The sequence below is a fragment of the Comamonas sp. SY3 genome, from assembly GCF_041730275.1.
GTDB lineage: Bacteria > Pseudomonadota > Gammaproteobacteria > Burkholderiales > Burkholderiaceae_C > Comamonas > Comamonas sediminis.
In genome coordinates, this window is record NZ_JBGTYN010000004.1 from 1 (window position 1) to 56,723 (window position 56,723).

The window sequence follows — 56,723 nt, forward strand, 5'->3', positions numbered from 1 at the left end:
CAGCTCGGTGTTGGGGACGAAGGCGCCGATGCCGGAGATGCCTTGGGCGGAGGCCCAAAATGCGCTGGAGAGTAGGTAGGCAAACAGACTTCCTCGTATCCACGGACGAGAAGCCGAATTGATGGGCGGCTTGGCCGGTGTTCCTGGGCCGCAGTGCATGGCGCTAGGCATGTGTAGATCCCTCCCAACTTTGTTTTTGGTTTTGCATTCATAAGGCGCCATCGCTGGAATCGCTTGCGACTTAAAAACTATCAATTAATCAAATTTGATAGTTTTTACATTTGATGCAGCAATGCTTACGCACAACTGACACGTCAGTGGAAATGCAACACAGAACAAATTGAAAAAGGGAAGCGCTCGCGCCGAATCTGCTGCTTCTCTAGGCAGTAGCCCGTTAGGTGGTCATCCAGATGGAGCAGGTGAAGGTAAAGGTGAACTGCCTTGCGCACACCCCCCAGCCTTTCGCAACCCCACCCCCGCCATAGCCACACCCCAACCAGGGATTGCCACCCCGCCCTAGCCACAGGAATGGTTCTCATTTAAGATAAAAGATATATCTTAGACACGGATTGAACACACCATGCCCTTGCAACTGAGCCTTCCCACGTCCCCTTCCCCCGAGCTGCTGGCTGCGCGTGCGCCTGAGCGGGCGCGCCATGAGATCAAGCTGCGCCGTACCACCGTTGCATCGGTGGAGCAGCTGACGCCGCATATGCTGCGCATCCGTTTGCAGGGTGCCGACCTGGCGGGATTTACCAGTCTGGGCTTTGATGACCATGTGAAGCTGCTGTTTCCGGATGCCAATGGCGAGCTGCAGTTGCCGCCGCCCGGCAGCGATGGCCTGCCGCCCGCGATGCGCGAGGCGATGCGGGACTACACGCCCCACTCTTACGATGCCCAGGCGCAGACCTTGGCGATTGACTTTGCGGTGCATGAGGCCGGCCCTGCCACGGCCTGGGCGCTGCAGGCGGCCGCGGGGCATGCACTGGGTATTGCGGGGCCGCGTGGCTCCTTCATCGTGCCCACGGCGTTTGATGGGCATCTGCTGATTGGTGACGATGCGGCGCTGCCAGCGATCACGCGCCGCCTGCGCGAGCTGCCTGCCGGCACCCAGGCGGTGGTGGTCGTGGAGGTGAATGACGCGGCCGACGAGCAAGCGCTGGACAGCGCTGCCGACCTGCAGGTGCACTGGGTGCACCGCCAGGGTCAGCCGGCCGGCGATGCGCAGCGGCTGCTAGCGGCTTTACGCCAGATCGATGCGCCAGCCGGCGATTACTACAACTGGGTGGCGCTGGAATCGGCGGCCGCCAAAGCGCTGCGTGCGGCGCTGATTGCCGAGCATGGCGCCCACCCCAAATGGACCAAGGCAGCGGCCTACTGGAAGCGCGGCAGCTCCGGTGTGCATGAAGTCATTGAAGAGTGACCGCACACATCCATCATCAAGGATAGGAGCGCAGATAGTCCAGCAGCTGGACGATACGCGCCTTGGTGACGCGGTTGCGGTACTCGCTGCGCGACAGCGCTGAGGTGCTGCCGAAGTCCTTGGCGTTCCAGGTGCCGTCGATAAAGGCGGCCTCGGTGGTCATGAAGGCCAGCCAGTTGCGCTGCGAGGCGCGCAGCTTTTGCGCGCCGGTGGCGCCGACCTTGGCCATCAGCTCGCGGTAGGTCTGGTTCAGTTCCACATCAAGTTGCTTGGCATAGGCGCTGCTCGCGCGCAGCATGTCTGCCGTCGTGTTCTGGTTGGCGACGGCGGCCTCCAGCGGCTGTATGCGCTGCTCAAAGGCGGCCAGGCGGTCGGGGGCATCGGGGTTGTCCACGGCCATCGCAGCGGTCGATGCCAACATGGCAGCGCCCAGGCATGCGGCGCGCATCCATTGCCAGCGGGTCTGGCGGCGGTGGTTGAAGACCATGGTTTACTCCTTAGAACTGCTTAAAAAATGGGCAATGGGATCAGTTGATCTCGCTGGCCGCAATACCTGCATTGCCGGACTGCGGGGCCGCCGCGCCAGACGGCGCCGCCCGGCGCCAGACCATGCCGCCATCGGCCGTGGGCACCGGTTGGCCCACGCTGCCGGATGACACCGGCGAGACGACCACGCCGCGCTCAATCGGCGGTGGGTTGCCCGACGGCTGGCTCTGTGGTGCGCTGGCGCTACCCGGGAAGGCCGGTGCCGCCGGTGCCGGGTTGGATGGCACGGGGTTGGACGATGGGCCAGGCACCACGACACCGGGTTGCGGCTGGCCCGCATCGGCCGGGCGCTGCGCGGGCATTTGCGGCTGCTGCGCTGGCGGTGGGTTGTTCTGGAAGGCGGGGTAGTCGCCTTCGCCACTCGGGCCGCGCGGGCCCGCGCCGCTCTGGCCTATCGGCCGCGCTTCGGGGTCGTCGATGACAGGCGCATCCCCGGGGTTGCCGCGATCGGGCAGCGGCTGCATTGCAGGCGGTTGCTCAAACGGATCGGCTGGTGGCTTGTTGTCGCCAAAGCCCAGCATCCAGCTGCGCAGGCGCTGCACAAAGGTGTTGTTCTCGGCCGGCATCTCAAAGCGGGCCTGTGCCTGCACCAGCTTGGCGCGCTGCGATGCGGCGGCCACTTCGGCGACGACTGGCAGCGCACTGTGGGCGCCCTGGCCCCAGTAGTCGTTCAGCTGCACGCGGCTGTCGTTGAAGCCGACCCAGGCGCCGCCCACCCAGTCGGGGTGCGCCAGCATGAACCAGCCGTCGGCATTGTCCTGCGTGGTGCCGGTCTTGCCGATCCAGTCGCCGCTGACGCCGTAGCGCGCCACCCCCCGGCCGGTGCCCTTGGTGATGACGCCACGCATCATGTCGATCAAGCCATAGGTGACGCCGCTGTCCAGCGCCAGCTCGGTCGCGGGTGGCTCAAACTCGGCCAGTACCTTGCCGTCGCGGTCGCTGATGCGGGTGACCATGACCGGCGCGCGGTAGCCGCCGCCATTGGCCAGGGTGGAATAGGCTGTCACCATCTCCTGCAAGGTGACCGGGCTGGTCCCCAGCGCCAGCGACATCACATCTTCAAGCTTGCTGTCGCGAACGCCCAGCGCCCGCGCCAGCTTGGCCACCTTGGCGGGGCCGACCTTGGCCATCACCTGGGCGGTGATGGTGTTCTTGGAGTAGGCCAGGCCATCAGCCAGGGTCATCGGTTGGTCCGATGGCGGGCCACCATCGGTGGGGCGCCAGAACTGACCGCCGCCCAGCGGAATGCGCACAGCCTCGTCCATCAGCTGGTCGCTGGGCAAGGCGCCGTCCAGCAGTGCGGCGCCATAGACAAAGGGCTTGAAGGTGGAGCCGGGCTGGCGGCGCGCTTGCGAGACATGGTCAAACGGGTCGATGGCAAAGTCGCGGCTGCCCACCCAGGCCAGCACATGGGCACTGCGCGGGTCCATCGCCATAAAGCCCACCTGCACGCGCACCTTGTCCTGGCGCAGGTTGGCCATGAAGTCGGCATCGGCCAACAGGCGCTGCAGCGCTTCGTCCTTGTCCTGGCCATCGGCCACTGCTTGGCGGTAGACGGCGCTTTCGCGCACAAAGCTTTGCACCAGTGGGTTCTTGGCGGTCCATTGGTTGCGGTTGCTCCACAGGCCATTGGCCGTCACCTGCAACTGCCGGCCCTGGCGCGCTACGGCCTGGTTGGCCCATTGCTGCACGCGCGAGTCGATGGTGGTCTGCACCACCAGGCCATCGGCATAGATGTTGTAGTCGTTGGCATCGGCCCATTCGATCAGCCACTTGCGCAGCGCCTGCGCAAAATGCGGCGCCATGCCCACGGCCTCGTCCTGGCGCTCAAAATCCAGCTTGATGCCGCGTTTTTTGAAGGTCTCGAAATCCTGGTCGCTGAGCTTGCCGTGCTTGTTCATCTGCGCCAGCACCGTGTTGCGGCGTTGCTGGGCCCGCTCAGGGTTTTGCACGGGGTTGTAGTAGCTGGTGCCCTTGAGCATGCCCACCAGGGTGGCGGCCTCGAGCACGCTCAGCTTCTGGGCAGGCTTGTCAAAGTAGGTGCGCGCGGCCATCTCGATGCCAAACGCGTTGTAGAGAAAGGGCACGGTGTTGAGGTAGGTCTCCAGGATCTCGTCCTTGGTGTAGGCCGATTCGATCTTGTAGGCCGTCACGGCCTCCTTGAGCTTGCGGTTGAGCGAGCGGGCGCGGCCGATTTCCTCGGGGAACATATTGCGCGCCAGCTGCTGGGTGATGGTGGAGCCGCCCTGGGGCCGGCCCATGGCCGTGTGCAGCACCGAGCCAAAGGTGCGGCGCCAATCGAGCGCGCCATGCTCATAAAAACGGTGGTCTTCGGTCGCGATCAGCGCGTTGATGACATTGGGCGAGATGTCCTTGAGGGCCACCCATTCGCGGTTGGAGCGCTTGTACTGCGCCAGCACCTTGCCGTCGGCTGATAGCAGCTGGGTGGGCGCCTCGACCTTGTTTTTTTGGATATCGCCGATCGACGGCGTCAGTGGAATCAGCAGCAGCACATAGAGCAGCAGCAGCACCGGCAAGGCCGCCACCGCCAGCAGCCATTGCTTTTTGCGGCGCGCGGCCAGCCACTGGCGCAGGCGCCGCGCCAGCACGGGCAGGGCGCTCGCTGCGCGGCGCACGGTCGTTGTCAAAGCGGAAATAAGGGGTATCGCCATGGAAAGAGTCTGCAAAACCTGGGCCGGCATCGCGCTGCGCGCAGCGCTGCTGAGGCCAATCCGCCATTGTCGGGCAGGCGGGGTTTCCCCGCCTGCCGGCTGTGCAAAGCAGACTGCAAACCATGTAACAAATGTGGGCTTCTGCCAACGGCAGACGCGGCGCCTACAGCGCACTTTCAGCGGTTTTAGCTGATTTAATCATCAGATTAACGGCGGATAACGCCTGGCAGCCCGCGTCCCCGATGCTTTGTGACGGCGTGTGGCCGCAGACCGGCATCACTCCATGAACCAGCCGTGGCTGACAATCAGGGACTGCCCTGTCAGCGCATTGGTGGGGAAGGCCGCAAAGAACAGCGCGACGCGCGCCACATCGTCCACGGTGGTGAACTCGCCATCGACGGTGTCCTTGAGCATCACGTTCTTGATCACATCGGCTTCGCTGATGCCCAGTTCCTTGGCCTGCTCGGGGATCTGCTTGTCCACCAGGGGCGTGCGCACATAGCCCGGGCAGATCACATTGGCGCGCACGCCTTGCGGGCCACCCTCCTTGGCGACCACCTTGGCCAGGCCTTCCAGGCCATGCTTGGCGGTCACATAAGGGGCCTTGAGCTTGGAGGCCTCTTTGGAGTGCACCGAGCCGGTGTAGATGATGCTGCCGCCCCGGCCCTGCGCATACATGTGCTTGATGCAGGCGCGGGTAGTAAGGAAGGCGCCATCGAGCTGGATGGCCAGCATTTTTTGCCACTCCTGCAGGCTGAATTCCTGCACCGGCTTGACGATCTGGATGCCGGCATTGCTCACCAGGATATCGATGCCGCCATAGGCCTTCACCGCGGCTTCGACCGAGGCGTCCACCTGGTCTTCCTGCGTCACATCGACCGCCAGCCCCAGGGCGGTACCGCCCTTGCCTGCAATATCCTTGGCCGCCGCCTCGGCAGCTTCCTGCTTCAGATCGGCGATCACCACCTTGGCGCCCTGCTGCGCATACAGATCGGCGATGGCCTTGCCAATGCCACTGGCGGCGCCCGTCACATAGGCCACCTTGCCTGCGAGTTGCTGAACCATTTCTTCTTCCTTTCGACCGGAAAAGCGGTCACAAATCCCAAGTCTCGCGCTGCACTGCAGCATGCATCCGTAGGAGAGCAAGCCGTTTGCATGACAAGCGCCAAACCCTTGGCGCGGCCCCTGCCATCCGGCCCCGCGATGGAGCGCAGCGGCGGCAAGCCCTACACTTGCGGTTTTGCCAGACTCTTCGAACAAGACCATGAACATCACCAAAGACTGCGCCGTCACCATCCAATACAAGGTGACCGATGCGCAAGGCAAGCCGCTGGACAGCGGCAACCTCGCCTACCTGCATGGCGGCTATGAAAACATCTTCCCCAAGGTGGAGGCCGCTTTTGAAGGCCAGGCCGTGGGTTTCAGCACCAGCGTGGATCTGGCGGTGGAAGATGCCTTTGGCGAACGTGACGAGAGCCTGGTGCGTGTCATCCCCAAGAGCGAGTTCCCACCGGGCGTGAAGGTGGGCGGCCAGCTGCGCGGCGCCAATGACCGTGGCGAGCCCCAGGCCTTCTACGTCAAGAAGATCAAGGGCCCGGAAGTGCACCTGGATGGCAACCACCCGCTGGCCGGCCTGGCGCTGCGCTTTAGCGGCAAGGTAATCGATGTGCGCGCGGCCAGCGAAGAAGAAATTGCCCACCGCCATGTGCATGGCGCGCACGGCCACCACCATTGATACAGTGGTGCAGCAGGGCGCTTTAGAGCCCGCTGCGCTTGGCATTGTTGATCATCCCAGCGGCTCACGCAGATGCCTTGCGTGCCAGCCGCTTTTTCATTCATGAAAGCCACCCATGACCGCCCCCCTGATCGAGCCCCGCACCGCCCGACTGCAGCTGCGCCAATGGCAGCCGCAAGACCGGGAAGCCTTTGCCGCGATGACGGCCGACCCCGAGGTGATGCGCTACTTTCCCGCGCCGCTGACCCGGGCGCAAAGCGATGCGATGGCGGACCGCTGCGAGGCGCTGGTGGCAGAGCGTGGTTGGGGCGTCTGGGCGGTGGAACGGCTGGAATACCAGCAATTCATTGGCATCGTTGGCCTGCATGTGCCGCAGGCCGACCTGCCTTTTTCTCCCTGCGTCGAAATCATGTGGCGCCTGGCGCGCCATGCCTGGCACCAGGGCTTGGCCACCGAGGCGGCGCAAGCAGCACTGGCCGTGGGCTTTGGCCCGTTGCAGCTGGCTGAAATCGTGGCCTTCACCACCACCAGCAACCTGCCATCGCAGGCGCTGATGCAGCGCCTGGGCATGGAGCGCGACCAGGCGGGAGACTTTGAACACCCTGCCCTGCCCGAAGGCCACCCGTTGCGCACCCATGTGCTGTATCGCCTGCCCGCTTCAACATTTGCAGCAAGCTAAAACGCGCAGCGCCCTGCAGCCAGGGCCGTCTGCTGGGGACGGCCCGCCGCGTTTCAAGCCCATCGCTGCCCCGCCCGGCCGTCCGAACGCCTCCCCTTGGGGCTGTAGGACGCTTGATCTTTCTCAGGGCTTTTACGCATATTGACCATGTCGCGGTCTGAGCTGCAGTTTTGCGCGTTAGGATGTATCTAACTCAATGCCGCAAGGCGATGGCCTTCGCGGCATCCGGTTGTCAAAGCTGGGCCGCCCGCCCAGCAAGTTCGAGAAAGGAGCACATCCATGCAAGTTCAAGTGCACGCTGGTGACAATGTCCAAGGCGGAGAATCTCTCTCCCAATGGGCACAGACCGAGGTACAAAACAAGCTTTCGCGCTTTCGCGAATATGTGACCCGCGTGGAGGTTTACCTCACCGATGTGGACGCGCTGAAAAACGGCGGCAAGGGCAAGCGCTGCGTCATGGAGACACGGGCCAACGGGCGCCAACCCCTGGCGGTCAACGCCGAGGCCGAGAAGGTTGCCGAGGCCTTCAATGCGGCGCTGGAAAAGCTGCACCGCGCGCTGGACACCGACGTCGCCAAGATGCGCGACAAGAGCAACCGCGAAACCATCCGCACTGCCACCGACGAAGACGCCGAAGCCTGAGGGCTGAAACGGGCCTGAAAAGGCCCTTCTCCTGAACAAAGCACCGCCTGGCGGTGCTTTTTTGCGTCTGCTGATGCGTTTTGCTGGCCATGCGCCTGGAGCTTGGAGGTTGGCTCCCGGCCCGCTGTGGCGCTGATGCGCTGTGGCGCTCTGCAGCGCGGCCCGCATGCAAGATCCCTTTGCACGAACGAGCGCTGCAGCGATGGTTTTTGGGTGATGGGCCGGCCGCACCCGCACCCCGCGCCCGCATTTATCGCGCACCCGCACCCAGACACCGGGGGGCGGAAAGCGCATCGCTTTGCAGCGTGCCTATCTGCCGCTCACCAGCGCCTAGAGCGGAAGGAAGTGGGTCAGGAGTAGCTGCTGGCTACCCTGGCGTCCGCCTCACAGCATGTTCGCGGCATCTTCGTGGCCTCTCTTCCCACCCTGCTCAGCTGCGCCATCACCTCCCCAGGCGCAAACAGCCCTGGGTACGCACCTACCAACGCTCGATAGCGGTCATTCGAATTGACTGAATGCACCGTGCCAGTGGTGTCTTGGGACGCTGAAAAACCGGTGGATATCTTCATGTGTTCAATGGATAGATCCATGCACAAGTTATACACATGTGACAAAAATCCATGGCTCTTGTTGCTTTCATAAAAGATATCCACAGACTCATACCACTTTTTGAAAGCACGCACTTTGCCACAAAAATACCTGAAACTATCTATTTTTTGCACATTTCTTCGCAACATACCGTTATTTTCTATATCTCACTCCGAATGTGTGTCCAACAGCCATCGGCAACAGGTACAAACAATACACAACTTTTTCCACAGTTTTTGACTTGTTTTGCTGATTTTTTAGGCAATCTTCTTAAAGCAATTTATCCATATCCAATTGTGGATAAAACCACAAGCAGCTATTTTCTAACCGAAAATCACTATGTTCTGTGCATAACTTATCTAAAAAAAGGTCAATTTATCCACAGGATGCACCGAGAACATGCCAGCAAGTCAATTTGTGGATAAGTAAGATCCGAACAGGTGGCTGTCGTTTTAACGCATAAGTGCTTTACTTATCCACAAATCTGGGCCATCGTATAGCGGGATGCCGGTCGGAGAAATGTGCATAACTCTTTCTCTTCCATTTTCACAGTGTGGAATTTATCGCGATGTGAAAGATTATTCACAAGTGTGACCAGGATAACTTGTTGACAAATTGCGCCATGTCGCGGTCCACTTTGCATAAAAAAACAGCATTTATCGATTCATCTATTGATAGCATTGGGATAGCAGATATGAAATGAATGGCTTTTCATTTCAGTTTATTTGAATCATTCAAATTGAAATTTTGGATTTGACGCGGGGAGGCTGGGGGCGGCGCCGTCTGGTTTGAAGGGGGGCTCGACCGCGTTCTTGATGCCGTATGCCGCGCACAGGCCATGTGGCAAAAAAAATCAGCCGAGTTGCATCGGCTGATGAGTGCTGGCGCACGGGGGTCCGCCCTGCGGTGTTGGCTGTGATGCGGAGGGCGTTCCAAACATGCTGGTGCGATCCAAAAATTGGACTTTGGAGCCGGGAATTGGTATGCGCCGCCCCATCGCGCAGGGGCTCAACGGCTACTTCCAGCGTTTACAGCCAAGCCTGTAGCGCCAGCGGCTTGGTCTGATCGTCTGGAGTGACGGAAGGGAAGCAAAAAAGACCAGCACGGCCCGTGATGGGCATCGACTGCGCCCGGCGAGCGGCGAGCCACAAAAAACAGGGCCTCTGTGCGCAGATCCGGAGCCTGGGTACGGCTCCGTGGAAGCGAGATGTCCACAGGCGGCACGCACCCATCCGTCAGCGGGTCCGAGTCATCGATCTCCACTCGCAGCCGTGACCGCACAGAAGGCGCAGAGACCCGCGTTCTGCACACGCCGATTTTTTCACTCAAAAGGCGCATTGCCGCCCACAAGACAGCACAAGAGGCTTGGGTGCACACACCATCCATCTCGGCGTAATGACAGCAATCCATTGTTTTTCCTGGTTATTTTCAGATTCACAGCCTTACCCACAGGCGATGTCATCGGACCTGCAGACCCAGGGCCCCAAAAGAACTGTGGATAACTTTTGGGATAAAGCAACAACAACCCATGGGTTACCCACAAACATGCCCCCGTCCAGGAACTTGCTCCGCTCTCATGCACCGGCAATAAGGCCTGGTGCACACAGACCGACGGCGTGCTAGAGGACTGATTTATCATTAAAAAAAACTTATCCACAGATTTCTCAGCCACATCGTTCAGCGCCAAAAACCTCCAATGCTGCCCTGGACGTTGTGGGTAATTTTTAGCACTCACGCATTCATACGCACAGCAGACGCCAGTACGCACGCCATCTGTGGGGACAGCAGAACATATGTGGATAAGTTATTATTTATCAAACACTTGTCGAAATTTCGACGCGACAGAATGTGTGTGGATAATGCATGCGCCCAAACCAACTTATCCACAGAAATAACCCATACCCTCTACTTATCCACTTTGCAGTGACAAGCGTAGACGGGTACCATCAACATGGTTGGGAAAATTTCAAGCTTTTGAAAATTTTTGCTTTATTGAACTTATCCACAGAAGTGAGGGCCCTCCTACTACTACCTACTATTCTTTTAAAGAAAATAAAAGAAAAACCAAAGGCAAGCTCGGCAAGGTTTCATATCTTGAAATTTTTCAGACTGTGAAAATTCAGACGGCCAGGGGGTAAGAGACATCGCGCTGAGCGCTTCCAAAAAGTGCCTCAGGCTTCCCGCCACATCCAGAACGCAGAGGAAAGAAGGGCTTCGCCAGTCCGTGGCTTCGTCAGCGAGATCCTGTCGCTATGTTCGCTAGTTCTTGCCCGGTAGATGCACTGTGCGCAAATGCACAGCCCAACATAGGTGTTAGCTATACTTTTGGATGCGTGTCGCTAACGGTGATGCCGCTTAGCAGGGAATGGAAGAGAGTTGTTGACCGGGTATCGCGCTTGCTGTCGTGCTGCGGGTAGCAGGGGATTCGCTGGTCGGCGGCGCAAATCTCCATCGGTTACCGGGCTCCGCTCCAAGAATGCCGTCTACCGCGCACAAGGAGCCTGTGGGCGCCTGGGAGGTTGGTGGGTAGGGCAAGGGGTTGGTAAAGCGTGCAGCGCACCTCCTGCGGGCCCTGCTGCCGTTCAAACGCACTCGCTGGCGAACATCCATTGGCTATGGGCGGCCGCCCTGTAGCACAGGACACTGCGCTATTTCTCTGATGCTGTATGTTTATACAGTTGCTGACTGGGTACTTGCTCTGGCCGTGTTGAGCTGGCCGCTACGTCATACAGGCTCTCCAGGCTGCCCCGGCAGCTCCACTCAGCGTTAGACGCCTCCCTGATCACCATCCCCTGCGCCAGGCAAAAAAATACCGCCAGAAGGCGGTAGCAAGGGGAAGAGGGGGATTGAGGGGATCAGAAGTGCCGTGCGTAGCGCAGTTGCACAAAGTTCTCGCCCGGGTTGGGGCGCTTGATCGACGCGTTGGAGAGATGCTCCAGGCGCACGGACCATTCGTTCTCACGGCGCATGCCGGTGAAGTAGCCCACGCCGATATGGGTGCCGAAATTGAACGCGGTCGAAAAGCGCTTTTCACGGCTTTCGTACAGCTTGCTGGAGACGTAACCGCCCAGACCGGCTTCGACGAACCAGGGGTACTGGCTCTTGCTATGGAAGCGCAAGGTGGGTACCAGACCGACGACGGCGATGGTGCGGCTGCCTTCGCGTTCCATGCGGTCCGAGTTCCAGGCCGACAGGCTCATGTCCCAATGGGCGGTGACGGGATGGCCCCACCAGAAGGTCTTCCAGTCCATAGGAATGGTCGAGCCAATGGTGAGCGCACGTGCGTCACGCTCGGCAACACCGGCTTGTAGGTACAAGGTAGCGGTGTTGCGCTTATCGGCGAATTGCGCATGGGCAGAAGCACTCCAGACAGTCAGCGCGCACAAGCCGACAGCGGAGAGGAGAGGGCGGTATTGCATCAAATAATGTTACACCTGGTCAACTCTTGCTTCTGTCAGCAAAAGCAGGTTGTTGTCTGTATGCAACCGCTGACGAGACCACCAGCAAAAAAGGCGCAGCTGATGACAGCTGCGCAAGAGGGGATGGAGAGCGATCCGAGGGGGGAGGGGGGAGGGGGTGTCCGCCTTATTTACTGTCGATAGGTGGAACAGTCTGTTTCGCATTTGGGCCTTGATGGCGCTGGCCATGGGGCCCCTTGCCCTCCGGCCCGTGTCCACGGCGTTCATGCATCTTCAAGGTCTCCGCATCGAAGGTCTTTTGCTGCTCAGGCGTCAGCGTCGCATAGAAAGCCTTGGTCGCCTGGTTGCGTTGGTCCATGGCCGCCTGGTGCTTGGCATGCATGGCCTGCATTGCGTCAATGCGCTCTGGGGTGGTCAACTTGGCCAGATCAGCACGCTCAGGGCGCTCACCCGGGGCAGGGCGCTGGGGCTTGATGGCCGCCACATAGCTGGTCCAGGCTGCTTCCTGGCTGGCATTGAGCTTGAGCGAGGCCTTGAGGGCCTGCATGCGCTGGGCCATACGGGCCTCGCGTGCTTCAGGACCATGGCCCTTTTTGGCGGGGGCGGGGGCGCTTTGCACGGTAGGGGCTGCTGCTGGCGTGCTGGGGGTCTGGGCAAAGCTGGAAACTGACAGGCTGGCCAGCATGGCGGTCACGATGGCGCTACGTTGCAAGAGAGACATGGTGTTTCCTTTCCGGGTTGTGATGTCTGATGCGATGTATGCAGTGTCCGCCTGCCATGTAAGAGCCCCGTCACCGCCCGGTATGACTGTGTAAAGAATTACCAATTTTGGTTGTTCGGCTTCGTGGAAATGCGCTGCTGGCAGCCGGTCAACCCATCCAAACCCCGGCTTTTTTGCCCGGTTCATCGCTCTGGGGCAGGCCCGATTCGCGGCACAATGGACGGCAGATCAGTGCGGCACACCAGGGCCGCTTGTGTTTTTTAAAGGGCTGCCCAGCAGGTTGGCAGCCTTCCAGAACAAAGGAATGGCATGTTCAAGAACATGATTTTTTACCGCATCTCCGAAGCCTGGCAGCCGGATTTGGTGGCGCTGGATACCGCCTTGGCCAAGCAGCAGTTTGAGCAGTGCGGTGCCACCCAGGAAAAGTCCACCGGATGGGTGCCCCCGCGCGGCGAAGAGCACGGGGCCATGGTCGAATCGGTGGGCGGCCAATGGATCTTGCGGCTGATGAGCGAGAGCAAGATGCTGCCCGCGAGCGTGCTCAACCGCAAGCTCGATGAGAAGCTCGCCCATATCGAAGCCCAGGAAGGCCGCAAGCCCGGCAAGAAGGAAAAGCAGGAGCTCAAGGACGAGTGCAAGCTGGATCTGCTGCCGATGGCCTTCACCAAGCAAGGCGGGCTGTGGATCTGGATCGATCCGCAGGCGCGGCTTTTGGTGCTGGACACCAGTAGCCAGGGCCGGGCCGATGAGGTGATCACGATGCTGGTCGAGGCCTCGCCCGGTTTTGCCGTGGCGCTGATCGATACCCAGAACAGCCCCCAGGGCGCGATGTCCGCCTGGCTGCACAGCTACGATGCGCCGGCAGGTTTCAGCATCGACCAGGAGTGCGAGCTCAAGAGCGCCGACGAATCCAAGGCCGTTGTGCGCTATGCCCGCCACCCGCTGGGCATCGACGAGATCCGCGAGCATATCGACCAGGGCAAGCTGCCCACCAAGCTGGCGCTGACCTGGGACGACCGGGTCAGCTTCGTGCTGACCGAGGACCTGCAGCTCAAGAAAGTGGCCTTGCTCGATGTGGTGATGGAAGGCGCCAGTGAGGATGGCGGCTTCGACGCCGACGTGGCCATTGCCACTGGTGAGTTCAGCCAGCTGATTCCGGATCTGATCCAGGCGTTGGGCGGTGAAGGCCGCACCGAGCTGGGCCAGTTGCCTGACCGGGGCAATAAACCCGCTGCAGCGGCCCTGGAAGGGGCTGCAGCGCCCGTCAAACCGATCAGCCTGGGTGCGGGCGTGGGCAAGCCTTTCGATGCGTCTGGCAAGCCTGGCGGCATGCAGACCGGTCCCAAATCGGCGCCGGTGGACCAGGATCCGGATTCCAGCCCCTTCTGACGGCTACCCCACAGAAACAGCAACGCGCTCCCAGGAGCGCGTTTTTTATGGCTGAGGCGGTTGTCTGTCCAAGCGTTCAATGCTTGCAGCAGCTGGCCGCATCTGGCGCCGCCGCAGGGTCCGACAGACTGTCGAGAATAGGGCAGTCCGGACGCTGGTCGCCATGGCAGCTGTGCACCAGCGTCTGCAACGAGCGCTCCATCGCTTTCATCGCGGCAATGCGCTCGCGCAAGGTCTCGATATGCTTTTGCGCAATCTCCTTGACCGAACTGCTGGCGCGCTGCTTGTCGTGCCACAGGTTGAGCAGGTTCTCGATCTCCTCCATCGAGAAGCCCAGATCGCGGCTGCGGCGGATGAAGGAGAGGGTGTGCACATCCGACTCGGTATACAGGCGGTAGCCGCTGTCGGTGCGGTTCACATGCGGCAGCAGGTTCAGCGACTCGTAGTGGCGGGCCATGCGTGCAGAAATACCCGCCAGCTGGGCCGCTTTGCTGATGGACACCGGCCAGGCGATGGACCGCTCAGCCGCAGGCTTGCGTGACGGGCGGGCCATGATTACTGGACCTGGTAGCCTTCGGCCGCGATGGCCGCCGCGATCTTGTCTGCCGGCTGGCTGGAGTCAACGACGACCTTGCCTTGGGCGCGGTCAATCGCTACCTTGGCCTGGGCGTCGAGCTGCTGCACAGCCTGGGTGACGGCGCGCTCGCAGTGGCCGCAGGTCATGCCTTGGACTTGGAAGGTGTTTTGCATGGGGTTTCCTTTCAGTGGTTGATGGCCTGATCTTGAAAGCTGACACGGTGTGAAGGTCAAGAGCAGGGTCTTTACGCGATGCACCCGTACAAGGATCGGGACATCGGCACCGCATCACCATCGCATCGGCCGGGATGTGTTTCACGTGAAACAGCATCCCCTGGCCGGCAGAGCGATTACTGCTTTTCTTCTGCAATGGCCTGTTGTACCGCAGGCCGGGCACCCACGCGTTGCATGAAGCTGGCCAGGTTTTGCAGGCCGCTGGTGTCGACACCGACAAACTTGCTCCAGCCGCACACGGTGAACAGGTAGGCATCGGCCACGGTGAAATCCGTGCCCATCAGGAACTCCTTGCCTTCCAGCTGCGAATCCACCCAGGTCAGACGCTTGAGCACATGCACGCGGGACATGTCCTTGACGGTGTCGGGCAGGTTGGGGTTGAACAGCGGCGAGAAGCCCTTGTGGATCTCGGTGCCGATGAAGCCCAGCCATTCCTGCAGCTGGTAGCGCTCAAAGGTGCCGTTGGCAGGTGCCAGCTTGGAGGCTGGCGCCTGGTCGGCGATGTACTGCACGATGGCCGGGCCTTCGCGCAGGCGCTGGCCATTGTCCAGCTCCAGCACCGGCACATAGCCCAGCGGGTTGATGGTGTAGAAGTCGGTGCCGTCCTTGAGCTGGTGGGTCTTGGTGCTGGCCATCTCCAGGGTGAAGGGCAGGCCGGCTTCCAGCAGGGCAATATGGGGCGACAGCGAACAGGCGCCAGGAGAGAAATACAGCTTCATCGACAAATCTCCAGTAAAGGTTAAAGCCGAACCATGCTATCGCTTTTGACAAGGCTCTGCAGCAGCGGTGGATGCGGCGCAATAACACGGCTGCCGGCGTGTAAACACCCCAGTCATTAAAATAGCGGGCAAAACCGACTATTTGCCATTTCGGCAGAAGGGCTGACTGACTGCGAGGCGCATGCCTTGCGAGCCCTGGAACGAGGCCCCATGAGCCAAACCCCCTATACCTACCCGCAAGAATTCGATGTCATCGTTGTCGGTGGCGGCCATGCCGGCACCGAGGCAGCGCTGGCCGCTGCCCGCATGGGCAGCAAGACGCTGCTGCTGACCCACAATATTGAAACCCTGGGCCAGATGAGCTGCAACCCCAGCATTGGCGGCATCGGCAAAGGCCATCTCGTCAAGGAAGTGGACGCGCTCGGCGGCGCGATGGCGCTGGCCACCGACAAGGGCGGCATCCAGTTCCGCATTCTCAACAGCTCCAAGGGCCCGGCCGTGCGCGCCACCCGTGCCCAGGCCGACCGCATCCTGTACAAGGCGGCGATCCGCGAGATGCTGGAGAACCAGCCCAACCTCTGGCTGTTCCAGCAAGCGGTGGATGACCTGATGGTGGAGGGCGACCGCGTGGTCGGCGCCGTGACCCAGGTAGGGATCCGCTTTCGCAGCCGCACCGTAGTGCTGACGGCCGGCACCTTCCTGGATGGCAAGATCCACGTGGGCCTGAACCACTATGCTGCTGGCCGTGCCGGCGATCCGCCAGCGGTCAGCCTGTCGGCGCGGCTGAAGGAGCTGAAGCTGCCCCAGGGGCGCCTCAAGACCGGCACCCCGCCACGCATCGATGGCCGCTCGATCGACTTCAGCCAGTGTGAAACCCAGCCTGGCGATGGCATGCCCGGTGGCGTGAACGAGGGCCAGTTGCCAGTGTTCAGCTTCATGGGCGATGCGGCGATGCACCCGGCGCAGATGCCTTGCTACATCACCCACACCAATGCGCGCACGCACGAGATCATCCGCAGCGGCTTTGACCGCAGCCCGATGTTCACCGGCAAGATCGAGGGGGTAGGGCCGCGCTACTGCCCCAGTGTGGAAGACAAGATCAACCGCTTTGCCGACAAGGAAAGCCACCAGATCTTTCTGGAGCCTGAAGGCCTGACCACCCACGAGTACTACCCCAATGGCATCTCGACCAGCCTGCCGTTCGATGTGCAGTACGAGTTGGTGCGCAGCATGAAGGGCCTGGAGAACGCCCACATCCTGCGCCCGGGCTATGCGATCGAGTACGATTACTTCGACCCGCGCTCGTTGAAGAACAGCTTTGAGACCAAGCAGATCCAGGGCCTGTTCTTTGCCGGCCAGATCAATGGCACGACCGGCTATGAAGAGGCGGCAGCCCAAGGCCTGTTTGCCGGCCTGAACGCCGCACTGCAATGCCGGGGCGAAGGCCCCTGGACGCCGCGCCGCGATGAAGCCTACCTTGGCGTGCTGGTGGACGACCTGATCACCAAGGGGGTGACCGAGCCCTACCGCATGTTTACCAGCCGTGCGGAGTTCCGCCTGCAGCTGCGTGAAGACAATGCCGATATGCGCCTGACGGAAGAGGGCCGCAAGATGGGCCTGGTCGACGATGCGCGCTGGGATGCTTTCAGCCGCAAGCGCGACGCTGTTTCACGTGAAACAGAACGCCTCAAGGCCACCTGGGTGAACCCACGCATCGTGACTGCCCAAGAGGCCGAACGTGTGTTGGGCAAGGCGATGGAGCGGGAGTACAACCTGTTCGACCTGCTGCGCCGCCCTGGTGTGGACTACGCGACGTTGATGAGCCTGAACGAAGGCGCTTACCAAACCAGCGACGTTTCACGTGAAACACTGGGTGGTTTGAGCGAGTCCGTGATGGAGCAGGTCGAGATTGGCGCCAAGTACTCGGGCTATATCGACCGTCAGAAGGATGAAGTGGAGCGTGCGGCCCATTATGAAAAGCTGCGCCTGCCCGCCGAGCTGGACTACATGCAGGTGACGGCCCTGTCGTTTGAGGTGCGCCAGAAGCTGCAAACCCACCGCCCTGAAACCCTGGGCCAGGCATCGCGTATTTCCGGTGTCACACCTGCTGCCATTTCGCTGCTGATGGTGCACCTGAAAAAAGGCGGCTTCAAAGGCTTCAGCACTGCACAAGAGGTAACGACTGCATGAGCGCTCTGTTGGAAGCCCCCCTGCGTGACGGCGTACAGCAACTGGGTCTGTCGCTGGACGACCAGCAGATTGCACAGCTGATGGCGTTTTTGGATCTGCTGCAGAAGTGGAACAAGGTCTACAACCTGACCTCGGTGCGCGACCCGCAAGAGATGCTGACCCACCATCTGCTCGACAGCCTGGCGGCGGTGCCGCCGCTGGTACGCCATTTGCAGGGCACGGGTCTGCCGGCCCCCAGGCTGCTCGATGTCGGATCGGGTGGTGGTCTGCCTGCCGTGGTATTTGCGATCTGTCTGCCCCAGCTGGATGTGAGCTGCGTCGATACCGTTGGCAAGAAGATCGCCTTCATCCAGCAGGCGGCTGCGGCGCTGCGCCTGCGCAACCTGCACGGCATCCAGTCGCGGGTGGAGCAGCTGAGCCAGCAGTACGACGTGGTCAGCTGCCGCGCCTTTGCCGCGTTGCAGGACTTTACCGCCTGGTCGGCCCAGACCCTGAAGGCCGATGGCATCTGGCTGGCGATGAAGGCCAAGCGCCCCGACGATGAGCTGGCTTTGTTGCCCGCCACGGTACAGCTGCTGAACATCGAGCCGCTGCAGGTGCCCGGTCTCGATGCCGAGCGCTGCATTGTCTGGATGCGCCACCAAGCCTCCTGATGCAGGCGTGCTGCGGCTCAGCTGCGGCGCTGAATCCCATCCCTGCAGAGCCCCGATTTTTCGGGGCTTTTTGTTGACGCTTGGGCCGGTAACAACGCGCATTTTGCTGGCAAGCAAGCGGGGCCGTCGTTTACACTCAAAGTTTCCATTGCAGGGGCGGCACATGTTTGGCATTTCTGACTATGGTGCATTTGTCTTCGCCGTGCTCCTGTTCTTGATGATCCCGGGGCCTGGCAACCTGGCGCTGATCACCTCTACGGGCAAGGGCGGCATCAAGGCTGGCCTGGCGGTCTGTGCCGGCTGCATGGCGGCTGACCAGGTGCTGATGTGGCTGGCGGTAGCCGGCGTCGCAGCGGTGCTCACAGCCTACCCGGCGGCCTTCCACGCGGTGCAATGGCTGGGCGCGGCCTACCTGGGCTGGATTGGCTACAAGCTGCTCACGGCCAAGCCGGGGGACCAGCCGGTCATCCAGATTGCGCCCAGGCATTATTTCAAGCAGGGCTTTGTCATCACCCTGATGAACCCCAAGGCCATCGTTTTCTACATGGCGTTCTTTCCGCTGTTCGTCGATCCGGCTACCCACCGCGGCATCCCCACCTTTGCCGTGATGGCGGCCACGGTGGCCGTGATCAGCCTGGCGTACTGCACGGTGGTGGTGCTGATCACCAAGATGCTGGCCGAGCGCCTGCGTGCCAACCCCGCGCTGGTCAAGTGGATGGAAAAAACAGCGGGCGTGTTTTTGATCGGTTTTGGCCTCAAGCTGGCCCTGACCAAATAAGTTAGTGGACGAAGCGAGTTCTCATGGCAAAAATCTTCTGTATCGCCAACCAAAAAGGCGGCGTTGGCAAGACCACCACGGCAGTCAATCTGGCGGCGGGTCTGGCCCGGATCAAGCAGCGTGTGCTGCTGGTCGATTTGGACCCGCAGGGCAATGCGACCATGGGCTCGGGCATCGACAAACGCGCGCTGGAAACCTCGGTCTACGACGTGTTGCTCGAATCGAGCACCATCAAGGAAGCAGCCGTCCATTCCGAGCGCTGCGGTTACTGGGTGCTGGGCGCCAACCGCGAGCTGTCCGGCGCCGAGGTGGAGCTGGTCGAGCTGGAGCGCCGTGAAAAGCGCCTCAAGGCCGCGCTGGAGGCGAGCGACGCCGACTTTGACTTCGTGCTCATCGACTGCCCGCCCAGCCTGTCCATGCTCACGTTGAACGGCCTGTGCTCGGCCCATGGCGTGATCGTGCCGATGCAATGCGAGTACTTTGCGCTCGAAGGGCTGACCGACCTGGTCAACACCATCAAGCAGGTGCATGCCAACCTGAACCGCGACCTGGAGATCATCGGGCTGCTGCGCGTGATGTTCGATCCGCGCATCACCTTGCAGCAGCAGGTGAGCGACCAGCTGCGCGAGCATTTCGGCGACAAGGTGTTCGACACCGTGATCCCCCGCAATGTGCGCCTGGCCGAAGCCCCCAGCTATGGCCTGCCGGGCGTCGTGTTCGATCCGGCCGCCAAGGGCAGCAAGGCCTTTGTTGAGTTTGCCAAGGAGATGGTCAAGCGCATCAAGCGCATGAAGTGACAGCTTGCCTTGGCCGCTGCCCGACAGACCTCCGGTGCCTGGCATGCGGAGGTCTTTTTCATGGCCGCAGTGATGCCGCTGGCGCCCGCATTGCGTGCGAGAGACATTCGGGCACAATAAGGGTTTGCATTTCTTTGAAACAGCGCAGTACGGTGGCGCTTTTTTTGCTATTAAAAAATGAGCATTGAATCCTCGTCCATCAAGCTGCTGCCGGGATGGCAAAACAGCGGGCCAGGCCATTGGCAAACGGTGTGGGAGCAGCAATGGGGCTATGAGCGCGTGCAGCAGCACGACTGGCTGCACCCCAAGCGCGGTGACTGGACGGCACGCCTGCAGGATGTGGTGCTGGATGCGCCGCAGCCCGTGGTGCTGGTCGCCCACAGCCTGGGCTGCATCCTGACGGCCTGGTGGGCCGCCCATTCGCCCCAGGCAGCCAGCAAGGTGCGTGGCGCGCTGCTGGTGGCACCGGGCGATGTGGAGCGCCCCGACCTGGCCGAACACATCCCCGGCTGGTCGCCGATTGCGCTGCAGAAACTGCCCTTTCCCGCCATTCTGGTGGGCAGCCAAAACGATCCCTATTGCAGCGCCGAGCGCGCGCAGTGGCTGGCCAGCAACTGGGGTGCCCGCTGGGTGGACCAGGGCGCCTGCGGCCATATCAATGCCGAGTCCGGCCTGGGCGACTGGCCGCTGGGCCAGGCGCTGCTGGCCGAGCTGATGGCCGAACCAACAAAGGTGAACTGAAAACCATGGCAACCAAAAAACCCAAGGGCCTGGGACGCGGCCTCGAAGCACTGCTGGGCCCCAAGGTCGAAGACGCGGCGCCTGCCAGCGACGACAAGGGCCAGCTGCCGCACCAGTTGCTGCTCGATGACATGGTGCCTGGCGTCTACCAGCCGCGCACGCGCATGGACGAGGGCGCGCTGTATGAGCTGGCCGAGAGCATCAAGGCCCAGGGCATCATGCAGCCCATCCTGGTGCGCAAGCTCGCTGCCGGGGACAATGCCGGCAAGTACGAAATCATCGCCGGCGAGCGGCGTTTCCGCGCCGCGCGCATCGCTGGGCTGGCCGAGGTACCGGTGCTGGTGCGCGAGGTGCCCGACGAGGCCGCCGCCGCGATGGCGCTGATCGAGAACATCCAGCGCGAAGACCTCAACCCGCTGGAAGAGGCACAAGGCCTCTCGCGTCTGGTGGGCGAGTTCCAGATGACGCACGAGCAGGCTGCGCAGGCAGTGGGCCGTTCGCGCTCGGCCGCCTCCAACCTGTTGCGTCTGCTGAACCTGGCCGAGCCGGTGCAGACCATGCTGATGGCAGGGGATCTGGACATGGGCCACGCGCGTGCCCTGCTGGCGCTGGACCGCGCTGCACAGATCACCGCTGCCAACCAGATCAATGCGCGCAAACTGAGCGTGCGCGAGGCCGAGAGCCTGGTCAAAAGGGTCAGTGCCGAGTTTTCCGGAGAAACCCCGGTCAAGGCCAAGGCGGCCAAATCCCGCGATTTGAAGCGGGTGGAAGAAGAGCTGTCCGACCTGTTGATGGCGGAGGTAGAGGTACGGGTTAAAAAACGCGTCAAGCGTGCCGGCAAACTCGAAGAGATGGGTGAACTGGTAATCCAGTTTGGTTCTCTGGATGCTCTGAATGGATTGATTGATAAATTACGTGGATAATGCACCGGCCATGTGCTGCACGCCGTTATTTTGGTGACATTCGCTAACAAGTTCGCTTAAGAGTGGATAACGCTCCGAGGTGGGTTCTGGAATCAGGTAATCCGTGTCCGCAGCGCAAAGCAAAAATACGAAATCGAAGCCATCGAGCCTGGAAGCCATTCCGGGCTCGCTTTGAATGCACAACTGATTTACTTGCGGGAGAGCGACATGAAAAAGGCAGCATTGGCGGCACTGGCCGTCTTGGCATTGGCAGGCTGCGAAAGCACCGGTATGAAGCTGGGCGGCGGCACCAACAACATGGTGACCGGTGGCGCTGCAGGGGGCAGCAGCCAGGGTGAAAACAGCCAACTCGAAAAATGCGATTCGCCGGTGGGTACGGTCTCCCTGGTCGAGAACCAGCAAGCCGGTTGGTACACCATTCTGCGCAACGAATACCGCCTGCCACCGACTGCCAACCTGCTGCGCGTGCTGATCCAGCAGTCGAACTGCTTTGTCGTGGTGGAGCGCAGCGCTGCCGGTATGAACGCGATGAACCGCGAGCGCGCGATGATGGACAACGGCGAGATGCGCAAGGGCAGCAATTTCGGCAAGGGCCAGGTGGTCGCATCGGATTACGGTCTGACGCCTGAAGTGACCTTCAGCGAAGACAATGCCGGCGGCTTTGGTGCGGCGCTGGGCGGCATCCTGGGCGGCCGTGGCGGCGGCGCGCTGGCAGGTGTGGCGGCCAGCAGCAAGACCCGCGAGGCCTCGGCCATGCTGACCCTGGTGGACAACCGCTCGGGCGTGCAGGTGTCCTCGTCGACCGGCAACGCCAGCAACACCGACTGGGGTGGCTTTGGCACCTTGTTCGGCGGTGCAGCAGGCGCTGGCATCGGGGGCTACTCCAACACCTCGCAAGGCAAGGTCGTGTCGGCCGCTTTCGTCGATGCCTACAACCAGATGGTGCAGGCGCTGCGCAATTACAGCGCGCAATCCGTCAAGGGCCAGGGCCTGGGCGGTGGCGGCCGCCTCGGTGTGGACGGCGCCGCAGCGCCCAGCCAGACCTCGGCACCGGGCGCCAAGACCAATGTGCGCCTGACGATGAAGCAAGCGCAGCAGCGCCTCAACGAGCTGGGCTATGACGTGGGCACGCCTGATGGTGCCTCCGGCCCCCGCACGCAGAACGCCCTGCGCTCCTTCCAGCAAGACCAGGGCCTGTCGGTGACCGGCCGCCTGGACCAGGCGACGATGCGCCAGCTGTCGGAATAAGCCTTCCGCGCAGACTGCAGCCTCGCCCGGCTACCCGCCCGCCGCTCGCCCCGGCGGGCTTTTTCATGCCTTGTCGGTGGCCTCGTCGATATCGGCAGGGGGCTGGGTTTCCATGAACTCCTCGATATCGCAGCGCAGCCGCAGCTCCCGGGCCAGCAGCTTGTGCAGCTGGCGTGGGTCCATGGGCTTGTGCATCAACGTCGCTCCCAGGCTGCTGGCCATCTGCAGCCGTTTGGGAGCCGTGTCGCCGGTCAGAATCACGTAATGGGGGAGCGTCTGCTGCCAAGGCGCATGCTCGGCCGTGGCATCGCGCACCGCCATCACGACCATGCTGCCGTCTTCGGTCGCCGACAGGCGCAGGTCGGTCAGCACCACATCAAAGGGCTTGCTGCTGCTCTCCTGCATGTGGCCGATGAGGCGCCGCACCTGGTCCACCGTGGCGGCGCTCATCACCTGGCAATGCCATTGCTCCAGCATGCTGGCCAGTCCCACGCGCACCAGCGGCTCATCGTCCACCACCAGCACCTTGAGGCCATGCAGCGACGAATAGTCGCCCTCGTCGGGCTGCTCCCACAGGCCGGCGACCAGCCCATAGCCGCCCGCAGGCACGGCCTCGGCCATCAGGCTGACCCGGAACACGCTGCCGCGCCCGGGAACCGATGACAGCGTGACCTGCACGTTCAGGATATCGGCCAGCTCGCGCACGATCGCCAGGCCCAGTCCCAGGCCCTTGGTGCCCATCTGGTGGTCCTCGCCCACCTGGCGGAACTTCTGGAAGATCAGGTCGTGGTGTTCGTCATCGATGCCCACGCCGGTGTCCCAGACCTCGATGACCCTTTGCAGCCCGCGTTTGCGCACGCCCAGCAGCACGCCCCCCTGTTCGGTATAGCGCAGCGCGTTGGACACCAGATTGCGCAGCAGCATGAACAGCAGCGACTGGTCGGTGTAGATCCAGTCCTCGCTGTCGCGCACGCGGAAGACCAGGTTCTTGGCATCGGCCTGCGGACCGAACTCTTTCTCCAGCCTGCGCAGAAAGCCGGCAATGGCCACCGGCTGGAACTTGGGATCGAGCACCCCGGCCTCGATGCGCGAGTAGTCCATCAAGGTGTCGAGCATCTCGCGGCTGGCCGACAATGCGGCGCGCGCATGCTCCAGCACCACCGCCTGCTGGCTGTTGAGGCCCGAGCCGCGCAAGGTCTCCAGAAACAGGTTGAGTGCCTGAACCGGCTGGCGCAGGTCATGGCTGGCGCCGGCCAGAAAGCGGTTCTTCGCGCGCACCGCATTCTGTGCCGAGCGGGCATGGTCGCTCAGGTGCTTCTTGTAGGATGCAATGGCCCGGCCCAGCTGGTCGATCTCGTCGCCCCACTGCTGGGGCACCGCGTAGATGCCACCAAACTCGTCATTGCTCACCTCGCGGCGCAGCGCCACCAGGCGGCGCGACACAGACGCATGCATGTAGATGCCCGCCATCACCACACAGAGGATCAGCACGGCCACCAGCCAGTTCAGGTTGGTCTGCTGGGCGGCCACATCGCGCGACAGCTGCACGCTGCGTTCATTGAGCTGGCGCCGCAGGTCGGCCGCTGCGCGGCTGGCCAACAAGGACATGTCGGTGGCCAGCATCTGGTTGTCGGCCACCAGCTGGAAGATGCTGCGCTCGTCCTGGCCATGCTGCGCGGGTTGGAAGATGGCCTGGCTGAGCTGCTGCACGTTGGCATTGAGCGCATTGCGCTTGGACTGCATCAGCGGATCGATCTCGCCATCGAGCCGGGTCTGCGTCATCTCGCCGAGCAGCTTGTCGAGCCAGCCCATGCGGTCGGTCAGCTCCACCATGTTCAGGCGCCGCTCGCCGATGTCGCTGGTGATGGCCACCAGGCGCGCATAGCTGCCGATCATCTCGCTTTGCTGCATCACCCGGGTGCTGGCGATGAGCTGTTCCATCTCCACACTCGACAGCTGCTGCAAGGCCTGGTTGGTGCGGCGCAGGCCCTGCAGGGTCAGCGCAAACACCACGGCAATGCCCACTGCCAGAATCACCAGCATCAGCAGGATGCGCGAGGTCACCGACATTGGAAAACTGCGTTGGTCCGTGGCGGTCTGTGCAGTCTGTGCAGCAGCAGGGGAATGGAGGCGGTCTGGCATAGGCATCAGTTCTGCCAGCGCAGGTCTTCGAGCGCAAAGGTTGGGATCGGGCACCGCGACCACATGCCCACCAGGCCCTTGCGCATGAAGTTGCGCTCCGGCCGCACGACGATGAACGCATTGACGGCGTCTTCGGCCAGCTGCCTTTGCGCCTGGCCCAGCCATTCATCCAGCTCCTGGGGCGACGCCGAAGCGCGCAGCTTTTCCCAGATCTTCTTGAACACCCGGTTGTGGTAGTTGAAGTAGTAGTCATCGCGCGCATAGATGCCGATGTCCATCGGCTCCACATGCATGATCAGGCTCAGGTCATAGTCCTTGCGCTTCATCACCTGGTCCAGCCAGGTGGGCCAGTCCATGCGGATGATCTCGACCTGCAGGCCGATGGCTTCCAGCTGCGCCGCCACGATCAGGCTGCCATAGCGTCCGTAGTCGGTGGGCGGCACGGCCAGCCGCAGACTGGTACCGGGAGCGGCCCCCGCCTGGGCGAGCAAGGCCTTGGCCTGGGTCAGGTCGTAAGGGTAGCGCTGCACCAGATCGACATAGGCCGGGTGGTGCGGTGAGAAGTGGCTGCCAATGGGCAGCACCTCGATCGAGCTGCCATAGATGCCCTGGTAGCGGCTGCGGTCCAGCGCATGGTTGATGGCACGCCGCACCCGGATATCGTCAAGCGGAGCGCGGGCATTGTTCATCGCGATCAGCAGCTTGCCTTCGACACCGCGCTGCCCCATCACATAGTCGGTGCGCGCCATGAACGAAGCCGTCAGCCGGGTCACCGAGCTGAGCGCATCGATGCGGCCTTCGGCCAGCATGTTTTCGGTCTCGGCCGCGCTGGACATGAAGAGGAAATCGGCCATGCGGATGGCCGGCTTGCGGCTGTCCCACCACTGCTCATTGCGCAGCAAGGTGACCGACTTGCCCTTGGTCCATTTCTCGACCCGGTAGGGGCCGGTGCCCACCGGCGTGCTGGCATTGCTGGCTGCGCTGTCGGGGTGCACCATCACCGCACCGGGCATCGCCAGTGCATAGCTGAGCAGTGCGTCGGGCTCGCTCAGGCGGATGCGCAGCAGGTACTCGTCCCTGGCCTCGGCCGACACCAGCTTGTCGAACCACTCGAGGTAGGCATTGGTGTTCCTCATCTGCAGCAGCCGCTGCAGGCTGAAGGCGGCGGTCGCGGCGTTGAAGGGCGTGCCATCGTGGTAACGCACGTTGCGGCGCAGCAGCACATCGACCTGCTTGCCGTCCGGGCTCACCGTCCAGCTCAGGGCCAGGCGCGGCTTGATCTGGCCTTGCCCGTCGATGATCGTCAGGCCTTCAAACACATTGGCATAGGCGATCTCGCTGGCGGTGGCTGCCGAGGTGCTGGTGATATCGAAGGAGGCGGGCTCCAGCGGAATGCCGATGCGCAATCGATCAGCCGCCGCCTTGGCCGGCGCCAGCCCCACCAGCCCGAAGAGCAGCAACACGGCCAGCGCCCAGCGTATCCACTGGGGCTTGTAGAGAGAGCCTGGGTCCATCATCACTTCCTGGTTGTGCACCTGCCGGGCTTGGGGCTGGCAGATGGCATCGCGCTGGCGCTTGGGCGGCGCCGGCAGCGGCTTTATTTGATGGCCGTGGCGGGCAGGATGCCGTTGCGCTGCGCCACCAGCACCGCCTGGGTCCGCGTATCGGCCCCCAGGTGCTTGAGGATGGACGCCACCTGGTTGCGGATCGTGTGTTCGCTCAAACCGAAATGCTTGGCAATGGCCTTGTTGCTGAAACCCTTGGCCAGCATCTTGAGCACTTCGTACTGGCGCAGCGGCAGCACCTCGGCGCTGGGTTTGGAGACCGGCTCCAGGCTGCGGCCGCTGGCCTTGTGGATGTTGTGCTCCATGCCCAGGCTGCGCAGCAGCCATTGCTGCACCTGGGCGCAGATGGCCTCGGGCTCCAGCGCCTTGGAGATGAAGCCGGAGGCGCCCTGGCGCACCGCATCGCGCATCAGCTCGGGGTGGTCATGGCCGGAGAGCATCACCACATAGGCACCGGGCCAGCGTTTGCGGATCTGGCCAATGCCTTCGAGACCATCGCAGCCCGGCATGCTGATGTCCAGCATCACCAGGTTGACCCAGTGCGCCTGCGCCACGGCATCGGTGACCGAACCGGCCTCATGGATGTCGGCCTGCAGCATGTTGCTGCTCGACAGCATCATGCGCAGGCCCTGGCGGAAGAGGGGATGGTCGTCCACCAGCATCAGTGATGGGAGAGGAAGTGTCATATCCGCAGTCTCCTTCTTGCGGCATCGGCGAGGCAGGTCGTCATGGACCGTACCTTACATCTATTTACTAAAGCGACCAATAGTCCAAATGCACTAGTGCCTCGACCGAAGCCGTGATGCCGACTGCTGCGGCAACATGGATAGGCTGCATCTTAATGATTTTAATAAATTAAATTCTAAATATGACCTGATTTCCGGCGCTGATTTTGGTCATTTTTCAGCCCGTGAGCTAGTACATCTGGTCTATTTACAATTACTTACGGTCAGCCGAACATCCTTCCCATGCGATGGCTGGCCGCCATGGGATGCCTGTCGTCGCTCCATCTGTTTTGCCCATGAACAGCACACACCCAACTGTGAGGACGACATGAAACACAGCGCCATCTACCTTGCCGCCGCCCTGCTGGCGGCAGCCGCTTCCAGCCATGCCCAGGGCTGGCTCGGCGAATCCGTGCCCTGGCAGTTCCAGACCAGCGCCGACCGGGCCAACCGGGCCCTCGTCAATGACCTGGTTGAGAAGAAAAAGGGCGGCTACTACGACGCCTTCAAGAGCACCTACATCACCAATATCGAGCGCCAGGTGAACTGCAATTTCCAGCCCACCGCCGCTGGTAACAGCAGCTCGGCCGACCAGGCCAACCAGGTTGCATCGCCGCAGACCAATGCATCGGCCGGCAACAGCGCATCGAGCACCGGCAGCGCCAGCCAAAGCAGTGACAACCTGGGCCGGGGCGGTGTGGCCAACAACAACCAGAGCAACACCGGCGCCATCAGCAGCGGCGTGCAAGGCAGCCCATCGACGACGACGATGGCGCCGATCAACAGCGAAAACGCCCATGGCCAGCAGGACATGCAGGTCGCGCAGAACAACAGCGGCAACCAAAGCACCAACGTGAGCGGCAGCTCGGCCTGCCAGTTCGGTGCCAGTGGCGCCATCAACTAAGCGCGGACGGAGGACCCCATGCACGCATTGAACCTTTCCCCCCTGTCCACGATCAGCCCGTTGCGCCGCCGCACGCTGACCGCCTCGGCCCTGGCCGCAACCTTGCTGCTGAGCGGCTGCGCGCTGCCCACCTACCACCAGGTGCGCATGGCGGATGACGAAGCGCCCGTGATGCAAGGCCCCGGCCCACGCCACAACGGCACCCCGCTGGACAGCAGCTTTGCCTGCCTGTCGCACCGCATCGTCGAGCAGCGCAGTGGCCGCGCACCGCTGTCCATTGCCGTCGGTGACATCAAGGACTACACCGGCAAGTACTCGCAGGGCGATGGCAATGTCGTCACCCAAGGCGGGTCGTTGATGGTCTATTCGGCGCTCGGCAAGCTCGGCGGTGCCATCGATGTGCGCGAGCGCTTCGACACCCGCGTGGCCGAGCTGGAGCTGGCCTACACCGACCGGCGCCAACTGGGCGATGGCAACCAGCACGCGTTGGCCGATGAGAAGGGCCAGCGCGCGGTGCCCTGGCTGCCGTACTACGGCGGCTCCATCCTCCGTTCCGACTACTACATCATCGGTGGCCTGACCGAGGTGAACTACAACATCCAGTCCGGCGGCATCGAAGCCCAGGTCAACCAGATCGGACCGCGCTTCCGTGTCTTCACGATGAATGTCGGGGCCGACCTGCGCATCGTCGAGACCAAGACCTTGCGCGTGGTGCGGGCCGTCAGCCTGCAAAAGCAGATCGTGGGCCGCGAGATCGGTGCGGGCATCTTCCGCTTCTTCGGCAGCAACCTGTTCGACATCAACGCCGGCAGCAAGGACCTGGAGCCCGTGCAACTGGGCGTGCGCACCACGTTGGAGCAGGGCGTGCTGGAGCTGATCAGCACCGTGACGCAAACCCCGGCAGGCCCTTGCATGGAAAGCGCCAGGACGGCGGCTGGCGAGCCCGCCGCAGTACCCCCAGCACCGATGCCTGCCGACACCGCGGCAGCTGCCCCTGCGCCTGCCGCGGCTGCTGCGCCTGCTGCTGCGGCCACGCCGGCCATGCCCGAGAAGACGGCTGCTGCGATGACCTCGCTGGATGTGGTCTTTGAAGAGAACAACACCCGCATTGCCCAGCAATCGGCCACCGCCGCAGAGACCGTGGCGACCCGCCTGCGCGCCGGCCAGGGTGTGCGGATGGCGCTGCTGGCGCGGGAGAACGAGAACGACCAGAACCCCGCTCGCCGCGATGCACTGACCGACGAACGCCTGCAGTCCTTGCGTGCCGAACTGGCCCAGCACGGCATTCCCCCCAGCCAGGTGCAGCTGCAGTGGCGGCCTGCGCCCGGTGACACCACGGTGCACCGCTACGGCGCGGGCTACCGTCTGCTGGCCCGCCTGCAGATCAAGCCTTGAGCTGCATCGTTCCTGCAGCTACTCATTCAATAGCTTATAGCGCTTTATAGACGGGCACTAAGAGCATAAAACACCCAAATCACGTCTAGTGTTCCTCCCTGTACGACTAGGAGACAGTCATGTCCCACAAGCACCCAACCTCTCTTCGCCGGGCACGCCTGGCTCCACTGGCCGCTGCGGCCGCATTGATCGCTGCCACCTCGGGCGTGGCGCTGGCACAGAGCAACCAAAGCGGCTCTGTCAGCGTGCTGCCAACGGCCGACCAGACCAGCAGTGGCCTGGTGACAGCGCAGAACATCAGCAGCGCGCAGTCCATCAGCTTTCCCGGCAATGGTGTGGTCAACGGCAATGGCGTGGATGCGCTGGCGATCGGCAACCAGCACCGGCTGGACACCGGCGCTGCCGCAGCCCTGACGATCAATAACCAGCCGCTGATGCAGCCCACGGTGGACATTGCCCAGCAGGTCAGCGGAAACGTCAGCAGCACGACCACGGGCATGGTGGGCGTCAATGCCGCCAATGTGGTCGGCAACCACGATGGTGATACCGCCAGCGTGAGTAACAACGAAGCCAGCGCAGCGGCGATCGGCAGCACGGCAGTGGGCACCATGCAGATCACCGGCACGGCGGTTGACATGAACACCCCGGCGACGGCTACCGTCACCCAGGGCCAGGCGGCAACCGGCGCGGTGACAGCCATCACTACGCTGAACCAGGTGGGTATCCGCCTGAACCAGACCGGTGGTGCCAACCCCGCCAATGCCATGGACAACCTGAGGCTGAGCGTCTCGGGCAACAAGATCGATGCCAGCGCGCAGGCCAATACCACCCAGGCAGGTATCCAGGTGCAGGGCAGCAGCATCAATGTGGGGGCCGATGCCAGCAGTAGCGTTGACCAAGTGGCCCAGGGCAACGTTTTCGGCATCAGCTCGGTCGGTAATTTGCTGGGTATCCGGGTTCAGGGCACCCCCAACCAGCCCATGACGGACAGCACGCTGAGCGTGAGCGGCAACCAGGTGCAAGCCTCCGCTGGCGGCAACCAGCAGACCAGTACCCTGCAGATCACGTCATCCGGTGACGTGGTGCAGGCGCCCAATACGGTTTTGGGCACCACGGTGACCCAGGCCAATAGCGGTGTTGTCATCGCCTCAGGCTCGGCAACCACGCTGGGCATCGACAACCAGAAGCCTGGATCGGCCAACAACAGCTACAGCGTCGCCGGCAACAGCGTCAGCGCCCAAGCCGATGGCAATAGCGGCAGCAACCGCACGGCCGTGGCGGCTGCAGGCTCCATCAGCGGTGCGATGTTGGAGACGACGAATTCCCAAACCCTGAGCTCACCCGTTGTCACAGCTGGTGCCAATGTGGGATCGCTGGGCGTGCAGACCCTGGACAGCACCAATGACACCCTGAGCGTCAGCGGCAACCTGGTACAGGCCCAGGCCCAGGGCTCCAGCGCCAGCAACCAGACCCGTGCCGGCGCCAGCAACATCGCTGACAGCCAGGCCACCACGTCCAACACCCAGCTGAACATGGGTGGTGCCGTTTCGGCCAGTGCCAGCGTTGCGCGCATCGGCAGCAGCTCCACCAGTCTGTCTGGCACCAGCCTGACGGTGAGCGGCAACCAGCTCAGTTCCGAAGCGACGGCAGCCTCCGCCACCAACGACGCCCAGCTCGGTGCCGATAATGCGGTGACGCAATCGTCCGCGCTGGTGACCAACACGCAGGGCCATGCGACGGGCGAGGTCCAGGCTAGCACCGGATCCAACCTGGTGGGCGCAACTACCACCAGCGCCAGCAATGCCACCTTGGTGGTCAGCGGCAACCAGTTCAACGCCAACGCTGCCAGCCAGAAGGCCAGTAACCTGGCCCGTGTCAATGCCACCAACGGCGTGACAGACTCTGCCGCTGCGGTCATCAACCAGCAGGGCCATGGCTCAGGCGATGTCAGCGCCACGGTCGCCGGGCTCACCAGCCTGAGCCCTTCTCCCGATCCGGTCCCCATGCTGATCGGTCTGCGCGCCAATACGGCCTCGGGTTCCAGCCTCACGGTCAGCGGTAATGTGGGCGGCTCGGACGCGATCATCAACCAGGCGGACAACCAGGTCGCGCTCTCTGGCAGCCGCATCGATGGCAACTCGGCAGCCTACCTGTTCAATGTGCAGGCCGTGCAATCGGGCAATGCAAGCGCACTGACCAAGGTCAACCTGGGCGTTGAGGGTACGAGCAACCTGACACCTGTCACCACGCGCGCAGGCGGCCATGAACTGGTGGTGAGCGGCAACCAGTTCAGCGCCAATGCCAGCCAGAACCAGGCAACCAATGCGCTGGACATCCAGGCCACCAGCACCTTGAGTGCGGCCGGCACCCAGCCCAACCTGTTGGGCAACCTGCAATTGTCGGCAGGTGACACCACGGCCACCACCGAGATGCAGATCCTCAGTGGCCGCAGCGTGGTCACCGATCCCAGCGGCAACACCACCATCACTGGCAACCAGGCCAGCAGCCTGGCCCGTGCCAACGTGGCCAACAACCAGCTGACCGTGACAGCCGGCACGCTTGCGAGCGACCAGGCCGTCTTGCTGGGCAATGTGCAGGGTAATTCCGGTGCCGTGGCTTCTACCGCCAGCCTGCAGATGCAAGGCACTGCGGCCAACCGCCTCGATGGCAACATCACCACCACTGGCAACCAGGCGCTGGCAGTGGCTGCAGGCAACACCTCGCTCAACAGCGTGCAAGTAGGTGCAGGCACGGCGCTCAACAGCGGATCGGCCGTGGGCCTGCTCAATGCGCAGACCAACAGCGGCAATGTGGTCGCCACCGCAAGCCTGAACGCCGATGCCTTCACCCGTGGCAGCTCGCTCAACCTGAGCGGCAACACCGCCAGCGCCACAGCCGTAGGCAACAACGCGGACAACGTGGTGAACGTCTCGGCGCTGCCCGGCCAGCAGATGGCCAGTGCGGTGCTGACCTCCACGCAGGTCAACAGCGGCAACGTGAGTGCGGTGGTGAGCGGCAGCTACAGCGCCTCGGGTGTGCCAAGCACCAGCGGCATCAATGTATCGGGCAACCGCTCGTCTGCGGTGGCGATTGGCAACCGTGCCACCTCGTCGATGACATTGGGTGTGCAATAAGCCGCAAGGCCTTGCACTTTGACAGCCCGCCTGGGAAACCAGGCGGGCTTTTTTGCGCGCGTCGGAGGCAGCCGCATATCGCACCCTTTGCGTGCGAAATGGTGGCGGGGCTAACCTGCCGGGTTTTCCACTGCAGGAGTTTTTGATGAACCTCGCAATACCGCCCTTCTGGGCATCCTGGCTGTACCGGCCGGTGGAGTTGCGCATCGATGTGAGCCCGATTCCACCCCAGCAACTCGAAGGCGAATGCGCCTCCATCCACGATCGCATCCACACCCCCGGTGACAGGCTCCATGGCCTGCCCGAAATCCCTTTGTCCGACCCCCGTTTCGCGATCCGCTACCGCAGCGCCGATGGCGAGTTCTACGTCTATGTCGAAGACCAGCTGGAGCACCGCATTGCGGGCTTTACCGTCTTCAACCGCCTGATCGAGCTGGACAGGCGCGCCGACCGCTACATACGCGGCCCGCACAGCCGCTTTGACCCCGCCTACCAGCGCAAGGGCCTGGCCTCCTGCATTTACCGCTGGGCGCTCGATGCAGGCCTGTGCCTGGTCACCGGCGCGCGCCAGTCGCCCGGTGCGCATGCGCTGTGGCACAAGCTCTCGGCCAGCCACCGCCTGGGCTATGTCGATATCACCAACAAGAAGATGCAGTACCTGGGCGACCGCATTGCACCCGAGCGGCTCGATCCGCTCAGCACCCGCATGTTTCTGCTCGGCCAGGGCTGGTCACTGGGCAGCTTTGCGGCAGCGACTGGCATGCGCTGCGACTGAGGCCGGCCTGCCGCATCACGTGGGCCGGCGCATCACGAACTTGCCGGCCTCGCTGATCGTGAAATAGTCACCCGGCCCGCCGCCGCGCAGCAGCGGCTTGCCCGCTGCCGTCTGGTAGATGCCGTCCTGCAACAGCTGCTCGTCGATGTGCACCTTGACCACCTCGCCCAGCACCAGCCAGGTAGGCACCTGCGTGCCTTGCGCGGTCTGCAGCTGCACGATCTGGGTACAGCGGCATTCCATCGTCACCAGGCTGGCTTGCACGCGCGGTGGGCGCACCAGGTGCGAGGGTTCGGTGGCCAGGCCCGCCAGTTCGAACTCATTGACCTCGGGGCCGACGGCTGCGCAGCTCTGGTTCATCGCCTCGGCCAGCGGTTCGCTCGCCAGGTTCCACACAAATTCGCCGGTGGCCTCGATGTTGTTCAGGCTGTCCTTGCGGCCCACACTGGCAAAGCCCACGATGGGCGGCACGTAGTTGAAGGCATTGAAGAAGCTGTAGGGCGCCAGGTTCAGCACTCCGCTGCTGCTGATGCTGGAGATCCAGCCGATCGGGCGCGGGCCGACGATGGCGTTGAACGGGTCATGGGGCAGGCGGTGGCCTTGGCGGGGTTCGTAGCTGTGCAGGGGCATGGTGGGGCAATGACAGAGGTTGGAGACGAGACGGGGGAGAACAGATTCCTAGCGGGTTTGCATTCCCAGAAAACGGACCGGCGACAGGCCGCAGGCGCGCTGCACCATCGCACTGAAGGCACTGGGGGTGTAGCCCAGCTCGGCGGCAATCTGGCCAATGGCCAGGCCGCTGGCACCCAGCTCCACCGCCTTGGCCAGAATGACCTGCTGGCGCCACTGCAGGTAGGTGCAGCCCAGCTCCTGGCGGAACAGGCGCGCAATGGTGCGGGGGCTGGCGCCGCTGTTGTGCGCAAAGGCCTGCAGGCTGTCATGCGCCAGCGGGTCGTCCAGCACCGCCTGGCACAGGCTGTGCAGGCGCTTGTCGCGCGGCATGTCCACCCGCAGATCGAGCTGGGTGGCCTGGCGCAGCTCATCGAGCAGCAGCGCGCTCACATGGCGTTCGCGCGCCAGTTGCGCGGCGCTGGGCGCAGGCCCGCCATCCGGTTCGGTGGGCAGGTCGCAGACCAGGGCGCGCATCAGCTCCGAGACTTCCAGCACGCGGCAGCGCCGCCACAGATTGGAGGCGCTGTCGCCCGGGCCCGGGCCGCACTGGCCCTCGGCCTGGTAGATGTAGAGGGTGCGCAGCTCGGCCGTCTCCACCAGGGTCACCGCATGCTCGACGCCAGGCGGAATCCACAGCGCGCGCCGGGGCGGCACCACAAAGGTGGCCGACGGCACGCGCAGGTGCACGGTGCCGGTGACCGAGATGGCCAGCTGCGCCCAGGCATGCTGGTGGGGCAGCACCCGGGTATCGCCGCTGAGCTCACGCAGCTTGGCGCGCACCGGCCGCTCGGCGGTGGGCACAAACAGATGCGGGGTGAGCGAGTCCACATACAGCCAGGCACGGCGGGCGCTGGCAGCGTCGCCTCCGGCGGCAATGCGTGCCGGTGGGGGCGGGGTGGCAGTCACGGCAGAAGTCATGGCGGCAGGGCGCAAGGCGGTTCGCGGTGGGCAAGGGCAAACGTGTCAGGCGCAGCAGCTTGGCACATTGGCGATAGTAATCGTCCTTCTGTCGCATACATGCCGACAGGGCTTTGGCTAACATCGCTGCCATGACAACCAGCACAACAACATCGACCGCCGCACCGGACCCCGGCGCACCCGACCCGAGCGCCTTGGGCAGCCTGCGGCAGGATTCACGCACCATCGGCCTGGTGGGCCTGGCCCATGGCTCCTCGCACTTCTTCCACCTGCTGCTGCCGCCGCTGTTTCCCTGGCTGATTGCGGACTTCGGCTTCAGCTACTCCGAGCTCAGCGTGCTGGTGTCGGCCTTTTTCATCGTCTCGGGCGTGGGCCAGGCGCTGGCCGGCTTTGTGGTCGACCGCTTTGGCGCCCGCCCCATCATGTTTGCCGCGCTCAGCAGCTTTGCGGTGGCCGGTGTCATTGCAGGCACCGCCAACAGCTATGCGCAACTGATGCTGGCCGCCATTTTTGCCGGCCTGGGCAATGCGCCCTTCCACCCGGTGGATTTCACCATCCTCAACAAGCGCCTCTCGCCGCAGCGCCTGGGCCATGGCTTTTCGGTGCATGGGCTCTCGGGCAACCTGGGTTGGGCGGCTGCACCGGTGTTCATGGCCGGCATCACCTCGGCCACCGGCTCCTGGCGCATGGCCTGCCTCTGCGGCGCTGCACTGGCGGCCATCATCCTGGCCATCATGGTCATCAACCGCGATGCGCTCGATGACCGCGTCAGCCTGGCTGGCGCTGCGCCCAAGGCCGCCGGTGCGGCCGCCGCCCCGCAGGAGCACCCGATGGCCTTCCTGAAGCTGCCATCGGTCTGGCTGTGCTTCTCCTTCTTTTTCTGGACCACCTGCGCGATGAGCGCCATCCAGTCCTTCTCCAGCCCCGCATTGCAGCAGCTCTATGGGCTGCCCGCTAGCATCACCGCCTATGTGGTGACGGGCTATATGCTGTTTGGCGCCGCCGGCATGGTGCTGGGCGGTTTTCTGGTGGGCCGGGTGGAGCGGCTGGAGAAAGTCATCTCTGCCTGCCTGCTGTTCTCCGGCATCTTGCTGGCGCTGGTGGGCACCGGCTGGCTGCCCGGCTATGTGGCCCTGGGCGTGGCGGCGCTGGCCGGTATCGGCACCGGCCTGGCCGGCCCTTCGCGTGACATGCTGGTCAAGCGCGCTGCGCCACCGGGCGCCACCGGCCGGGTCTATGGCACCGTGTACTCCGGCCTGGACCTGGGCTTTTGCCTGGCCGCCCCGGTGTTTGGCTACATGCTGGACCACCAGATGAATGCCGGTGTGTTCTTTGGCGCAGCCGTGGGCATGGTGCTTAGCGTGGTCTCCGCCGGCTTTGTCGGCGCCGGGGTCGCCGCGCGCAAGCAGAAGGCTGCTGTGGTGCCTGCATAAGCACGACGCTGCCCACCCCTAGGTGGCAGCAGGAAACCCGCCAGAAGGCGTTAAAAGGCCCGCGCAACCGCTTGGTGGCGCGGGCCTTTGGCTTGGTGGATCCCGGCGATCAGCCCAGCTGGAAGATCTTGCCCGGGTTCAGGATGTTCTTTGGGTCCAGCGCCTGCTTGATGGCGCGCATCATCGCGACGGCGCCTTCGCCGGCTTCTTCCAGCAAAAAGCCCTGCTTGTGTACGCCAATGCCGTGCTCGCCGGTGCAGGTTCCCCCCAGCGCAATGGCGCGCTGCACCAGCTGGTGGTTGAGCTGCTCGGCCTGGGTGCGCTGGGCATCGTTGTCCGGGTCGATCAGGTAGCCGAAATGGAAGTTGCCGTCACCGACGTGGCCGACCAGAAAGTAGGGGATGCCGCTGGCATCGGCCTCGGTTACGCACTGCAGCAGCGCATCGGCCAGGCGGCTGATGGGCACGCAGGTATCGGTGGTGATGCAGCGGCAGCCCGGCACGCTGGAGACGGCCGCAAAGTAGGCATTGTGGCGGGCGGTGAAGAGGCGCGTGCGGTCTTCCGGGCGCTCGGCCCATTCAAAGGCATTGCCGCCATGTTCGCTGGCCAGCTCCTGCACCATCTCGGCCTGTTCCTTGACGCCGGTCGGCGAGCCATGGAACTCCATCAGCAGCATCGGTTCCTCGCGCAGATCGAGTTTGCTGTAGGCATTGACCATGCGCACCGCATTCACATCGATCAGCTCCACGCGCGCAATCGGAATGCCCATCTGGATGGTCTCGATGACGGTGCGCACGGCCGCTTCAATGGTCGGGAACGAGCAGATGGCGGCGCTCACCGCCTCGGGCAGCGGGTAGATGCGCAGGCTGATCTCGGTAAAGATGCCCAAGGTGCCTTCGCTGCCCACCATCAGCCGTGTCAGGTCGTAGCCGGCCGCGCTTTTCTTGGCGCGGTTGCCGGTGCGGATCACCTGGCCGTTGGCGGTCACCACCTCCAGCGCCAGCACGTTCTCACGCATGGTGCCGTAGCGCACGGCATTGGTGCCGCTGGCGCGGGTCGATGCCATGCCGCCAATGGAGGCGTCAGCGCCCGGGTCGATCGGGAAGAAGAAGCCCGTGTCCTTGATCGCCTCGTTGAGCTGCTTGCGGGTGATGCCCGGCTGCACGGTGATGGTCAGGTCCTCGGTGTCGATCGACAGCACCCGGTTCATGCGGCCCACATCGATGCTGATGCCGCCTTGCACGGCCAGCAGATGGCCTTCCAGCGAGGAGCCGGCGCCGTAGGCAATGACGGGCACCTCGTACTGGTGGCACAGGGTCACGGCATCCTGCACGTCCTGCGTGGATTCGGCATAGACCACGGCGGCCGGTGGCGGCGCGGTGATCGAGCCTTCGTCGCGGCCATGCTGCTCGCGCACGGCCTGCGAGGTCACGCACTGGCTGCCAAAACGGGCACTGAGCGCTGCCATGAAGGCATCGGGAATAGGGCGCTGCGCAGCAGCCAGGATGTGGGAGGAGGTGGGCGCGTTCATGGGGTTCTCCGGGGCGGAAGCCAAGAATAGCACCGCCCGCCTTTCAGCGCTGTCCGCTGCGCTGCAGCCGGCCATGAAAAAACCCCGCCGTAGCGGGGAGAGGGAGAGTTCGGGAGAACCAGCGAGAGACGCTGGTCAGAGAGATTTTTTGACCGGCTGGCGCGCCTGGTGGCGGCGCGGGTCATGGGTGCCCAGTTGGCGCTCGACCTGGATAATGCGGCTGCCGCTGGCAGCCTGGCCGATGCGCTGCTGGCTGCTGCTCAGCGGTTGGGCACTGGCCATCGCCGATGTGACCGCAATCGATGCAAACAGCATCACGCTGCGGGCGTCAAACGGGTGGGCGAAAAACTTGCCAGACATCTGTAGATCCTTTCGTCATTCAGACATGGCTCTATTGAACCCGGAATCGGCGCTGTTTGCTATCATTTTTGCTTAGTGTTGCCTCGGCTACATATTTACCGCGCCGGTAACAGAAAATAGGCGGAGATTCACAGCCGCTTTACAAGGATTACCCATGGGCAACCGTCTCTCCCAAATTGCGACCAGAACCGGTGACGATGGCAGCACCGGCCTGGGCGACAACAGCCGTGTCTCCAAAGCCAGCGGCCGCCCCCAGGCCATGGGCGATGTCGACGAGCTCAACTCCCACATCGGGCTGCTGCTGTGCGAGCCCCTGCCCGCCGATGTGCGTGAGCTGCTGATCGACATCCAGCACCAGCTGTTCAACCTGGGCGGTGAGCTGTCCATGCCCGGCTACGAACTGCTCAAGGACGATGCACTGCTGCAGCTCGATACCGCACTGGCGCACTACAACGCACAGCTGCCGCGCCTGGCCGAATTCATCCTGCCCGCAGGCACGCGCGCTGCGGCCCAATCCCATGTCTGCCGCACCGTGGCGCGCCGCGCCGAGCGCATGGTGGTGGCGCTGGAGCAGGGCGAGGCCATGCGCCCCGCGCCGCGCCAGTACCTCAACCGGCTGTCCGACCTGCTGTTTGTGCTGGCCCGTGTGCTCAACCGTGTCGATGGCGGTGACGATGTGTACTGGAAGAGCGCGCGGCTGGCGCGCATGCAGGCAGAAGATGGCCCTGGCGGCAGCAACATCGGCGCTGGCCGCTGACCCGCGAGGCCCCACCCATGCGCCTGCGCCATATCGAAGTCTTCAACGCCGTGATGCACACCGGCAGCGTCAGCGCTGCGGCGCGCCTCATCAACATCTCGCAGCCGGCCGTCAGCCGCACCTTGCAGCATGCCGAGCTGCAGCTGGGCTTTGCGCTGTTCCAGCGCAGCAAGGGCCGCTTGGCGCCGACCAGCGAGGCGCTGGCCTTGCTGCCGCATATGGAAAAGCTGTTTGCCCAGCTCGAAGAGGTGCAGCGCCTGGCCGACAGCCTGCGCAAGGGCCGCGACGGCGATGAGCTGCGCATTGCCAGCGTGCTGGCGCTGAGCCATGAGGTACTGCCCCGGGCGCTGGCGCAGTTCAAGCAGAAGCACCCGCATGTCAGCGTCAGCCTGCAGTCGCTGCATTCGCCGCAGATCGTCTCGGCGCTGATGATGCAGGAGGCCGATGTCGGCTTTGTGCTCAGCAATGTGCAGCAGGCCAGCCTGCAGCAGGAGAGCCTGGCGCGCGTGCCCATGGTCTGCGTGGTGCCCAAGGGCATGCTGCCGCCCTTCAAGCTGCGCGCGGGCAGCCTCTCGCTCGAGGACCTGACCGGCGTGCCCACCATCAGCCTGGATGCGCAGGACCCTGTCGGCATGCTGCTGAGCCAGCTGGCCCGCGAATCGAGCGCCGGGCTGGACCACTTTGTGACGGTGCAGACCTACCACACGGCGCTGGCGATGGCCCACCATGGTTTGGGCGTCGCGATGGTCGATGGCTGCACCGCCTTGTCGGCGGACCACAGCAAGGTCGATGTGCTGCCTTTGGCGCCGGGCCTGCAGGTGCCGGTCAATGCGATCCGCGCGGTCTCGCAGCCGCAGTCCTTGCTGGTCAAGGCCATCACGCGCGAGATGCAGAAGGTGCTGGCGGCGCAGCTGTAGGCGGATTTGCGGCTTAGGCGGTCTGGCCGATGTCGTAGGCCAGCTGTGCAGCGGTGCCAAACGCCAACGTAAAGCCCAGCGCGCCATGGCCGGTATTGATCCAGAGGTTGCTGGCACCGGCCGACTTGGCAATCGGCACGGCCGTCGGCGTGGCCGGGCGCAGGCCGGCCCAGGGCTGGACGTTGACGTAATCGCTGCAACCGGGAAACACCGCTTCGGTGGACGCGCAGAGGCTGCGGATCTTGTCCTGCGGAATGCGCAGGTCGTGGCCCACCAGCTCCACCATGCCGGCCACGCGCAGGCGCTGGCCAATGCGCGCAAACACCACCTTGCGGGCGCTGTCGGTGATGCTCACCGCCGGTGCCTTGCGGCCTGCTGCGGCCACGTCCAACGTGATGCTGTAGCCCTTGAGCGGGTAGACCGGCAGATCCACGCCCAGCGGCTTGCACAGCGCCACGCTGTCCACGCCCAGCGCGACCATGAAGTGGTCGGCCTCGATCTCGCCGTGCGCGGTCTGCAGCGCGACGATCTTGCCCCCTTCGCGGCGCAGGCGCTCGATGGTGGTGTCCATGATGAACTTCACGCCCTTTTGGCGCAGCCAGTCTTCGAGCTGGCGGCAGACCTGGTAGCAATCGGCGGCGCACTCGCTGGGCGTGTGCACGGCGCCGGCAAACTGGCTGCGGTAGGCGGCCAGCGCGGGCTCGAGCGCCACCGCTTCGTCGGGGCCGACGATGCGCTGCGGCGCGCTGCCCAGCTGGCTTTGCACATCGACCTGGTGGCGCGCCGATTGCACTGCTGCATCGCTGGGGTAGAGCACCAGCTTGCCGGTGGTGCTGTAGTCCCAGTCGCCCCCGACCTGGGTCTGCATGTCCTCAAAACGCTGGCGGCTGACGGCAGCCAGTTGCAGCAAGGCGCGGGTGCTGGCGGCGGAGCGGTCGGCATTGCAGGCGCCCAGAAAGGCCAGGCCCCATTTCCACTGCTGGGGATCGGCCTGCAGGCGGAACTTGAGCGGCGAATCGCTGCTGAACAGCAGCTTGGGCAGCTGCTTCCAGATCGCAGGGTCGGCCAGCGGCTGCACATAGCTGTAGCTCAGCTGCGCACCATTGCCCTTGCTGGTGCCATTGCCCGCATGGGAGGCCTTGTCAACCACCGTCACCTGGTGCCCGGCCTGGGTCAGCTCATAGGCGGCAGCCAAACCCACAATCCCCGCACCCAGAATGCAAACCTGCATGGAACACCCCCTGAAAACCCTTAAATATAGGCGCTTGAAATCCGCCTGTCGCATAGCAAAATGGGCAACAGGCATGCCATTTGCTTATAGGTACAGCGGTTCCGCCTCTGTGCGGTATGCCCTGCACCATAACCAAGCGTTATGGGCCTTTCCCAAAAAGGCATTGTTGAAACAAAGTGCTGGTTTCTACACTGTTCCTATTGTTTGATTCAAGGAGGTTCCCAATGAAGTTTGTTAAGTCGCTGGTCTGTGCTGCTGCCGCCATCGCCTGCCTGCCCTCGGCCTTTGCCGATGTGCTGGCCAAGGCCAAGGATTCGGGCGAAATCACGTTCGCCTACCGTGAATCCTCGGTGCCGTTCAGCTACCTCTCCGGTGGCCAGAACGCCATCGGCTTCTCGGTGGACATCTCCAACGCCGTGGCAGACGCCGTGCGCAAGGAAATCGGCAAGCCCGACCTGAAGGTCAAGTGGCAACCCGTCACCTCGGCCAACCGCATTCCGCTGATCCAGAACGGCACCGTGGTGCTCGAATGCGGCTCCACCACCAACAACAGCGCCCGCAACAAGGACGTGGATTTCGCGATCAACTACTTCTACACCGGCACCCGCGTAGCCGTGAAGAAGAGCGCGGGCATCAAGAACTGGGCTGATCTGAAGGGCAAGACCCTGGCGATCACCACCGGCACCACCAACCTGCCTGTGGTGCGCAAGTACAGCGCCGACCAGAAGCTGGACATCAACATCACCCTGGCCAAGGACCATGCTGACGGCTTCCTGCTGATGGAAAACGACCGCGCAGCCGGCTTTGCGATGGACGACATCCTGCTGTTCGGCCTCAAGGCCAACTCCAAGGACCCGGCGGCCTACGAAGTGGTGGCCGACGCACTGCAAGTCGAGCCCTATGCCTGCATGCTGCCCAAGGGCGATGCACCGTTCAAGAAGATCGTCGATGGCGTCATCGGCGGCATGATGAAGTCGGGCGAGTTCACCAAGCTGTACGACAAGTGGTTCCTGCAGCCCATCCCTCCGAAGAACCAGGCGCTGGGCCTGCCAATGAACAAGGAACTGCAGGACAATCTGACCGCGCAAAGCGACAAGCCTGCGATCTGATGGACAATCCCGTGTCGTGCAAGGCACGCACTGCAATGGCCCGGCAACGGGCCATTTTTCATTTTCTTTGGAGTTCGGTATGAAGCTTCACACCGTAGGCATTCTGGGCGGCATGGGCCCGGCAGCAGGCGCTGATTTTGTGCGCCTGTTTGTACAGGCCTGCGCAGACCATATGCGCGCAAGCGGCGCACCCGTTACCGACCAGGGCTACCCCGAGCACTGGCTGGCCCAGTTGCCCATACCAGACCGCAGCGCAGCGCTGTTGGCGCCCGAGAGCGCAGAAGACCCCTTCGCGATGATGTGCCAGGGCCTGGACAAGCTCCAGTCCGTCGGTGCCCAGGCGGTGGCCGTGGCCTGCAATACCGCCCATGCCTGGCATGGGCGCCTGCAGCAGACCTACCCGCAGCTGCAGTTGCTGCATATCGCGCGCGTCGTGGCCGAGGGGCTGCAGCAGCAAGGCCAGCCGTCCTGCATGCTGCTGGCCACGCAAGGCACCTACCGCATTGGCCTGTATGACCAGGCGCTGGCCGCCTGCGGCATCACCGTGCACCTGCCGCAAGAGGCCGAGCGCGAGCAGCTGATGCGCGGCATCTACCAGGGTGTGAAGGCCGACCGCATGGACCAGGCGCGCGCCGATTTTGCCGCCGTGGCCCAGGCCATGCGCGCCCGCCATGGCGATGTGCCCCTGATCATGGGCTGCACCGAAATACCGCTGGCCCTGCCCGGGGCCGGCAGCGTGCAAGGCCTGCCGCTGATTGACCCGGCCTGGGAGCTGGCCAAGGCATTGGCGCGCGTGGCCTACGGTGACTGAATCATTCCGCGTTTTCGAGCATCGCCATTGTGATGCGCGAAACGCAAGTCAGCTTGCCCTCGTCGTTGACCATCTCGATCTGCCAGACCTGGGTCATGCGGCCGATATGCACCGGCTTGGCCGTGCCGGTGACCCAGCCGCTCTTCACGCCCCGGATATGGTTGGCATTGATATCGAGGCCGACACAGTGCCAGCCTGCCGGCGATGAGAACAGCGCACCGACGGAGCCCAGGGTCTCTGCCAGCACCACGCTGATGCCGCCATGCAGCAGGCCAAAGGGCTGGTGCGTGCGGTGGTCCACCGGCACACGGCCCACCAGGTAGTCATCGCCAATTTCCAGGTATTCGATGCCCAGGTGTTCAATCGCCGTATGGCGCGCTTTGTCACGCAGCGCGTCCAGCGAGATGGGCTTTTTCCAGATAGCAGTCATGGGGTGTCCAGGCTCAACAACAGGGATGCCACAGCATAGCGCTGCGCAAGCCGGCTGCCTACCGCCTGCATGACGCGCCGGTTGAAGCGGGGCGCTGGGGTGAGCTTTGTGGCAGCTTTGGTGGGGGCATGTGAGCAGGCGAAAAAATAGCGGGCTTGGCGGAAGGAAGCTTGCGCCAAATCTATACTTGTTTGGAACTTGATGCCATCGTTCGAAAGCACCGCAAGAGTTGGGCTGATGCGTAATAAGCCAGAGAAGGTGAAGGGGCCACTAGGCCCCTTCCAAAAGATCGCGAAGTTCGCTTTAACCCCTGAGGGGGACCGCTTGCGCGGCGGAGAACAGCTGTTTACTTCACTGTGCTGTTGCTTCACGGTACAGCAATACCGCTGCCCTCCCATCGGTCCAACACCGAAGTGGTGGGCGGTTCGAGCTATTGGGGGCCGACGATAAAACACGTCCGAGCCACTGTCAAGCCGAGTGTTTATCTGTGGCGGTGGCTGGTTGCCAAGCGGTTTCTATTCGCTGTCGGATGGTGGAGACGAATCCCCTGCAGAATCAGCAGGCGGCATATAGCGCTTGAGAGCCCTCTGGAATGCGAGTACCAAAAAAGTGCATATTACTGTGAGAGCAAAAGCGATGACTGCAGCTGCTTGGTTCGCGTCCCAAACCAGAAAAAAAATGGCTGTCCCTAGGAGACTAATAGCGAGGCAGAGAACGGAAAGACTAGTGTTTTTCCAGAGGGGGATTGCGGCGAACTGAAGGTTTTTATTGGCTGTGGAGTGGCTGGTGAAGTTGATGCAAAAAGAGCAAAGCCAAAGTACGAATGCTGATGCCGATAAGCCAACGGAGCAAATCCGATCATCATTTGAAATGCCAGCGTTTATTTGGAGGGCAACCAGCAGTACTGCAAGTGCTGCGCCTGCACCCCCAAGACTTATGGATGGATTGGTGTGCCACTCATGTGAATCATTGGAACTCTCGACTGCAGCCGGGTTGCCTTCAGGTAGATTTTTCATCTCCCCAATGTAGCAAGCCCGCTCATGGATTCACCGGTTTGCCGTTGCGTACCAGGAACAGGCAGACGGCGATTTTGTAAGCGTCCGCTCAATTACTCGTCGGCACCTGCTCGCCATCGCCGTCCGCCTCACCCAGGTCGTCGTCGCCGCTGGCGCCGTCTTCGACCAGCAGCTCCACCAGCTCGCGGGCGAAGGAGGGCAGGGATTCGAGGTTGCGCACGACGATCTGCATCTCGCGGTTGGACCATTCGTCCGAGATGCTGATGATGCGGATGTCCATGCTGCGCGCATGGCGGCGGGCAGCGGATTCGGGCAGGATGCCGATGCCTACGCCCGCTTCGATCATGCGGCAGGCGGCTTCAAAATTGCCCACCTGGATGCGCTGCTTGATCGGGCGGTGCAGCAGGTCACTGTGCTGGCGCAGGAACGCATGGATGGCGCTGGATTCGTGCAGGCCGATGTAGTCGTATTCCAAGGTATCGCCAAAGGCCACGGACTTGCGGCGGGCGAGCGCATGGTCGGCATAGACGACGAGCACCAGGCGGTCGCTGCGGTAGGGCATTGCGACCAGGCTTTCGGTGCGCACCTGGCCGGCGACGATGCCGATATCGGTCTGGCCTTCGCCGACGGCGCGGATGATGTCGTTGGACAGGCGCTCGCGCAGGTCGATGTCCACATCCGGGTGCTTGCGCAGATAGGCGCGCAGCACCGGAGGCAGAAACTCGCCCAGCGCCGTGGTGTTGGCAAACACCCGCACATGGCCCTTGATGCCGCGTGCGTACTCCTGCATGTCGCCGCGCAGGTGCTCGATCTGGCCCAGCACCGTGCGGGCATGCTGCACAAAGGCCTGGCCCGGCAAGGTCAAGGTGACGCCCTGGCTGGTGCGGTACAGCAGCTTGACACCCATGCTCTCTTCGAGGTTCTTGATGCGGGTGCTGGCCGCCGGCAGCGAGATGAACGACAGCTCGGCCCCCCGCGTCATGCTGTTCGCGTCTGCCACATGCACCATCAGGCGCAGATCCACCAAGTCAAAATGCATAGCCATGGCGCGATTGTAGGCCTTGCGTTTTAACCCAGGGACCCTCTGGCCGCCGCAAGCCGCCCCGCCTGTCACCCAGGTTGGGCTTGCGTCCAGCGCCCTCAGCATTCGACGATGTGCACCGCCAGGCCGCCGAGCGAGGTTTCCTTGTACTTGCTCATCATGTCGGCGCCGGTGGCGCGCATCGTGGCAATCACCTTGTCCAGGCTGACGATGTGCGAGCCGTCGCCGCGCAGCGCCATGCGTGCTGCATTGATGGCCTTGACGGCCGCCAGTGCATTGCGCTCGATGCAGGGCACCTGCACTAGCCCGGCGACCGGATCGCAGGTGAGGCCCAGGTGGTGCTCCATGCCGATCTCGGCTGCATTCTCCACCTGCGCGGGTGTGCCGCCCAGCACGGCGCACAGGCCGGCGGCCGCCATTGAGCAGGCCACGCCCACTTCGCCCTGGCAACCCACTTCGGCGCCGGAGATCGAGGCGTTCTCCTTGTACAGAATGCCGATCGCACCGGCAGTCAGCAAAAAGTCCACCACCCCGGCCTCGGTGGCGCCGGGAACAAAGCGCCAGTAATAGTGCAGCACGGCCGGCACGATGCCGGCGGCGCCATTGGTGGGTGCGGTCACCACGCGGCCACCGGCAGCGTTTTCCTCGTTCACGGCCAGCGCAAACAGGTTCACCCAGTCAATCACCTCCAGCGGATCGGTGTTCGCATGCTGGGTCAGGCCTTCGTAAAAGCCTGCGGCGCGGCGCTTCACGTTCAGTCCACCAGGCAGGCGGCCTTGCGTGCTGCAGCCGCGTTGCACGCAGTCCTGCATCGCCTGCCAGATCTTGCGCAGGCCGCTGTCGATGTCGGCATCGCTGCGCCAGTGGCGCTCATTGGTGCGCATGATCTGCGCAATGGGCTGCTGGTGGTTATGCGCCAGTTGCAGCAGCTGCGCGGCGCTGTGAAAGGGCAGGGGCAGCACATCGGTATCAGGTGCAATCGCTTGCTGGCGCTCGGCATCGTGGGCCGCTTCTTCGCTGACGATAAAGCCGCCGCCCACCGAGTAGTAGGCTTGCGCATCGACCAGTTCATGCTGGGCATCCCAGGCCTCAAAGCGCATGCCGTTGGGGTGGAAGGGCAGGCTCACCGCGCCAATCAGGAGCAGATCGGTGGCGGGGTCGAACACGATGCGCTGCTCACCGTTGAGCAGCAGCTGCTGGCTATTGTTGACGTCGGCAATGATGGCATCGACGGCGTTCACATCCACCGTATCGGGCGCATGGCCGGCCAGCCCGAGGATCACGGCGCGGTCGCTGGCGTGGCCGATACCGGTAGCGCCCAGCGAGCCAAACAGCTGGCAGCGCAGGCGGGCCACCTGTGCCAGCGCCCCCTGGCGCTGCAGGCGCTGCACAAAGGCGTGCGCGGCGCGCATCGGGCCGACGGTGTGCGAGCTGCTGGGCCCGATACCGATCTTGAACAAATCAAACACGCTGACGGCCATGGCTATTTTCCGGTCAATGTTGCAACTGCAGACTGGCGCCGAGGATAGCGCTGATTTGGGCCTTGGCAAGGGGAAAAGCACCCATCACGCCCAGGTTGGCCTGTGGCCCCAGGCGGCTGGCCACAAAGGCATCGGCATGCGCGGGCGCGGCGTGCTGCCGCATCAGGCTCGCCTGCGCCACCAGCACCAGCTGCCGCACCCATTGGCGCGCCTGCGCCTGCTGCGCCCAGGCATCCTGCGCCATCGCCTGCCACTGGGTGTGCAGGCGCTGCAGCGCTTGCGCCATTGCCAGGTCATCCGATGCCATGCGCTGCAGGTCCTGCCACAGTCCATCACGCAACGCGGGCTCGCGCTGCAGCGCCTTGAGCACATCCAGGCACATCACATTGCCCGAGCCCTCCCAGATCGAATTGACCGGTGCTTCGCGGTAAATACGGGCGAGCGCCGAGCTCTCGGTATAGCCATTGCCGCCCAGCACTTCCATCGCCTCGGCGCTGCAGGCAATGGCACGTTTGCAGACCCAGAACTTGGCCGCCGGTGTCATGATGCGCTGCCAGGCCAGCGCCGTGGTCTGGCCTGGGGCGCTGCTGTCTTCAAAGGCCTGTGCCAGTCGCATGGCCAGCAGCAGCGCGGCTTCGCTCTCCAGGGCCAGATCGGCCAGCACCGATTGCATCAGCGGCTGCGCCGCCAAGGCCGCACCAAAGGCCTGGCGGTGCCGGGCAGACCACAGGGCCTGCACGGTGGCCTGGCGCAGCAGCGCGCTGCTGCCCAGCACGCAGCACAGCCGCGTGATGGTGGCCATCTCCATGATGGTGGCAATGCCCCGGCCTTCCTCACCTACGAGTACGCCATAGGCGTCGTCAAACAGCACCTCGCTGCTGGCATTGCTGCGGTTGCCCACCTTGTCCTTGAGGCGCTGCACCAGCACGCTGTTGCGCCTGCCATCGGGCCGCCAGCGCGGCACCCAGAAGCAGGCCAGCGGTGCCTGCAGCGCATGGGCGTCGTGCGCGCTGCTGGCCATGCGCGCCACCACCAGGTGCGCATCGGCCGTCGGCACCGAATAAAACCATTTATGGCCCTGCAACCGGTAGGCGGCGCCGCGCCCGCCGCCTGCGGCATCCAGCGGGTAGGCCACGGTGGTGTTGCTGCGCACATCCGATCCGCCTTGCTTTTCGGTCATGCCCATGCCCACCCACAAAGCTGTTTTGTCTGCCACCGGTGCATCACGCGCGTCATGCTCGGCGCTGCTGATGCCGCGCGCGATATGTGCCCACAACGCGGGCTCCTTGCGCAGCACCGGGATGGCTGCCGTCGTCATCGTTGCGGGGCAGAGGCTGCCCGCCTCCGCCTGGCCATGCAGGTAAAAGCCGGCGGCCCAGGCCGTCCAGCGGCCGCTTGCTGCATCTTCCGGTGCATCGGCAAACGGCATGTCGATCAGCTGCTGCGCGCGGTAATGGGCCAGCACCTGGTGCCATGCGGGATGGAACTCCACCTGGTCGATGCGCCGGCCCCGTGCATCCCAGGGCTGCAACTGCGGCGGGTGGCGGTTGGCCTGGTCGGCTAATTGCGCAAAGGCCCCGCTGCCCACGGTGCGCGCATGCTGCTGCAAGCCCGGCAGCCAGCGGTGGGCCTGCGCACGCGCCAGCGCGGCCTGCAAGGCCGGATCGCTGCCCAGCGGGTCGTAGCCGACCAGCTCATCCACCAGGTTGTCCTTGTCGCGCTCTGCCATGGCTGCTCTCCCAGATGTGTTCCTCCATTCTAGGAACGGCGCAGCTGCAACGCAAAAGCCGGTCAGCGTGTGGCGTTCAGCCGGTCCAGCCGCAGGCGCTGGCGCTCGTCGCCCAGCGCCCGGGCGGCCAGCAGCACGCTGCCGGCAGCGGCCAGCGCGCCGGCAAAGGTCAGCAGCAGCAATAGCAGAATCTGGTATTTGGCGGCTTCCAGCGGGTCCATGCCGCCCAGGATCTGGCCGGTCATGATGCCCGGCAGAGTGATCAGCCCGGCGGCCGACATTTGGTTGATGATGGGGATCAGCCCCCGGCGGATGGCCGCACGGGTGTGCGGCGCCATCGCCCGGCGCAAGGGAGTACCCAGCGCCAGCTGGGCCTCGATGGCGGCGCGGCCGGTGCGCACGCCGTCAAAGAAACTGTCCAGCCCCAGGCTGGCGGCATTGAGCACGCTGCCCAGCACAATGCCCATCAGTGGAATCGCATAGCGCGCATCAAACCAGGGGTCGGGCCGCACGGCGGTCATCAGCGCCAGCACCACGGTCGACAGGCTCGACAGCGCGACCACCAGGCCCGCAATGCGGTAGTTGCCCCCGCCGGACAGGCGCTGGTGCGGCCGCACCGCGACCTCGCGCGCGGCAGCGGCCACCATCACCAGCACCACGACCAAGGTGGTGCCCGGGTGCGCCTGCTGGAACACCAGCCGCAGCACATAGCCCACCAGCAGCAGCTGCACCCCCATGCGCAGCGATGCCCACAGCACCTGGCGCTGCAGCTGCAGGCGCATCGCCCAGGATGCGGCAGCAGCGGCCAGCACCAGCGCCGCGCCCACCAGCAGATCGCTGGGCTGCAGATGGATGGCCGGGTTCATTGCGCAGCCTCCATCGGCAGCAGCTGGTGGTCTACCAGTTGCATGCAGCGCTGGCCGATGCGGGCCGCCTGGGCCTGCGAATGGGTCACCCACAGCAGGCTCAAGCCCTGCTGCTGGCAGCGCTGCAGCAATTGCTCCACCGCAGCGACCGACGTGTCATCGAGCGCAGCCGTGGGCTCATCGAGCAGCAGCACCTGGGGCTGGCGCAATAGCCCGCGCAGCAAGGCCAGGCGCTGGCGCTCGCCCGTGGATAGCTGGGCCAGCGGAATATCGAAGAACCCCTGGCGCAGCCCCAGTTCGCTGGCCATCTCCAGCAGCGCCGATTGCGAACCCTGCGGGAAATGCTCCATCACCGATGGCCCCCACCAGGCCGGCTCAGCTGCCAGGTACATCACCTGCTGGCGCCACGCAGGCCCACTGAAGGTGCTGCGCGGCTGGCCGTTGAGCAGCACCTCGCCACTGCCCGGATCCAGGTCGGCAATCAGCCGCAACAACACCGATTTACCCGCCCCCGATGCCCCCATGACGGCGATGCATTCGCCTGCGCCCAACTCCAGCGAGCAGGGCCCGCTGATGGGGCTTTGCAGAGCGCGGATGGACAGGCGGCTGGGCTGAGAGGCTGGCATGGTGGCTGAGTGTAGCGCTGGGCTTGCGGAGTCGGGTCCACCGTACGCGATGGATGAGCGTTTTGCTCACCAGCAGAAAAGCCAGCAGCACCCAAGCCTGGGTGGCTGCTGGCTTCTTGGAGAGCGGTGCCGTGAGGGATTATTGCTCGATAGGCTCTGCCACAACAGCTTCAAAAGCCTGGCGCAGCGCATCGAGATCGGCGGGTGGGGCGTTTTCGTCGCTCTTGAACGTGATTCCGGTACCGTCATCAGTGCTGGTGGTCAGGCGGCGAACAATCAGCAGGTTGGTGGCGGTAGCTGCCGAGGTGCCTGTATAGCCTTCGCCATCATTGACCTTGTAGTCGAAGTAGTAGACCTGTTCCACGCGATCGGCAATGTTGAACTTGATGCAGACCACCAAGCCTGCATTCGGGCCGCTGGTCACATTTTCGCAAGCGAAACGATTGTCTGCCGTCGTCACAAAGCCGGTGCCATACCCGCTTCCCGCGACCAGCTTTTGCAGTTTGACCACATCCGACCGGGGAGTGCTGGTCCCCAACGGGGTGAACAACCACATGCCATACAGGCTTTGCGGGCTCTTGTCATAGCCGAAGCTGAAGCGGGAGATCTCCTTTTCTGCTTCGCCGGGGAACCTGATGTAGCCCTTGGTGCCGGATTCGAAACGCATCGACACGACACCATCGTTGCCGTTCTCCTGCCCAATGCGTTCGCTGCTGCCCAGGTAGCGGCCGCCACGGTACTTGTTCAAGGTGCCGGAATACTGGTTGTTCTTGTAAGCACCGGACGTCAGATAGAAGGTGGCGTTGCCGGAGGCGTCGTAGGCATACATCTGCATGACCAGTGTCTGGCCCTGCACATCAATAGCCAAGCCGCGACCGGGCTTGCCATTGAGTTCGCTGGTAACCACCCAGGTGCCCGACTGGGGCATGTAAGCCTGGGCCATGCTGCTGCCCAGCAGAGCGCCGATTGCAATCCATTTTTTCAGCATATGTCCATCCTTCCGTTAATAGTTTTCAACAATCAAAACGGCATTAGATCATAGCTTTACAAAATAGAAGCACCGGTTCTACTTTGTTTGCATTGCAACAACAATATGTGGGACTAGTCGGCGCTACACACCTTCAACACCGCCTCCCCATAAGCCTCCAGCTTCTTCACACCAATCCCGCTCACGCCCTGCAGCTCATCCAGGCTCTGCGGGTTGCGCTGGGCGATGGCCGCTAAGGTCGCGTCGGCGAAGACGACGTAGGCGGGCACGTTGTGCTCCTTGGCCACTTCGGTGCGCCAGGCCTTGAGGTTGATGAAGCGGACCTGCTCGTCGGGGCCCAGGTTTTGGGCGGCGACGGCGGGTTTGGTGCTGCGCTGGCGCTTGCTGGGGCTGCGCTCGGCGGTGCTTTCGCGCAGCTCCACGGTTTGCTCGCCGCGCAGCACGGCGCGTGAGCCGTCGCAGAGGGTGAGGGTCTCGAAGCTGTAGCCGGCCTCGGTCTGCACCTTGTGGGTGGCCAGGGCGCCAATGGCCAGCAGCTGGCGCAGCACGCCGCGCAGCTGGGGTTCGGTGTAGTCCTGGCACAGGCCAAAGGTGCTCAACTGCTGGTGGCCAAACTGGCGCACCTTGTCGGTTTCCTTGCCGCGCACGATGTCGAGGATATGGCTGGCGCCAAAGGTGATCTGGCTGGCCGAATGGGCGCGGTAGATGGTGGACAGCAGCTTGCGCGCGGCATCGGTGCCGTCCCAGGTTTTGGGTGGGCTCAGGCAGTTGTCGCAGTTGCCGCAGCGGTAGCGCGGCGCCTTCTCGGCCGATGCGGCGGAGGCCTCGGGGTGGGCCGAGTCGTAGTCGCCGCCCTGGCCATAGACCTCGTCAAAATACGCCAGCAGGCGAACGCGCCGGCAGTCGGTGGCCTCGGCCAGGCCCAGCAGCGCATCGAGCTTGCCGCGCATCACCTGCTTGAAGGCGTCGCCCGCCGGGCTCTCGTCGATCATGCTGCGCTGGCTGACCACGTCGCGGTAGCCATAGGCCATCCAGGCATCGGCAGGCAGGCCGTCGCGCCCGCCCCGGCCGGTTTCCTGGTAGTAGCTCTCGATGTTCTTGGGCATGTCCACATGGGCGACAAAGCGCACATCGGGCTTGTTGATGCCCATGCCGAATGCGATGGTGGCAACCATCACAATGCCTTCTTCGCGCAGAAAGCGGCTTTGGTTCTGCTGGCGAATTTCGGCACCCAGGCCGGCGTGGTAGGGCAGGGCGTTGATGCCGGCATCGCACAGCGATTGCGCGACCTCTTCCACCTTTTTGCGCGAGAGGCAGTAGACCACGCCCGCGTCGCCATCGTGCTCGCGCTCGATAAAGCGCAGCAGCTGGGCGGTGGCGTCTTTTTTCTCGACGATGGTGTAGCGGATGTTGGCGCGGTCAAAGCTGCTGATGAAGACGCGCGCCGATTCCAGCTGCATGCGCTCGACGATGTCGGCGCGGGTCAGCGCATCGGCTGTGGCGGTAAGCGCAATGCGCGGCACACCGGCATAGCGCTGGTGCAACACGGTCAGCTCGCGGTACTCAGGCCGAAAGTCGTGCCCCCACTGGCTGACGCAATGGGCCTCGTCGATGGCGAACAAGGCCAGCTTGCCCATCGCATGCAGCTCATCGAGCAGGCCCAGAAAACGCGGGGTGTTGAGCCGCTCGGGCGCCACATACAGCAAGGTGATGCCGCCCGACAGCAGCTGCAGCTCCACATCGCGGGTCTGGTCGTAGTCGAGGGTGGAGTTGAGGAAGGCGGCTTCCACACCGATCTCGTGCATGGCGCTGACCTGGTCGTGCATCAGTGCGATCAGCGGCGAGATGACGATGGTGGTGCCGTGGCCCTGCTGCTGGCGCACGATGGCCGGGATCTGGTAGCACAGGCTTTTGCCGCCGCCGGTGGGCATCAGCACCAGCGCATCGCCGCCGCCAATCACATGGTCAACAATGGCTTGCTGCGAGCCGCGAAAATGCGCATAGCCAAAGGCATCCTGCAAAACGGTGTGGGCGAGGGAAGTCACAAATTGCTAGAGAAGGCAGCTGTGCCAGCCCCCTGAAAGGGCCGCGCAAGCGGGGTATCGTCAACAGGCCAGAAGGGCCGCCCTGACACGGAGCCGGGGCGCAGGCGCAAAGCGCTATTGTGCGCGTTTTGGGGCGCTGCAACGGCAGCGCGGGGTTTGTGGGGCGGTAACGGGCTGTTTTGTGGTGCAGGTGCATGGCGGCCACCCCGGCGCGATACAACCAGCGCCGGTATGGCAAATAACGCCCGGCCGCCACGCGCCGGTGGGCGCCGCCCTACAATGGCCGCCATGTCACTGCCCCGCTACACCCGAGCCCAAGAACTGCCCGCCACCCTGGCCAAGCGCCTCGTCATCCTCGACGGCGCAATGGGCACCATGATCCAACGCTTCAAGCTGGGCGAGGCCCAGTACCGGGGCGAAGGCTACAGTGGCCCGGGCAGCGTGGGCGAGCGCTTCAAGGACTTTGGCTACGACGTCAAGGGCAACAACGAGCTGCTCTCGCTCACCCGCCCCGATGTGATCCGCGACATCCACGAAAAATACCTGGCCGCTGGCGCCGATCTGATCGAGACCAATACCTTTGGCGCGACCACGATTGCCCAGGAGGACTACCACATGGCCGACCTGGCCTATGAGATGAACCTCAAGAGCGCCCAGCTGGCGCGTGCGGCCTGCGACAAGTACAGCACGCCCGAGCACAAGCGCTATGTGGCCGGCGCCTTGGGCCCCACGCCCAAGACCGCCTCCATCAGCCCCGATGTGAACGACCCGGGCGCGCGCAACGTGACGTTTGAGGCACTGCGCCAGGCCTACCTGGAGCAGACCTTGGCCTTGATCGAAGGCGGCGCCGATGTGATCCTGGTCGAGACGATTTTTGACACGCTGAACGCCAAGGCAGCGCTGTTTGCGGTCGATGAGGCTTTTGAGCAGACCGGCGAGGTGCTGCCGATCATGATCAGCGGCACCGTCACCGATGCCTCGGGCCGCATTCTGTCGGGCCAGACGGTGACGGCCTTCTGGCACAGCGTGCGCCATGCCAACCCGCTGTCGATCGGGCTGAACTGCGCGCTGGGTGCCACCTTGATGCGCCCCTATGTGCAGGAGCTGGCCAAGGCCGCGCCCGATACCTTCATCAGCTGCTACCCCAATGCCGGCCTGCCCAACCCGATGAGCGATACCGGCTTTGACGAGACGCCCGACATCACCAGCCGCCTGGTGCATGAGTTTGCCGACGAAGGCCTGGTCAACATCGTGGGCGGCTGCTGCGGCACCACGCCCGACCACATTGGCGCGATTGCCCAGGCAGTGCAGGGCGCGACGGCGCGCAAGCTGTTTTACCCCGCTGCGGCCTAAGACGCCTTGCCAGCCACGGCCCGTTCTGGCCATCGGGTTTAGAACGGGTACTGGCGCTCGGTGGTTTGCATGGTGATCCAGCGGGTGTCGGTGAAGGCATCGATACCCTGGCGCCCGCCAAAATGGCCATAGCCTGAATCCTTGACGCCCCCAAACGGCATCTGCGCTTCATCGTGCACGGTGGGGCCGTTGATGTGGCAGATGCCCGCCTCGATGCGGGCTGCCACGCGCCAGCCGCGTGCGGTGTCGCGGGTGAACACAGCCGATGACAGGCCGAACGCGTTGTCGTTGGCGCAGGCAATGGCCTCGTCTTCGCCGTTCACGCGCACGATGCCCTTGACCGGGCCAAAACTCTCTTCGTGGTAGATGCGCATCGCTGGCGTCACGCCGTCCAGCAGAGTTGCAGGCATCAGCGTGCTGTCGGCCTTGCCGCCGCAGATGATGGTGGCGCCTTGTGCGACGGCATCGTCGATCAGGGCGTTGCAACGCTCCACGGTCGCCATGCCCACCACCGAACCCAGCACCACCGGCCCCTGGCGCGGATCGCCCAAGGGCAGCGCCGCAGCCCTGGCCGCCAGCTTGGCGACAAAGGCGTCGGCCACGCGCTGGTCGACCACCAAACGCTCTGTTGACATGCAGATCTGCCCCGAGTTGGCAAAAGAGCTGAAGCTGGCGGCGCGGGCGGCTGCTTCCAGGTCGGCATCGTCCAGCACGATGAAGGGCGCCTTGCCACCGAGCTCCAGCAGCGCGGGCTTGAGGTGGCGGGCGCAGGTTTGCGCAATGAGGCGGCCCACGCGCGTTGAGCCGGTGAAGCTGACGCGGCGCACCGCCGGGTGGGCAACGATGGCCTCGACGATGCTGGCCGCGTCCTCTGGCGCATTGGTCACGAAGTTCACCACACCGGGCGGCAAGCCGGCATCCTGCAGCGCCTCCATGACCAGACCGTGTGTGGCCGGACACCATTCCGACCCTTTGAGGATGACCGTATTGCCGCAGGCCAGTGCGGTGGCGATGGCGCGCACGGCCAGGATCACCGGCGCATTCCACGGCGCGATACCGAGCACGACCCCGGCGGGCTGGCGCACCGCCATGGCCAGGCTGCCTGGCACATCGGAGGGGATGACTTCGCCGCTGATCTGCGTGGTCAGGGATGCCGCCTCCAGCAGCATGTTGCTGGCCAGATGGACGTTGAAGCCCGCCCAGTGGCCCGAAGCCCCCGTCTCGGATGCCATCGCTGCGGCAATGGCATCGCCCTTGGCGTGCAGGGTCTCAGAAGCCTTGATCAGCAGCGCGCGCCGCGCGCCGGGCCCCAGCTGTGCCCAGGCCGGGAAGGCCGCTGCTGCGGCCTCGCAGGCCCGCACGGCATCGGCCACGGTGGCGGCAGGGGCGCGGGATGCGACGGTGCCATCGAGCGGGTTCTTTCGTTCTACCGTCGCCGCATTGCCCGCGTTGCAAGGCTCGCCACCAATCAGCATTTTTTGTTCAATCATTGCAGGGTCTCCTGTTCGCTGCCGTTCATCCACTGTCAGGCGCACATCCTCCACCAGGCTGGCAATCCCTGCGCACCGGCAAGGGGCTGATGAATGCCTGCCGGTCCAAGGGGAGGGGGGGGCGTCAAGGCTGTTGATGCTATCGATCACACGCAGTTGCTGCAACGCGCAGGCAATGCGGGTGTGCCGGCGTGCGCTGCAGCCCTCGGCGGTTCGAGCAGCGCAGAACTGCGGCGATCCAGTGCTGAGAAGCTGCTCATGGCCGCCAGGACTTCAACGTCAGCCCGCTGATGCCCCCAGCGTCTGGCTGCACAAGGCCGGTATCACAGCACCATGCCCGCATCGCTCATGCGGCGGGCATAGACGCTGAGCAGGACGCGCTCGGAATGGGTCAGGTAGTCATGCATCAGCTTGGCGGCCTGCTCCATGTCCCCGGCCTCGAAGCGTTCCAGGATGTTGGCATTCAGGTCGATGTAGGGCGCATGCATGAACTCGGCATCGCCCAGCATGCCAAACGCCAGGCGCAGCTCCACCAGCAGGTGCGAGAACAGGGTGTTGAGCCGCTCGCTGTCGGCCAGTGCCACCACGCCCTTGTGGAACCGCAT

49 protein-coding genes (1 of these 49 running past the window's edge) are annotated in these 56,723 nt (G+C 63.6%); 22 read left to right on the top strand and 27 right to left on the bottom strand.

Features of this window, described 5'->3' with window-relative positions; genetic code table 11:
* The first annotated feature begins 580 nt into the window (after positions 1 to 580).
* Positions 581 to 1,423 carry a siderophore-interacting protein gene (locus tag ACCQ08_RS06640; RefSeq protein ID WP_373449277.1) on the top strand — a complete coding sequence of 281 codons (843 nt, stop codon included), beginning with the start codon at positions 581 to 583 and terminating at the stop codon, positions 1,421 to 1,423.
* Between the two features lie 16 nt (positions 1,424 to 1,439).
* Here the strand turns inward: ACCQ08_RS06640 and ACCQ08_RS06645 are convergent, their stop codons facing one another.
* The 3 genes from ACCQ08_RS06645 to ACCQ08_RS06655 all read right to left on the bottom strand — a co-directional run bounded on the left by ACCQ08_RS06645 (position 1,440) and on the right by ACCQ08_RS06655 (position 5,706).
* Positions 1,440 to 1,910: a lysozyme inhibitor LprI family protein gene (locus ACCQ08_RS06645; protein ID WP_312453217.1), complete on the bottom strand. Its 471-nt coding sequence runs from the start codon at positions 1,908 to 1,910 to the stop codon at positions 1,440 to 1,442.
* Positions 1,911 to 1,950: 40 nt separating this feature from the next.
* The gene (locus tag ACCQ08_RS06650; protein WP_373449278.1) at positions 1,951 to 4,641 is read right to left on the bottom strand and encodes a penicillin-binding protein 1A; all 2,691 of its coding nucleotides are present in this window, start codon (positions 4,639 to 4,641) and stop codon (positions 1,951 to 1,953) included.
* 276 nt (positions 4,642 to 4,917) lie between these two features.
* The gene (locus ACCQ08_RS06655) at positions 4,918 to 5,706 is read right to left on the bottom strand and encodes a 3-hydroxybutyrate dehydrogenase (protein WP_312526322.1); all 789 of its coding nucleotides are present in this window, start codon (positions 5,704 to 5,706) and stop codon (positions 4,918 to 4,920) included.
* Positions 5,707 to 5,905: 199 nt separating this feature from the next.
* Between ACCQ08_RS06655 and ACCQ08_RS06660 the strand changes: the two genes are divergently transcribed.
* The 3 genes from ACCQ08_RS06660 to ACCQ08_RS06670 all read left to right on the top strand — a co-directional run bounded on the left by ACCQ08_RS06660 (position 5,906) and on the right by ACCQ08_RS06670 (position 7,697).
* The gene (locus ACCQ08_RS06660) at positions 5,906 to 6,376 is read left to right on the top strand and encodes a peptidylprolyl isomerase (protein WP_373449279.1); all 471 of its coding nucleotides are present in this window, start codon (positions 5,906 to 5,908) and stop codon (positions 6,374 to 6,376) included.
* A gap of 115 nt (positions 6,377 to 6,491) precedes the next feature.
* A complete protein-coding gene (locus ACCQ08_RS06665; RefSeq protein WP_373449280.1) occupies positions 6,492 to 7,055 on the top strand; it encodes a GNAT family N-acetyltransferase in 564 nt (187 codons plus the stop codon).
* 279 nt (positions 7,056 to 7,334) lie between these two features.
* The gene (locus ACCQ08_RS06670; RefSeq protein WP_239810053.1) at positions 7,335 to 7,697 is read left to right on the top strand and encodes an HPF/RaiA family ribosome-associated protein; all 363 of its coding nucleotides are present in this window, start codon (positions 7,335 to 7,337) and stop codon (positions 7,695 to 7,697) included.
* A gap of 3,443 nt (positions 7,698 to 11,140) precedes the next feature.
* Here the strand turns inward: ACCQ08_RS06670 and ACCQ08_RS06675 are convergent.
* A complete protein-coding gene (locus ACCQ08_RS06675) occupies positions 11,141 to 11,704 on the bottom strand; it encodes an acyloxyacyl hydrolase (RefSeq protein ID WP_239810054.1) in 564 nt (187 codons plus the stop codon).
* 166 nt (positions 11,705 to 11,870) lie between these two features.
* A complete protein-coding gene (locus ACCQ08_RS06680) occupies positions 11,871 to 12,425 on the bottom strand; it encodes a Spy/CpxP family protein refolding chaperone (RefSeq protein WP_312414544.1) in 555 nt (184 codons plus the stop codon).
* 309 nt (positions 12,426 to 12,734) lie between these two features.
* On the opposite strand from ACCQ08_RS06680, the gene ACCQ08_RS06685 reads away from it, so the two are divergent.
* Positions 12,735 to 13,814, top strand: coding sequence for a recombination-associated protein RdgC (locus ACCQ08_RS06685; RefSeq protein ID WP_373449281.1), 1,080 nt, complete (start codon positions 12,735 to 12,737; stop codon positions 13,812 to 13,814).
* Positions 13,815 to 13,890: 76 nt separating this feature from the next.
* Here ACCQ08_RS06685 and cueR read toward each other — a convergent pair whose 3' ends face one another.
* The 3 genes from cueR to gstA form a co-directional block, all read right to left on the bottom strand.
* Positions 13,891 to 14,367, bottom strand: a complete 477-nt coding sequence (gene cueR, locus ACCQ08_RS06690) for a Cu(I)-responsive transcriptional regulator (protein WP_312414541.1) — start codon at positions 14,365 to 14,367, stop codon at positions 13,891 to 13,893.
* 2 nt (positions 14,368 to 14,369) lie between these two features.
* A complete protein-coding gene (locus ACCQ08_RS06695; protein ID WP_373449282.1) occupies positions 14,370 to 14,564 on the bottom strand; it encodes a heavy-metal-associated domain-containing protein in 195 nt (64 codons plus the stop codon).
* A 176-nt stretch (positions 14,565 to 14,740) separates the two neighbouring features.
* On the bottom strand, positions 14,741 to 15,343 hold the full coding sequence (gene gstA / locus ACCQ08_RS06700) for a glutathione transferase GstA (RefSeq protein ID WP_239810059.1): 603 nt from the start codon (positions 15,341 to 15,343) through the stop codon (positions 14,741 to 14,743).
* 210 nt (positions 15,344 to 15,553) lie between these two features.
* Between gstA and mnmG the strand changes: the two genes are divergently transcribed.
* From mnmG to ACCQ08_RS06735, 7 genes are all read left to right on the top strand, one after another.
* Complete coding sequence (mnmG, locus tag ACCQ08_RS06705; protein ID WP_373449283.1) at positions 15,554 to 17,533, top strand: tRNA uridine-5-carboxymethylaminomethyl(34) synthesis enzyme MnmG; 1,980 nt, start codon at positions 15,554 to 15,556, stop codon at positions 17,531 to 17,533.
* Positions 17,530 to 18,186: a 16S rRNA (guanine(527)-N(7))-methyltransferase RsmG gene (rsmG, locus tag ACCQ08_RS06710; protein ID WP_312414531.1), complete on the top strand. Its 657-nt coding sequence runs from the start codon at positions 17,530 to 17,532 to the stop codon at positions 18,184 to 18,186. The genes mnmG and rsmG overlap by 4 nt, the downstream gene beginning before the upstream one ends.
* Before the next feature lie 163 nt (positions 18,187 to 18,349).
* On the top strand, positions 18,350 to 18,964 hold the full coding sequence (locus tag ACCQ08_RS06715) for a LysE family translocator (RefSeq protein ID WP_239810062.1): 615 nt from the start codon (positions 18,350 to 18,352) through the stop codon (positions 18,962 to 18,964).
* Positions 18,965 to 18,987: 23 nt separating this feature from the next.
* Positions 18,988 to 19,761 carry a ParA family protein gene (locus tag ACCQ08_RS06720; RefSeq protein ID WP_230774034.1) on the top strand — a complete coding sequence of 258 codons (774 nt, stop codon included), beginning with the start codon at positions 18,988 to 18,990 and terminating at the stop codon, positions 19,759 to 19,761.
* 177 nt (positions 19,762 to 19,938) lie between these two features.
* Positions 19,939 to 20,502, top strand: a complete 564-nt coding sequence (locus ACCQ08_RS06725; RefSeq protein WP_373449284.1) for an RBBP9/YdeN family alpha/beta hydrolase — start codon at positions 19,939 to 19,941, stop codon at positions 20,500 to 20,502.
* 5 nt (positions 20,503 to 20,507) lie between these two features.
* Positions 20,508 to 21,425, top strand: a complete 918-nt coding sequence (locus ACCQ08_RS06730) for a ParB/RepB/Spo0J family partition protein (protein ID WP_312414524.1) — start codon at positions 20,508 to 20,510, stop codon at positions 21,423 to 21,425.
* Between the two features lie 207 nt (positions 21,426 to 21,632).
* A complete protein-coding gene (locus ACCQ08_RS06735; protein ID WP_230774031.1) occupies positions 21,633 to 22,673 on the top strand; it encodes a peptidoglycan-binding protein in 1,041 nt (346 codons plus the stop codon).
* A gap of 63 nt (positions 22,674 to 22,736) precedes the next feature.
* On the opposite strand, the gene ACCQ08_RS06740 is transcribed toward ACCQ08_RS06735, so the two are convergent.
* The 3 genes from ACCQ08_RS06740 to ACCQ08_RS06750 all read right to left on the bottom strand — a co-directional run bounded on the left by ACCQ08_RS06740 (position 22,737) and on the right by ACCQ08_RS06750 (position 27,066).
* Positions 22,737 to 24,743 carry a hybrid sensor histidine kinase/response regulator gene (locus ACCQ08_RS06740; RefSeq protein ID WP_373449285.1) on the bottom strand — a complete coding sequence of 669 codons (2,007 nt, stop codon included), beginning with the start codon at positions 24,741 to 24,743 and terminating at the stop codon, positions 22,737 to 22,739.
* Between the two features lie 77 nt (positions 24,744 to 24,820).
* The gene (locus ACCQ08_RS06745) at positions 24,821 to 26,329 is read right to left on the bottom strand and encodes an ABC transporter substrate-binding protein (protein ID WP_373449286.1); all 1,509 of its coding nucleotides are present in this window, start codon (positions 26,327 to 26,329) and stop codon (positions 24,821 to 24,823) included.
* An 83-nt stretch (positions 26,330 to 26,412) separates the two neighbouring features.
* A complete protein-coding gene (locus ACCQ08_RS06750) occupies positions 26,413 to 27,066 on the bottom strand; it encodes a response regulator (protein ID WP_373449287.1) in 654 nt (217 codons plus the stop codon).
* A 367-nt stretch (positions 27,067 to 27,433) separates the two neighbouring features.
* Between ACCQ08_RS06750 and ACCQ08_RS06755 the strand changes: the two genes are divergently transcribed.
* The 4 genes from ACCQ08_RS06755 to ACCQ08_RS06770 all read left to right on the top strand — a co-directional run bounded on the left by ACCQ08_RS06755 (position 27,434) and on the right by ACCQ08_RS06770 (position 33,313).
* Complete coding sequence (locus ACCQ08_RS06755) at positions 27,434 to 28,009, top strand: hypothetical protein (protein ID WP_312414507.1); 576 nt, start codon at positions 27,434 to 27,436, stop codon at positions 28,007 to 28,009.
* 18 nt (positions 28,010 to 28,027) lie between these two features.
* Positions 28,028 to 29,404: a CsgG/HfaB family protein gene (locus ACCQ08_RS06760; RefSeq protein ID WP_373449288.1), complete on the top strand. Its 1,377-nt coding sequence runs from the start codon at positions 28,028 to 28,030 to the stop codon at positions 29,402 to 29,404.
* Between the two features lie 119 nt (positions 29,405 to 29,523).
* Entirely contained in the window at positions 29,524 to 32,538 is a 3,015-nt protein-coding gene (locus tag ACCQ08_RS06765; protein WP_373449289.1) for a beta strand repeat-containing protein, read from the top strand.
* Positions 32,539 to 32,683: 145 nt separating this feature from the next.
* Positions 32,684 to 33,313 carry an N-acetyltransferase gene (locus tag ACCQ08_RS06770; RefSeq protein WP_312414495.1) on the top strand — a complete coding sequence of 210 codons (630 nt, stop codon included), beginning with the start codon at positions 32,684 to 32,686 and terminating at the stop codon, positions 33,311 to 33,313.
* A gap of 15 nt (positions 33,314 to 33,328) precedes the next feature.
* Here the strand turns inward: ACCQ08_RS06770 and ACCQ08_RS06775 are convergent, their stop codons facing one another.
* Together ACCQ08_RS06775 and ACCQ08_RS06780 are read right to left on the bottom strand one after the other, a co-directional pair.
* Entirely contained in the window at positions 33,329 to 33,943 is a 615-nt protein-coding gene (locus ACCQ08_RS06775) for a flavin reductase family protein (protein WP_312453202.1), read from the bottom strand.
* 48 nt (positions 33,944 to 33,991) lie between these two features.
* Positions 33,992 to 34,903 (bottom strand): helix-turn-helix domain-containing protein, encoded by a 912-nt coding sequence (locus tag ACCQ08_RS06780; RefSeq protein ID WP_369460571.1) that lies wholly within the window; start codon positions 34,901 to 34,903, stop codon positions 33,992 to 33,994.
* Positions 34,904 to 35,034: 131 nt separating this feature from the next.
* On the opposite strand from ACCQ08_RS06780, the gene ACCQ08_RS06785 reads away from it, so the two are divergent.
* Positions 35,035 to 36,336, top strand: coding sequence for an MFS transporter (locus ACCQ08_RS06785; protein WP_239810074.1), 1,302 nt, complete (start codon positions 35,035 to 35,037; stop codon positions 36,334 to 36,336).
* A gap of 109 nt (positions 36,337 to 36,445) precedes the next feature.
* Here the strand turns inward: ACCQ08_RS06785 and ACCQ08_RS06790 are convergent, their stop codons facing one another.
* On the bottom strand, positions 36,446 to 37,867 hold the full coding sequence (locus tag ACCQ08_RS06790) for an FAD-linked oxidase C-terminal domain-containing protein (protein ID WP_312834831.1): 1,422 nt from the start codon (positions 37,865 to 37,867) through the stop codon (positions 36,446 to 36,448).
* 135 nt (positions 37,868 to 38,002) lie between these two features.
* Entirely contained in the window at positions 38,003 to 38,227 is a 225-nt protein-coding gene (locus ACCQ08_RS06795) for a hypothetical protein (RefSeq protein ID WP_312453198.1), read from the bottom strand.
* A 154-nt stretch (positions 38,228 to 38,381) separates the two neighbouring features.
* Between ACCQ08_RS06795 and ACCQ08_RS06800 the strand changes: the two genes are divergently transcribed.
* Both ACCQ08_RS06800 and ACCQ08_RS06805 read left to right on the top strand, forming a co-directional pair.
* Positions 38,382 to 38,984, top strand: coding sequence for a cob(I)yrinic acid a,c-diamide adenosyltransferase (locus ACCQ08_RS06800; RefSeq protein WP_230774000.1), 603 nt, complete (start codon positions 38,382 to 38,384; stop codon positions 38,982 to 38,984).
* A 17-nt stretch (positions 38,985 to 39,001) separates the two neighbouring features.
* Positions 39,002 to 39,901, top strand: coding sequence for a LysR substrate-binding domain-containing protein (locus ACCQ08_RS06805; protein WP_239810077.1), 900 nt, complete (start codon positions 39,002 to 39,004; stop codon positions 39,899 to 39,901).
* 13 nt (positions 39,902 to 39,914) lie between these two features.
* Here ACCQ08_RS06805 and ACCQ08_RS06810 read toward each other — a convergent pair whose 3' ends face one another.
* Positions 39,915 to 41,132 (bottom strand): D-amino acid dehydrogenase, encoded by a 1,218-nt coding sequence (locus ACCQ08_RS06810; protein WP_373449290.1) that lies wholly within the window; start codon positions 41,130 to 41,132, stop codon positions 39,915 to 39,917.
* A 224-nt stretch (positions 41,133 to 41,356) separates the two neighbouring features.
* On the opposite strand from ACCQ08_RS06810, the gene ACCQ08_RS06815 reads away from it, so the two are divergent.
* On the top strand, positions 41,357 to 42,241 hold the full coding sequence (locus tag ACCQ08_RS06815) for an amino acid ABC transporter substrate-binding protein (protein ID WP_239810079.1): 885 nt from the start codon (positions 41,357 to 41,359) through the stop codon (positions 42,239 to 42,241).
* Positions 42,242 to 42,320: 79 nt separating this feature from the next.
* A complete protein-coding gene (locus tag ACCQ08_RS06820; RefSeq protein WP_373449291.1) occupies positions 42,321 to 43,052 on the top strand; it encodes an aspartate/glutamate racemase family protein in 732 nt (243 codons plus the stop codon).
* 1 nt (position 43,053) lies between these two features.
* Here ACCQ08_RS06820 and ACCQ08_RS06825 read toward each other — a convergent pair whose 3' ends face one another.
* From ACCQ08_RS06825 to recQ, 9 genes are all read right to left on the bottom strand, one after another.
* A complete protein-coding gene (locus ACCQ08_RS06825) occupies positions 43,054 to 43,482 on the bottom strand; it encodes a hotdog fold thioesterase (protein WP_312453196.1) in 429 nt (142 codons plus the stop codon).
* A gap of 515 nt (positions 43,483 to 43,997) precedes the next feature.
* Complete coding sequence (locus ACCQ08_RS06830; RefSeq protein ID WP_373449292.1) at positions 43,998 to 44,498, bottom strand: hypothetical protein; 501 nt, start codon at positions 44,496 to 44,498, stop codon at positions 43,998 to 44,000.
* An 88-nt stretch (positions 44,499 to 44,586) separates the two neighbouring features.
* Entirely contained in the window at positions 44,587 to 45,543 is a 957-nt protein-coding gene (locus ACCQ08_RS06835) for a LysR family transcriptional regulator (protein ID WP_373449293.1), read from the bottom strand.
* 95 nt (positions 45,544 to 45,638) lie between these two features.
* Entirely contained in the window at positions 45,639 to 47,021 is a 1,383-nt protein-coding gene (locus ACCQ08_RS06840; RefSeq protein ID WP_373449294.1) for an L-serine ammonia-lyase, read from the bottom strand.
* Between the two features lie 13 nt (positions 47,022 to 47,034).
* Positions 47,035 to 48,750 carry an acyl-CoA dehydrogenase family protein gene (locus tag ACCQ08_RS06845; protein ID WP_373449295.1) on the bottom strand — a complete coding sequence of 572 codons (1,716 nt, stop codon included), beginning with the start codon at positions 48,748 to 48,750 and terminating at the stop codon, positions 47,035 to 47,037.
* 62 nt (positions 48,751 to 48,812) lie between these two features.
* Positions 48,813 to 49,616: an ABC transporter permease gene (locus tag ACCQ08_RS06850; RefSeq protein ID WP_373449296.1), complete on the bottom strand. Its 804-nt coding sequence runs from the start codon at positions 49,614 to 49,616 to the stop codon at positions 48,813 to 48,815.
* A complete protein-coding gene (locus tag ACCQ08_RS06855) occupies positions 49,613 to 50,242 on the bottom strand; it encodes an ATP-binding cassette domain-containing protein (RefSeq protein ID WP_373449297.1) in 630 nt (209 codons plus the stop codon). Before ACCQ08_RS06855 ends, ACCQ08_RS06850 begins: the two co-directional genes overlap by 4 nt.
* A 139-nt stretch (positions 50,243 to 50,381) precedes the next feature.
* A complete protein-coding gene (locus ACCQ08_RS06860; RefSeq protein ID WP_312453191.1) occupies positions 50,382 to 51,230 on the bottom strand; it encodes a hypothetical protein in 849 nt (282 codons plus the stop codon).
* Between the two features lie 113 nt (positions 51,231 to 51,343).
* Complete coding sequence (gene recQ / locus ACCQ08_RS06865) at positions 51,344 to 53,275, bottom strand: DNA helicase RecQ (RefSeq protein WP_373449298.1); 1,932 nt, start codon at positions 53,273 to 53,275, stop codon at positions 51,344 to 51,346.
* Between the two features lie 288 nt (positions 53,276 to 53,563).
* On the opposite strand from recQ, the gene ACCQ08_RS06870 reads away from it, so the two are divergent.
* Positions 53,564 to 54,628, top strand: a complete 1,065-nt coding sequence (locus ACCQ08_RS06870; protein WP_239810089.1) for a homocysteine S-methyltransferase family protein — start codon at positions 53,564 to 53,566, stop codon at positions 54,626 to 54,628.
* A gap of 38 nt (positions 54,629 to 54,666) precedes the next feature.
* On the opposite strand, the gene ACCQ08_RS06875 is transcribed toward ACCQ08_RS06870, so the two are convergent.
* Positions 54,667 to 56,118 (bottom strand): aldehyde dehydrogenase, encoded by a 1,452-nt coding sequence (locus ACCQ08_RS06875; protein WP_373449299.1) that lies wholly within the window; start codon positions 56,116 to 56,118, stop codon positions 54,667 to 54,669.
* Between the two features lie 323 nt (positions 56,119 to 56,441).
* Positions 56,442 to 56,723, bottom strand: the end of a protein-coding gene (locus tag ACCQ08_RS06880; protein WP_230773904.1) for a GntR family transcriptional regulator. 393 nt of this gene lie beyond the right edge of the window; only the last 282 of its 675 coding nucleotides appear in the window; the start codon falls outside the window, past its right edge — the gene reads right to left on this strand; the stop codon is at positions 56,442 to 56,444.

Coding starts and splice junctions, on each gene's coding strand:
- ACCQ08_RS06660 (WP_373449279.1), top strand. CDS start 5,906: ATGAACATCACCAAAGACTGCGCCGTCACCATCCAATACAAGGTGACC.
- ACCQ08_RS06845 (WP_373449295.1), bottom strand. CDS start 48,750: ATGGCAGAGCGCGACAAGGACAACCTGGTGGATGAGCTGGTCGGCTAC.
- ACCQ08_RS06665 (WP_373449280.1), top strand. CDS start 6,492: ATGACCGCCCCCCTGATCGAGCCCCGCACCGCCCGACTGCAGCTGCGC.
- ACCQ08_RS06835 (WP_373449293.1), bottom strand. CDS start 45,543: ATGGCTATGCATTTTGACTTGGTGGATCTGCGCCTGATGGTGCATGTG.
- mnmG (WP_373449283.1), top strand. CDS start 15,554: ATGAGCCAAACCCCCTATACCTACCCGCAAGAATTCGATGTCATCGTT.
- ACCQ08_RS06715 (WP_239810062.1), top strand. CDS start 18,350: ATGTTTGGCATTTCTGACTATGGTGCATTTGTCTTCGCCGTGCTCCTG.
- ACCQ08_RS06645 (WP_312453217.1), bottom strand. CDS start 1,910: ATGGTCTTCAACCACCGCCGCCAGACCCGCTGGCAATGGATGCGCGCC.
- ACCQ08_RS06860 (WP_312453191.1), bottom strand. CDS start 51,230: ATGCTGAAAAAATGGATTGCAATCGGCGCTCTGCTGGGCAGCAGCATG.
- ACCQ08_RS06775 (WP_312453202.1), bottom strand. CDS start 33,943: ATGCCCCTGCACAGCTACGAACCCCGCCAAGGCCACCGCCTGCCCCAT.
- ACCQ08_RS06855 (WP_373449297.1), bottom strand. CDS start 50,242: ATGCCAGCCTCTCAGCCCAGCCGCCTGTCCATCCGCGCTCTGCAAAGC.
- ACCQ08_RS06830 (WP_373449292.1), bottom strand. CDS start 44,498: ATGAAAAATCTACCTGAAGGCAACCCGGCTGCAGTCGAGAGTTCCAAT.
- ACCQ08_RS06650 (WP_373449278.1), bottom strand. CDS start 4,641: ATGGCGATACCCCTTATTTCCGCTTTGACAACGACCGTGCGCCGCGCA.
- gstA (WP_239810059.1), bottom strand. CDS start 15,343: ATGAAGCTGTATTTCTCTCCTGGCGCCTGTTCGCTGTCGCCCCATATT.
- ACCQ08_RS06675 (WP_239810054.1), bottom strand. CDS start 11,704: ATGCAATACCGCCCTCTCCTCTCCGCTGTCGGCTTGTGCGCGCTGACT.
- ACCQ08_RS06805 (WP_239810077.1), top strand. CDS start 39,002: ATGCGCCTGCGCCATATCGAAGTCTTCAACGCCGTGATGCACACCGGC.
- ACCQ08_RS06760 (WP_373449288.1), top strand. CDS start 28,028: ATGCACGCATTGAACCTTTCCCCCCTGTCCACGATCAGCCCGTTGCGC.
- ACCQ08_RS06740 (WP_373449285.1), bottom strand. CDS start 24,743: ATGTCGGTGACCTCGCGCATCCTGCTGATGCTGGTGATTCTGGCAGTG.
- cueR (WP_312414541.1), bottom strand. CDS start 14,367: ATGGCCCGCCCGTCACGCAAGCCTGCGGCTGAGCGGTCCATCGCCTGG.
- ACCQ08_RS06795 (WP_312453198.1), bottom strand. CDS start 38,227: ATGTCTGGCAAGTTTTTCGCCCACCCGTTTGACGCCCGCAGCGTGATG.
- ACCQ08_RS06815 (WP_239810079.1), top strand. CDS start 41,357: ATGAAGTTTGTTAAGTCGCTGGTCTGTGCTGCTGCCGCCATCGCCTGC.
- ACCQ08_RS06875 (WP_373449299.1), bottom strand. CDS start 56,118: ATGATTGAACAAAAAATGCTGATTGGTGGCGAGCCTTGCAACGCGGGC.
- ACCQ08_RS06735 (WP_230774031.1), top strand. CDS start 21,633: ATGAAAAAGGCAGCATTGGCGGCACTGGCCGTCTTGGCATTGGCAGGC.
- ACCQ08_RS06820 (WP_373449291.1), top strand. CDS start 42,321: ATGAAGCTTCACACCGTAGGCATTCTGGGCGGCATGGGCCCGGCAGCA.
- ACCQ08_RS06870 (WP_239810089.1), top strand. CDS start 53,564: ATGTCACTGCCCCGCTACACCCGAGCCCAAGAACTGCCCGCCACCCTG.
- ACCQ08_RS06770 (WP_312414495.1), top strand. CDS start 32,684: ATGAACCTCGCAATACCGCCCTTCTGGGCATCCTGGCTGTACCGGCCG.
- ACCQ08_RS06655 (WP_312526322.1), bottom strand. CDS start 5,706: ATGGTTCAGCAACTCGCAGGCAAGGTGGCCTATGTGACGGGCGCCGCC.
- ACCQ08_RS06745 (WP_373449286.1), bottom strand. CDS start 26,329: ATGGACCCAGGCTCTCTCTACAAGCCCCAGTGGATACGCTGGGCGCTG.
- ACCQ08_RS06750 (WP_373449287.1), bottom strand. CDS start 27,066: ATGACACTTCCTCTCCCATCACTGATGCTGGTGGACGACCATCCCCTC.
- ACCQ08_RS06695 (WP_373449282.1), bottom strand. CDS start 14,564: ATGCAAAACACCTTCCAAGTCCAAGGCATGACCTGCGGCCACTGCGAG.
- ACCQ08_RS06825 (WP_312453196.1), bottom strand. CDS start 43,482: ATGACTGCTATCTGGAAAAAGCCCATCTCGCTGGACGCGCTGCGTGAC.
- ACCQ08_RS06685 (WP_373449281.1), top strand. CDS start 12,735: ATGTTCAAGAACATGATTTTTTACCGCATCTCCGAAGCCTGGCAGCCG.
- rsmG (WP_312414531.1), top strand. CDS start 17,530: ATGAGCGCTCTGTTGGAAGCCCCCCTGCGTGACGGCGTACAGCAACTG.
- ACCQ08_RS06800 (WP_230774000.1), top strand. CDS start 38,382: ATGGGCAACCGTCTCTCCCAAATTGCGACCAGAACCGGTGACGATGGC.
- ACCQ08_RS06720 (WP_230774034.1), top strand. CDS start 18,988: ATGGCAAAAATCTTCTGTATCGCCAACCAAAAAGGCGGCGTTGGCAAG.
- ACCQ08_RS06790 (WP_312834831.1), bottom strand. CDS start 37,867: ATGAACGCGCCCACCTCCTCCCACATCCTGGCTGCTGCGCAGCGCCCT.
- ACCQ08_RS06840 (WP_373449294.1), bottom strand. CDS start 47,021: ATGGCCGTCAGCGTGTTTGATTTGTTCAAGATCGGTATCGGGCCCAGC.
- ACCQ08_RS06755 (WP_312414507.1), top strand. CDS start 27,434: ATGAAACACAGCGCCATCTACCTTGCCGCCGCCCTGCTGGCGGCAGCC.
- ACCQ08_RS06670 (WP_239810053.1), top strand. CDS start 7,335: ATGCAAGTTCAAGTGCACGCTGGTGACAATGTCCAAGGCGGAGAATCT.
- ACCQ08_RS06680 (WP_312414544.1), bottom strand. CDS start 12,425: ATGTCTCTCTTGCAACGTAGCGCCATCGTGACCGCCATGCTGGCCAGC.
- ACCQ08_RS06765 (WP_373449289.1), top strand. CDS start 29,524: ATGTCCCACAAGCACCCAACCTCTCTTCGCCGGGCACGCCTGGCTCCA.
- ACCQ08_RS06730 (WP_312414524.1), top strand. CDS start 20,508: ATGGCAACCAAAAAACCCAAGGGCCTGGGACGCGGCCTCGAAGCACTG.
- ACCQ08_RS06640 (WP_373449277.1), top strand. CDS start 581: ATGCCCTTGCAACTGAGCCTTCCCACGTCCCCTTCCCCCGAGCTGCTG.
- ACCQ08_RS06850 (WP_373449296.1), bottom strand. CDS start 49,616: ATGAACCCGGCCATCCATCTGCAGCCCAGCGATCTGCTGGTGGGCGCG.
- ACCQ08_RS06810 (WP_373449290.1), bottom strand. CDS start 41,132: ATGCAGGTTTGCATTCTGGGTGCGGGGATTGTGGGTTTGGCTGCCGCC.
- ACCQ08_RS06780 (WP_369460571.1), bottom strand. CDS start 34,903: ATGACTTCTGCCGTGACTGCCACCCCGCCCCCACCGGCACGCATTGCC.
- ACCQ08_RS06725 (WP_373449284.1), top strand. CDS start 19,939: ATGAGCATTGAATCCTCGTCCATCAAGCTGCTGCCGGGATGGCAAAAC.
- ACCQ08_RS06785 (WP_239810074.1), top strand. CDS start 35,035: ATGACAACCAGCACAACAACATCGACCGCCGCACCGGACCCCGGCGCA.